Consider the following 53,816-nt stretch of genomic DNA (forward strand, 5'->3'; position numbering starts at 1 on the left):
GCAGGTGCAGATCGTCGATCTGCTGCGTGATCTGCAAAAGAAATACGGGCTGGCCTACCTGTTTATCAGCCACGATCTCAACGTGGTTCGCGCCATGTCGCACCGCGTGATGGTGATGAAACAGGGCGATGTGGTGGAAATCGGCACGGCAGAGCAGATCTTCGACGCGCCGAGCCACCCCTATACGCAACAGCTGTTGTCAGCGGCGACGATGCACGCCTGACGGAAAAGGGCCCCCGAAAGGCCCCTCTTCATCTTTCCAGAAATACTCTCGCCGAAGGCGACATCAGAAGAACGCCTGCAGCCCGGTCTGGGCGCGGCCCAGGATCAGGGCGTGGACGTCATGCGTCCCCTCGTAGGTGTTCACCGTCTCAAGGTTCGCGGCGTGGCGCATCACCTTGTATTCGATCTGGATGCCGTTGCCGCCGTGCATGTCCCGCGCAGTGCGCGCGATATCCAGCGCCTTGCCGCAGTTGTTGCGCTTGATCAGCGACACCATCTCCGGCGCGGCCTTGGCTTCGTCGAACAGCCGCCCGACCCGCAGCGCGGCCTGGAGGCCAAGCGTGATCTCGGTCTGCATGTCCGCCAGCTTCTTCTGGTACAGCTGAGTGCCGGCCAGCGGCTTGTTGAACTGCTTGCGGTCCAGCCCGTACTGGCGCGCCTGGAACCAGCAATCCTCCGCCGCGCCCATCACGCCCCAGGCAATGCCATAGCGCGCGCGGTTGAGGCAGCCGAAGGGACCCTTGAGGCCCGACACATGCGGCAGCAGCGCGTCCTCGCCGACCTCGACGTTGTCCAGCACGATCTCGCCGGTGATCGAGGCGCGCAGGCTGAGCTTGCCGCCGATCTTCGGCGCGCTCAGGCCCTTCATGCCCTTGTCCAGAACGAAACCCCGGATCGCGCCGTCATGCGCATCCGACTTGGCCCAGACGACAAAGACATCGGCGATCGGCGCGTTGGAGATCCACATCTTCGCGCCGTTGAGCACATAACCGCCCTCGGTCTTCTTCGCACGGGTCTTCATCCCCGCCGGGTCGGACCCCGCATCGGGTTCGGTCAGGCCGAAACAGCCGATCCATTCGCCGGAGGCGAGTTTGGGCAGGTACTTCTTGCGCTGCTCTTCCGAGCCATAGGCGTAGATCGGGTACATCACCAGCGACGACTGAACCGAGCACATCGACCGGAAACCGCTGTCGATCCGCTCGACCTCACGCGCGACCAGACCGTAGGAGACATAGCCGGAGCCCAGCCCGCCGTATTGTTCCGGAACGGTGACGCCCAGCATGCCGACCTCGCCCATTTCGGCGAAAATCTCCGGGTCGACACCCTCTTCGAGGTACATTTTCTCGACCCGAGGGGCGAGGCGCTCCTGACAGAAGGTGCGGGCGGACTCGCCGATCATGCGTTCGTCTTCGTCGAGCTGTTCATTCAGAAGGAACGGGTCCTCCCAGGCGAAGCTCGACATGTTCGGGCGGTCCTTGTCCTTGATGAGGGGGCGGTTTTCGGCGTCCATGGTTCTCTCCCTATGAGTTTGATGAGTGTTTAGCCTGTTGAGGCCGCCGTGCATAACGAGTTATCGTCCGGAGTTGATGATGTTTTCGCATAGTTGATCTGATCATGCGCCATGCCTACACCCCTTCGGTCGCCGAGTTGGAGGCCTTTTGCGCCTGTGCTCGGGGCGGCACGACGATCCAGGCCGCGCAACAGCTTGGCCGGACGCAAAGCGCGGTCAGCCGCTCCATCGCGGGGCTGGAGGCCAAGCTGGGCGTCGCACTATTCATCCGCGCCCGGCAGCGCCTGACCCTCTCGGATGCGGGCCGGGCGCTCCTGCGCGAGGCGGCACCGCTGCTCGACCGGCTGGATGACGCGGCGATGACGGTGATGGCCTTTGGCGGGCAGGCGCGGGTGCTGCGGATCGCGGTGCTGCCGACCTTCGGGCGGCTCTGGCTGATCCCCCGGCTGCGCGCCTTTCAGGCCACCATGCCGGACATGTCCATCGACATGGCGGCGCAGCTGACCCCGGTGGATTTCGAAGCGGAGCCTTTTGACCTGGCGATCCAGCGCAGTTCGCATCGCGCGCCGGGGGTCCAGCATCTGCATCTTCTGGACGAGGAGCTGACCGTGGTCGCCGCCCCCTCCCTCCTCCGCGGGTCACTGCGGACCGAGGATGTCCTGCGCCTGCCGCTTTTGCAGCAATCGACGCGCCCGACGCTCTGGCCCGACTGGTGCCGCGCCATGGGGCTGGACCCGCGCCACGCGCTGCGGGGGGCGCGGTTCGATCATTTCGACATGGTGCTGGATGCGGCCATCGGCGGGCTGGGCGTGGCGCTGGTGCCGGAGATCCTGGCCCGCGCCGCGCTGGACCGGGGCGAGCTGATCCGCGCCCTCCCGGGGGATTTTGCCACCGGTCAGGCCTATACGCTGATCTACCCCGATCACAGCGCCGATCTGCCGCATTTCGCGCGGTTCCGCGACTGGCTGCGGGCGGAGATTGCGGGCATCTGGGCCTGACGTCATTTCCTGCCGCACCGACAAAATACCGACGTTGCACCGACGTGATATCGACGTCATACCGACGTTGCGGAACAGTGCCATCCGGGCCACCATTCCCCGCAAGAAGGAGCCGCCCATGACACCCGAAGACATTGCCAAACTGCCCTACCGCCCCTGCGTCGGCGTCATGCTCGCCAACCGCGACGGCCACGTCTTTGTTGGCCAGCGGATCGACAACCCCGGCCCCGCCTGGCAGATGCCCCAGGGCGGCGTGGACAAGGGCGAAGAGCCGCGCGAGGCCGCCCTGCGGGAGCTTTGGGAAGAAACCGGCGTCACCCCTGACAAGGTTGAAATCATTGGCGAAACGGCGGGATGGGTGCCCTATGACCTGCCGCATGATCTGGTCCCGCGCCTGTGGAAGGGGCGGTTCCGGGGGCAGGAACAAAAGTGGTTCCTGATGCGTTTCATGGGCGAGGATGCGGATGTGAATGTCGAAACGGAGCATCCCGAATTCTCACGCTGGCGCTGGCTCCCGCCGGAAGAGTTGGTCGACGCCATCGTCCCCTTCAAGCGCGCGGTCTACGAGGCCGTGCTGGCAGAGCTCGGAAAACATATATGAAATTGCTCCTCACCGCCCCGCTCGCCCTCTCCCTCACCCTCGCCAGCAGCCCCGCGAACGCGCTCTCCTGCCTGCGCCCGGAGGTGCTGCGCAGCTATCAGGAGGCCGCCGAGGCGAAAGAGACCTATGTGGTTGTGTCCGGTGTGATTTCCCATGACGTCGCCGCCGTTCCGGAGGCGCGGAATGCCGACAGCCCGCGGATCGCATTCACCGCCCGTCTGGCCGGGGCGTCCCTGACCCATGACGGCTTCACGGCGCCCTTCGATGCGCCGGTGGAGGTGACGTTGAATTGTGTCTCGGCATGGTGCGCGCCACTTCCGCCGCAACACGCCTCGGTCCTCGCTTTTGTGCAAAAGACGGAAGATGGCTACAGCCTCGACATGCAGCCCTGCCAGCAGTGGCTGTTCGAAAATCCCGAGCCTGAACAGATGGTTGCGCTGGTCGACTGCCATACCTCCGGCAATTGCAGCGCCGACTAGGCCTCTCTGAAATCAAAGAAGCCGTCGCCCACTTGGGACAGCAGATCCACGGCCATGGCGCGCCCCAGCTCCGCCCCATCCTCGATCGGGGCGCTGCGGTCGTCGGACAGGCTCTCCGATCCGTCGGGGCGCAGGATTTCGCCGCGCAGCCGCAGGGTGCCGCCGTCCAGTTCCGCCAGCCCTGCAATCGGCGTCTCGCAGGAGCCGTCCAGCGCGGCGAGGAACGCGCGTTCGGCCGCCAGGCGCTGTGCCGTCGGGTGGTCGTGGATGGCCTCCAGCATCGTGGCTGTGGCGGTATCATCCTCGCGCCGCTCGATCCCGATAGCGCCCTGCGCGACGGCGGGCAGCATCTCTTCGGGGTCGAGGGCGGATTGCGCGATCTCCGGCCGGCCCAGACGGTTCAGGCCGGCCATTGCCAGGAAGGTCGCATCGGCCACCCCTTCGGTCAGCTTGCGCAGCCGGGTCTGCACGTTGCCCCGAAACTCCACCACCTTCAGATCGGGGCGCCGCACCAGAATTTGCGCGCGGCGACGGAGGGATGAAGTCCCCATGGTCGCGCCTTCGGGCACATCCGCCAGACGCTTGAAGTCTTTGGAAACAAAGGCATCCCGCACATCTTCGCGCGGCAGATAGCAGTCCAGCACCAGCCCCTCGGGCTGCAGCACCGGCATGTCCTTCATCGAATGCACGGCGATGTCGATCTGGCCGGTCAGCATGGCGTGTTCGATCTCGCGCGTGAACAGGCCCTTGCCGCCGATCTCCTTCAGCGGCCGGTCCTGAACGCGGTCGCCGGTGGTCTGGATCACGCAAACCTCGAAGGCCTCGGGCGGCAGGTCAAAGGCCCGGGCCAGCCGGTCGCGCGTCTCATGCGCCTGGGCCAGGGCGAGCGGGGAGCCACGGGTGCCGATCTTCAGCGGGCGAGCGGGGGAGGGCAGGTCCTTCGTCATGGGCACGGTCTAGACGCGGCATAGGGTCCCCGCAAGTGGGGTCTGCTTGACTTCGTCCCCTGTCGCGGCGACGAGGGGGCGGACGGAGGATGCGATGACCGAGACCAAGACCGACAAGACGATCCTGAAAGCGCTGCGCGGAGAGGTGCAGGAGGTGCCGCCGATCTGGATGATGCGGCAGGCCGGTCGCTATCTGCCGGAATACCGCGCCACCCGGGCCCAGGCGGGGGATTTCCTGTCGCTGTGCTACAATCCGGAGCTGGCGGCGGAGGTGACGCTACAGCCGATCCGGCGTTATGGTTTTGATGCCGCGATCCTCTTTGCCGATATTCTGCTGTTGCCGCAGGCACTTGGTGCAGACCTCTGGTTCGTCACCGGCGAGGGGCCGCGCCTGTCGACCCTGACCAGCCGGGCGGAGTTCGACGCGCTGAAACCGGCCTCCGACGTGCATGAGGTGCTGTCGCCGATCTACGAAACCGTCTCCATCCTGTCGCGGGAGTTGCCGCGCGAGACGACGCTGATCGGCTTTGCCGGGGCGCCCTGGACCGTGGCGACCTATATGGTCGCCGGTCGTGGCACGCCGGATCAGGGGCCGGCCCATGCGCTGATCGCCGAGGACCGTGCGCTTTTCTCCGCGCTGATCGACCGGCTGACGGAGGGGACGGTGGAATACCTCTCCCGCCAGATTGAGGCCGGGGCCGAGGTGGTGAAGCTCTTCGACAGCTGGGCCGGGTCGCTCAAGGGGCAGGATTTCGACGACTTCTCCCTGGCGCCCGCAAAGCGGATCATTGCGGAGTTGAAGGCGCGTCACCCCGGCATTCCCGTCATCGCCTTCCCGCGAGAGGCCGGGGATCGCTATATCGGTTTCGCCAGGGCGACCGGAGCCGATTGCGTTGCGGTGGACAATTCGGTGTCGGCCCAGTGGGCGGCGGAGCATGTGCAGGTGGATGGCTGCGTGCAGGGCAACCTGGCGTCGCGCCACATGGTGACCGGTGGTCAGGCGCTGGTGGATGAGACGCGCGACATCGTCCGGGCGTTCTCCGGCGGGCCGCATATCTTCAACCTCGGCCACGGGATCACGCCGGATGCGGACCCGGACAATGTGCAGCGCATGATCGACGCGGTGCGGGGCGGCTGAGGCTTCCATCGCCTCCAGCCCTCAGGTCGGTCGCGGCCCTGCGTAGGTTGCTCCGGCCGATTGGTGGCGCAATCTGCACCACGCCACCGGTCTCAGCGCCCTACGACACATCGGCCCTCTGCAAAGCCCGCGCGCGGGAGAGGTGCAGGTTCACCTCCGCCCCGAGCAGCACGAGGAAGGCGCTGATATACAGCCAGATCAGCATGGCGATTGCGGCCCCGATCGACCCGTAGACCTGATTGTAATTGGCGAAATTCGTCAGGTAGAGCGAGAAGGCATAAGAGGCCCCCGCCCAGAGCACCACGACCAGAAAGGCGCCTGGGGTGATCCAGTGCAGCCGTTCGCCGCGGTTGTTCGGCCCGAACCGGTAGATCACGGCAAGCGCGGCCAACAGCACGAAAATCGCCGCGATCCAGCGAAAGAGCTCGACCAGAAGGGCGGTCATCGGACCAAGGGGGACAATGGAGAAGACGATCGGCACCACGACCACCGCCGACATGGTCACCATGGACACCGCCAACAGCGCCAGGGTCAGCAGTAGCGAAATCAGGTAATGCCGGATGTTGCCCCGGTTCAGGCGGCCGTGGATCGTGTTCAGCCCCAGCATCAGCGAGGCAACACCGGACCGTGCCGACCAGATCGCAAAGAGCGTGGAGATCAGACCGGCCAGGCCCAGACGTTCGCCACTGGCATTCGAGAGGGCGTTGATCTGCGCCGCGATCAGGCGGACGACATCCGGCGGCAGGATCGATTCGATCGCGTCCAGCTGGTCGATCAGGACATGCGGGTCGGACAGAAGGCCCCAGATCGCGATCAGCGCGGCGATGCCGGGGAAAATCGCCAGCATTCCGTAAAAGGCCACCCCGGCGGCGATGAGGCCCAGGTTCTTGTCCCCGACGTCCTGCAGGGTTCCGGTTATGACCTGTTTCGCGGTCTGGTACATGCCTGTAAGTTTGGTGTTCCAGGCGCGTTGGTCAAATCCATTTCGCCATTGGGGGCAGGCTCATCAGCACCGCGTTGGCGTCGTGGCCGGTGGCCAGACCGAACTTTGTGCCCCGGTCATAGACCAGATTGTACTCGGCATAGAGCCCGCGATGCACCAGCTGCGCCTCCTTGTCGGCCTCGGTCCAGTCGATGCCGCGCCGCTTTTCGATCAGCGGCAGATAGGCGGGCAGGAAGGCGCGGCCGATGTCCTGGATGAAGGCAAAGTCAGCCTCCCAATCGCCGGTGCAGTGATCGTCCAGGAAAATGCCGCCGACCCCCCGGGCCCGATGGCGGTGCGGGATGTAGAAGTATTCGTCCGCCCAGGCCTTGAGCCGGTCGTATTGCCCCGCTCCATGCGGATCGCAATGGGCCTTTTGCACGGCGTGGAAATGCGCCGTGTCCTCGGCGTATTCCAGGCAGGGGTTCAGGTCGGAACCGCCACCGAACCACCAGCCATGCGGGGTCCAGAACATGCGGGTGTTCATGTGCACGGCGGGGCAGTGCGGGTTCTGCATATGCGCGACGAGCGAGATACCGGAGGCCCAGAAACGCGGGTCCTCCTTCATGCCCGGCAGGCCCTTGCGCGCCGCCATGGCGGCCTGTGCCTCCGGCCCCAGTTCACCATAGACGGTGGAGATGTTCACGCCGACCTTTTCAAAGACGCGCCCGCCCCGCAGGACGCTCATCAATCCGCCACCCGCATCACCGCCGTCCGGCGCGGCGCGGGTGGTTTCACTCACGTCAAATCGCCCGGCGGGCCTGTCGGACAGCGGCCCCTCGGTCTGGGTCTCTTCCAGGTTTTCGAAGGCGGCGACGATTTCGTCCCGCAGGGACCGGAACCAGTCTGCGGCCCGCGTCTTTTCCGCCAGCATCTCCTGGGTCATTCCGTCCTGCCTTTCATCTTTCCCGAAATACTCCCGCCGGAGGCGGTGGCCCTTGTGGTGCATCAATGCGCCGGGGCGGCCACCGGATCCAGCAGGGTGCGGCCGCCGTCGACGGTAAGCACCTGCCCGGTCATGAAGCCAGAGGCATCGCAGGCCAGGTATTGCGCTGCTTCGGCCAGTTCCGCTGCGGCGGCGATACGGTTGAGCGGCGTGTGTCCTTCGATATCTGTACGGATGTCGTCATCGTCCTTCAGGGCGGACATTAGGCTGGCGCTCATCACCGAGCCGAAGGCCAGGGCGTTCACCCTGATGCGGTGCGGGGCCAGGGCCACGGCGAGCGAGCGTGTCATCTGATCCAGCGCCGCGCAGGAGACGGAATAGGCCAGCAGATCGGGATGGGTGCGCCGCGCGGCGATGGAGGAGAGGTTGACGATGGAACCGGACGGGCCATCGCCATCCTCTTCCGCCTGTTTGATCATGCGCTTGGCCACCGTCTGGCTGACCCGCAGGGCGGTCATCAGATTGGTGTCCAGCAGGGTTTCCATCGCGTCGTCATCGGGGTTCAGCGGGTCGGAGGCGACGATCTGACGGGCGGCGTTGACCAGGATATCCACCCGGTCGAAGGCGTCGATCGTGGCCGACAGCAGGTTGGCGATGGTCAGCTTTTCGCGCAGGTCCCCGGCGAAATGGCGGATGTTCTCCTCGGTCTCCGGGGGGTTGCCCAGTTCGCGGATCAACGCCTCTTCGTCCATGTCGGTGAACATCACGTTCGCGCCGCGGCTGGCGAAATGGCGGCCGATGGCCAGACCGATGCCGTTCCCGCCACCGGTGACGATGGCTGTCTTGCCTGCGATAGAAAAGGACATGCGTGGTTCCCTTTGGTTGGGCCGTCCGGTCAGCCTAGCCGATCCCGCCGGGTGAGGCGAGGCGTCTTGGCCGTGCGGGGGGCGCTGGCGCGCAGGACCTTGAAGGCCCCGGTTCCGGCGACCTCTGTATGGTCTGCGAAACAGGCCTCGATCTGCGCTTCGTAGGGCAGGTGCCGGTTGGCCACCATCCAGAGCACCCCCTGCGGTTTCAGGCAGGCGGCGGCGGTGCGGATGAAGGCGCGACCGAGGTCGGGTTGGGCCTTGCGTCCGGTGTGGAAGGGCGGGTTCATGACCACGGCGTCGGCTTTCGTATCCGGCATCCAGCGGGTGGCGTCCTGCCAGTGGAACCGGGCGCAGGGGGCGGTGACATTCTGGCGGGCACAGTCGAGCGCGGTGTGTTCGGCCTCCACCAGATCCATGCGGGTCAGCCCGGGTTTCTGAGCGATCTGCGACGACAGATAGCCCCAGCCCGCGCCCAGGTCGATCACATGGGCGCCGAGGGTGGCGGGCAGGGTGGCGGCCAGCAGGGCGGAGGCTGGGTCGATTCCGTCGGCGGAGAAGACGCCGGGCGCGGTGACATGGCCGTCGGGGCCCTGGGTCGCCCGGGCCTCCCAGTCGGTGAATTCACCGCCCTCCATCCAGAAGAGCTTGCCATGGGCCTTGTTGATCGGGCCTTGCACGGGGGTGCGCTTGCGGCAGTCCTTCAACAGGCTTTCGACGCCGTCCTCCTTGTTGCCATCGACGATGACCGGGCCGGAGGTCACGGCGCGGGCGCGGGCGATCCAGCTACGGGCCAGCGCCTTGGCGCGGGGCAGGATCACCAGCGCGGCGGCGTAGGGGCCTTCGGGGGCGAGGCGGCAGGTATAGCCCAGTTGCTCGAAATACTGGTGGTCGGGGAAAAAGGTCGCGATGATCTCGACCCGGTCCCTGGGCAGCGGGTCCAGCGATTGCCCTTCGCGCGGGCCGAATACGGCGATCCGGCCCTCGGGCAGGGTCAGCCCGCCGGGGGCGAGCGCCAGGTCAAGACGTGGATGCCCGGTCAAGGGGCGCCTATTCCTTTTCCATCGTGCATTGCAGCGGATGCTGATGCTGACGGGCGAAATCCATGACCTGTGCCACCTTGGTTTCCGCGATCTCGTGACTGAAGACACCAACGACGGCCACGCCCTTCTTGTGGACGGTCAGCATGATCTCGAACGCCTGGGCGTGGTTCATGCCGAAGAACCGCTCCAGCACCGCGACGACGAACTCCATCGGGGTGTAGTCGTCGTTCAGCAGCAGCACCTTGTAGAGCGGCGGGCGTTTTGTCCGGGATTTGGTGTCGACCACGACCGAGGTGCCGCCATCATCGTCCGAAGACAGGATAATGGACGTCGCAAGGGGACGGGAATTTTCCGGCGTCAGGCTCATCGTGTTTCCGCAAGACCGTCGTCGTGGGGGTTTCGGGAATAGGCCCTTCTATATAACGTCACCTGTGAAAGTTGGAAGGGGTCGGCGGCGGCCTTGGGCGAAAAGCTGGGAGAAAATGGCGCAGAATCTCACAACAGTCGGTTTCGATGCCGATGACACTCTCTGGCACAACGAGCGGTTTTTCCAGCTGACCCAGGCCCGGTTCGCCGAGTTGCTGGCCGATCACGCCGCGCCCGACCACCTGGCCGAGCGGCTGCTGGCGGCGGAGCGGCGCAACATCGGGCACTACGGATTCGGAATCAAGGGCTTTGTCCTGTCGATGATCGAAACCGCGCTGGAGGTGACCGACAACCGGGTCCCTGGCGACGTGATTGCAGAGCTGATCGCCGCCGGGCAGGAGATGCTGTCGCACCCGATCGAACTGATGCCCCATGCGCAGGCGGCGGTCGAAGCGGCGGCGGAGACGCATCGCGTGCTGCTGATCACCAAGGGCGATCTGCTGGATCAGGAACGCAAGCTGGCGCAATCGGGTCTGGGAGAGCTGTTTCACGGCGTGGAGATCGTGTCGGACAAGACGCCCCGCGTCTATGCGGAGATCTTTGCGCGCCCCGGCGCGGGGGCGGATCGCGGGCTGATGGTGGGCAATTCGATGAAATCCGATGTCGTGCCGATGATCCGGGCCGGAGGCTGGGGCGTGTTCCTGCCCGGCAGCCTGAGCTGGGCGTTGGAACATGCCGAAGCCCCGCAGGAAAGCCCGCGCTTCCGCGAAATCCCCGATCTGTCCGGCCTGGCGCCTGTTCTTGAGGCGATCGGCTGAAGTCCGGGCAGGGGCAGATGCCCAAAACGCGCGCTTTTTGCACCGATCCCGCCTTGATGGGCTTGTTCGACGCCTGCGAATGGGCGGGTTTCGCGATGACCTGGCCAAATTGTGCGCCTCGCGTGAAATCCTTGTGAATTAGGTGTTTCACGAAGGGGTCAGTCTGTGTTAGCCTGATCGCAATCAAAATAAGGTTAGCTGAAAAATCAGCGACCAGAGGCAGTAGTGAGAGGCAAGATGGAGCGGCAAAAGCCGACCCGTGGGCGGGCACTCGTATTTCTTTTTTTCTGGGCAATTGCGCTGGTTCTGGGCGGGCCGGGTCTTCGATCTGTGGAGGCGGCGCCCTATGCGGCCTATGTGATGGACGCGCGAACCGGTGAGGTTCTGCATTCGACCAATGCGGATACACGTCTGCATCCGGCTTCGCTGACCAAGATGATGACCCTCTATATCGCCTTCGAGGCGATCAAGAACGGTGAGATCACGCTGGATACGCCGGTGCGCATCTCCAAGAACGCCTCGGCCGAACCGCCGTCGAAACTGGGCCTCGTCGCGGGACAGAAGATCAAGCTGCGCTATCTGATCCGGGCCTCCGCCGTGAAGTCCGCCAATGACGCCGCCACCGCGATCGGCGAGGCCATCGAGGGCAGCGAGGCGAAGTTCGCGCGTCGGATGAACCGCACGGCCAAGGCGCTTGGCATGACGCGGACGACTTTCAAGAACGCACATGGCCTGACGGAAAGCGGGCATCTGTCGACCGCGCGGGACATGTCGATCCTGGGGCGGCATCTGCTGTATGACTATCCGCAGTATTACAACCTCTTCTCCCGCACGCAGACCGATGCGGGGATGAAGACGGTGCTGAACACCAACCGCCGCCTTCTGGCCAGCTATCGTGGCGCGGACGGGATCAAGACGGGCTATACCCGCGCGGCCGGGTTCAACCTCGTCGCCTCCGCCGAACGTGGGCAGGAGCGGGTGATCGCGACGGTCTTCGGCGGCCGGTCCTCGGCCTCGCGCAATGCCAAGGTGGCGGAACTGCTGGATCTGGGCTTCAAGCGCGCGCCGTCGAGCGCGCCGCTCAAGGCGCCCTCCGCACCGGTCTATGCCGCTGTGGAAACAGTAAAGCATGCCGATGGCGCGACCCGCACGGCGGGCAAGGTCATCCGACTGAACACCGCCGTGAAACGCAGCCTGCGGCCCCTGGCGCGTCCGGGCAGCGAGGCGGCGCCGGTGGCGGTGGCCATGGCGGATGTGATCGACCAGGTGGTGGCCGACGTGGCCCAGAAGGCGAGCCTGATGCCGGAGAGCGTGACGACAGCCGCGGCAGAACCGGCGGCCGCCCCGGCGGAGATCAAGACCGCCTCGGCCGCAACCAGCCTCGTGACGCCTGTGGCGCGTCCGGTCGGCCTGTTCCAGAAGGTGCTGGGGGCGGAGCCCGAACCGGAGCCTGCGGAGCCGCGGGTCGTCACCCGGGTCTCGACCTCGGGCGGGCGTCACTGGGGCATCAATATCGGGCGCTACAAATCGCATAACGCGGCGGAACGCATCCTGCTCCAGACCGCACTCAAGGAAACCGGAACGCTGGACGGGGCGCTGCGCAAGGTCGTGCGTCGCCCGACGGGATTCGATGCGAATTTCCTGGGGATGGAACGTGAAACGGCGGACCTGGCCTGCCGCAGGCTGCAGGCCCGCAACCAGACCTGTTTCATGATCGGGCCGAGCTGACCTGAGAGATGGACCAAATCGAAAGAGCCGCCGGGGGCGATCCGGCGGCTCTTTTCGTTGCGAGCGGGGTCAGCGTTTCGGGTGGTCGTCGTATTCGTCCGACAGGATCCGGCGGGCATCGCCTTCGGGGTCGTCATACTGGTTCGACTTCAGCGTGTAGATGAACCCGGCAAGGCCGATGCCGCCAAGGATCAGGGAAATCGGGATGAGCCAGACAAGGACGTCCATGGTTACCTCAGGCGCAATGCGTTCAGAGAAACGGTGATGGAGGAGGTCGACATGGCCAGCGCGGCGATCAGTGGCGTGGCCAGCCCGGCCACCGCCAGCGGCACGGCGATCACGTTGTAGAGCGTGGCGATGCGAAAGTTCTCTCGGATGCGCCGGGTGGCACGGTCGGCGGTGACAAGGGCCTCGGGGATGGGCGACAGATCGGTGCCGAGCAGCACGATGTCGGAGGCAACCCGCGCGGCATCCAGGGCGGAGGCGGGGGAGATGGAGACATTGGCGGCACTCAGCGCGGCGGTATCGTTCAACCCGTCCCCGACCATGAGGACCGTCGCGCCCTCCTCCTGCAGGGTGGCGACGCGCGTGGCCTTGTCGCCGGGCAGGGCGCTGGCGGTCCAGTCCTCGATCCCCAGGCGGTCCGCCAGTGTGGACACGGCGCTTTCCGTATCGCCGGAGATCAGGATGACCCTATGACCGGCGGCTTTTAGACCGGCGACGGCCTCTTCCGCGCCGGCGCGCAGGCTGTCCTCGAAGGTGAAGAGCCGCGGCGCCTCGCCTTCCGCGCTGAGCCATGCGGAGGTGCCGTTGCCCTCGGGCGCGCCGACCCAGTTGGCCCGGCCGAGGCGGATGCGCTGGCCGTTCAGATGCGCCTCGGTGCCGTAACCGGGCACCTCGGTCAGGTCGGCGATGGCGGCGGGCGCGACGCCGCGCGCCCGGATCGCGGTGGCAAGGGCCTGCGAGAGCGGGTGCGACGATCCTTCGGCCAGGGCGAGCGTCAGGGCCAGGGTGGCCTCGTCATGGGTGTCGATATTGGTTGCGGTCGGCGTGCCGGTGGTCAGGGTGCCGGTCTTGTCGAAGACGACCGTGTCCACCTTGGACAGTCGTTCCAGCGCGGTTTCGTGTTTCACCAGCATGCCGCGTTTGAACAGCCGACCAGAGGCGGCGGTGGTCACGGCGGGCACGGCAAGACCCAGGGCGCAAGGGCAGGTGATGATGAGAACCGCCGCCGCAATGTTGAGCGCGGTGCGCATGTCGAAGGTGTAGAGATACCACCCGAGGAAGGCGAAGGCCGAGAGGATATGCACGCCGGGTGCGTAGAGTTTCGCGGCACTGTCGGCGAGGGAGGTGTAACGCGAGCGCCCGCTTTCGGCGATGGCGACCAGATCGGCCATGCGGTGAAGCGAGGTGTCCTGTCCGACGGCGGTGGCGCGCAGGGTCAGGGGGCCGGTCAGGTTGACCTCCCCCGCGCTGACGGCGGTGCCGGGGCTGGCGGGGACGGGCAGGGTTTCGCCGGTCAGAAGCGAACGGTCCAGTTCCGAGGTCCCGTCCACGATCTCGCCGTCCACCGGCATTCGGGCGCCGGGACGGACGCGGATCAGATCGCCGATGACAAGGTCCGACACCTGGGCCTGCACCTCTTCGCCGTCCACGATCTTCCACGCGCGGGGCACTTCGAGGGCGGTCAGTTCCTCCGCCGCCGATCGGGCGATGGCGCGGGTGCGGTGGTCCAGATAGCGGCCCGCGAGCAGGAAGAAGGTCAGGGTGAGCGCCGCGTCGAAATAGGCATGTTCGCCCGACAGCATGGTCTCCCAGAGCGAGGTCGCCAGCGCCAGCAGGATCGCCAGCACGATCGGCACATCCATGTTCAACCGGCGGGCCGAGAGCGCGGCCCAGGCGTTGCGGAAGAAGGGCTGGCCGGAAAAGGCGATGGTTGGCAGGGTGATGAAGGCCGATATCCAGTGGAAGAGGTCGCGGGTCGCATCTTCCGCCCCGGACCAGACCGAGACCGACAGAAGCATCACGTTCATCGAGGCAAAGCCCGCCACCGCCAGCCGCATCAGCAGATCGCGCCCGGCCTTGTCGGTCGCCGTCACCGCGGCGCTGCCGGGGTCCAGCTCATGCGCCTCATATCCAACGGTTTTCAGCGCGGCGATCAACTCCTCTGCCGAGACGACGGCGTCCACCTCCACCTGCGCCCGTTTCAGCGTCAGGTTCACCCGCGCGCCCGTGACGCCCGGGTGGGCGTTGAGCGTCCGCTCCACCGTCGAGATGCAGGCGGAACAATGGATCGTCGGCAGCGACAGGGTCAGCTTGACGTCCCTGAGCGCGCCTCGCTCCGCCAGCGCCTCGGCAGAGGGGGCGGCGTTGCAGGCCGGGCAGGCGGATATGGTGGCGGTCGTCATCTCAGCTTTTGACGTGCAGGATCACGCGCTGGATGAATTCGGTGCCGTCCTCGGCGATGGCCGTCATGCGGATGTTCCAGTTGCCGGGGCCCAGCTCCACGGGGGCCTCGTAGGTGGTGCCGTTGAAGGCGAAGACGGGTTCGACGTCGTCGGCCTTCTGGGTGGCGCGTCCGACGATGGCCTGCAGGTGTTTGACCCGGACCGGGCCGCTGTCATCGGTAATCGACAAATGCACCATGCCGTCGCGCCAGTCGGCGTAGATATCCCAGCCCAGAGCCTCCTGCGCCTGCAGGCGGGTGTTGAACTCCTGGCTGGCGACGTAGGAATTCTTGACTTCCAGCCCGGGGAAGGTGCGGATGGCCTGGGTCGCCATGACCAGGTTCACCGCGATGATGATCCCGAAGGCCCCGACGAAACCGGCCAGGACATGCCAGCCCTTGAGGCGGAAGCCGGTGCCCGTTTCAATGTTTGGGTCAGTCATCAGTTTGCTCTCCCGTTGAAGACGCTGTCCTTGTAGGCGCGGTCGCCGTTGCTGATATCCTCGACCCAGAAGCGGAACTCGGTCCGTTCCGCCTCTGCCGGGGCGGAGCCGCGCGGGGCGGTGACGTAGACCCTTTGCAGACTGGCCGAGTCGGCGGGCACTGTCACGGTCGGATATGGGGACCCTTCGACCGAGATGTTGAGCGCGAGGTCGCCCTTGACCGACAGGCGGAAGGGCCGTTCCTCGCCATGCTTGTTGCGCAGGCGGATATCGTAGGTGTTGCGGATCGACCCGTCAGACAGGGTGACGAAGGTCGGGTTGCGGACCGGGGCGACGGTCATGTCGAGGTCGGGCCGGATGAAGAGGGCAAAGACCAGCCCGATGCCGACCAGCGACCAGAGCGCGGTATACATGATCGTGCGGGGGCGCAGGATGTGTTTCCAGATATTGCGCGGCGCAGCCCCGGCGCGTTCGCGTTCCTCGTCTGTCAGGGCCATGTAGTCGATCAACCCGCGCGGCTTGCCGATCTTGTCCATGATCTCGTCACAGGCGTCGATGCAGAGCGCGCAGGTGATGCAGGCCATCTGCTGCCCGTCGCGGATGTCGATGCCCATGGGGCAGACGTTGACGCAGGCGTTGCAGTCGATGCAATCGCCCAGCTCCTGCACGGGCGGCTTGCCAACGCCGGAGGGCATGCCGGGCATGGGGATCTTGGGGGAGGTGCCGCCGTGTTTTTCCCCGGCGGCATAGCTGGTGGCTTCGGCCGTCTCGGCAGCAACCGCGCGCCGTTTGCCCTTGCCGCGCGGCTCGCCCCGCCATTCGCGGTAGGCGACGGTGATGGTTTCCTCGTCCATCATGGCGGCCTGGATGCGGGGCCAGGGGCAGGCGTAGATGCAGATCTGTTCCCGGGCGAAGCCGCCGAAGATGAAGGTCGTCAGCGTCAGGATCAGGATCGTCGTATAGGCGACGGGGTGCGCGTTCAGCGTGACCAGATCCCACAACAGGGTCGGCGCATCGGCGAAATAGAAGACCCAGGCCCCGCCGGTCGCGACGGCGATCAGCAGCCAGGTGACCCATTTGGTCAGCCGCAGCCGCGCCTTGCGCAGATCCCATTTCTTCTGCCGTTGCAGGCGGATGCGGGCGTTGCGGTCGCCCTCGATCCAGCGTTCGACCAAGATGAAGAGGTCGGTCCAGACGGTCTGCGGGCAGGTATAGCCGCACCAGACCCGGCCCAGGGCCGAGGTGAAGAGGAACAGGCCCAGCCCCGCCATGACCAGCAGGCCTGCGACAAAATAGAACTCATGCGGCCAGATCTCGATCCACATGAAGAAAAAGCGCCGGTTGGCCAGATCGACCAGCACCGCCTGATCCGGCAGATTCGGTCCGCGGTCCCATCTAAGCCAGGGTGTCAGATAGTAGATGCCGAGCGTGACGACCATGATCAGCCATTTGAACGACCGGAACCGCCCCTTGACCCGCTTGGGAAAAATGGGTTCGCGCGCGGCGTAGAGACTTTCGGGCTGTTGGTCGGTGGCGGACAAGGGGACAGGCTCCCGTTTGCATAGCTATTTTGGAATGCTTCTCGCAGGGAGAGGTTTCCGTAACTTTGACCTGCATCAAATGCGACATTTTTGGCTTATCATTTTTTCGGGGGCAGGTCAGTCTTCGCCTCCGACAGGATCCATTGGTAGAGAGCGCGCGCCGTGGGCCGCAGGGTGCCGGGCCTGTGGATCAGGAAATACCCCTTCTTGCGGTCGTCTTCGAAGAGGATGCGCAACCGGCCCGCCGCGACATCCGCCGCAACGAAGGACCCGGCGGAGACCATGATCCCCTGACCGGCCCGGGCGGCTTCGATCATCAGGTTCCCGGGCAGCGATGTCAGCCCCCGCGCCTTGTCGAGGACCGCCCCGAAGCGGGCCAGGTATTCCGAGGCCTCGTTGGTGCCAAGCTCCTGCAGCCAGTGGAATTTCGTCAGCTCCGCGGGGGTGAAGTAGTCCTGGTCGCCAATCAGGGACGGCGCGGCGGCGATCACGATCGGTGTCTCGACCACCAGCTGCGCGTCGAGGCCCTGCCATTTGCCGGTGCCATAGCGCACGGCCATGTCCATGCCGCCGGGTTGCAGGCTGCGCAGTTCTGGCGAAGGGTCGATCATCAGGGATATCTGCGGGTGCCGTGCGCGAAAGGTGGCGAGTCGCGGCATCAGCCAGGCTGCGGCGAAGGAGGGGGTCGTCGATATCTGCACGGGCCGGTCTGCATTGCGCCCCGTCAGTTCGGCGCAGAGATCGGCAATATCCGCGAACCCGCCAAGCGCCGCATCGGCCAGGGCGCGCCCGTCCGGTGTCAGCGCGCCGGCCCCGCGCTGCCGATCCAGCAGCGTCAGGCCCAGATGATCCTCCAAGGCCCTGATTTGCTGACTGATTGCCGCGTGCGAGACATTCAGCCGCGCGCCGGCCTCGGCCATGGCGCCGGTATCGGCATAGGCCGCAAAGGCCCGCAGCGCGGTCAGGGGCGGCAGTGTGTTCCACTCCATCCGTGTAACCTCAGCTTACATATGGCTTGAATTCCTGATTAGCCTTTCTGGCCGCCAAGGTCCATGCAGGTTGCATCAGGAAACGCCAAGTCAGGAGGTTATCATGCTTGGAATCTACGCAAATACTTTCATGACTGCGACCGGTCTCAATGATCGCAAGATCCGTCCGATCGAAAAGACATCGCGCCGGTGGCGCCCGTCCCGCCTCTGGATCGACGCGTCGAAGGCATTCTAACGCAGGGCCCGTCCCTTCAGAATCGCGTCAGGGCCGAACCGTTTGCGGATCTCATCCGTGGCGCGTTCGGCCTGTCCCCGGCGCGTGGCATCCGGATCGAGCAGATCGCCCGTGATGGCCCCGTTTGTCTCGGGCAGGAGGTCCGCGATGCCGACCCCGATCAGTCGATAGGGACCCTCGTCCCCGACTGCATCGAACAGACCCCGCGCAGTCCGATAGATAATGTCGGCCAGCTGCGCGGGGTCGCGCAGGGACACCCGGCGGCTGATCTGGGTGAAATCCGCACGTTTCAACTTCAGCGTCACGACCCGCCCCGCCAGCCCCCTGGCCTTGGCGCGGTCCGCCACCTTCTCCGCCAGCCGCCAGAGATGGCCGTCCAGCAGATCGGCATCGCCGGTATCCTCGAAGAATGTCGTTTCGTTGGAGATGGATTTCATCGGCGCATTGGCCGAGACCCGGCGACGGTCCTGCCCCCGGGCCAGGTGCCACAGCCGGTCGCCCATGCTGCCGAAACGCGCGGTCAGGTCGGTGCGGTCCCATCTCAGCAGATCAGTGAAAGTGCGGATGCCGGCCTTCTCCAGCGAGGCCTGTGTCGCCGCGCCGACGCCCCAGATCATGCGCACCGGCTTGTCCTTCAGGAACGCCGCCGTCTCCGCCGCGCCGATCACCGCAAACCCGTGTGGCTTGTCCAGATCGGAGGCGACCTTGGCCAGAAACTTGTTGTGCGACAGCCCGATGGAGCCGGTCAGCCCCAGCTCCCTCTTCATCCGCCGCACCAGCCGGGCCAGCATGTAGGCGGGCGGATGGCCGTGCAGCCGGGCCGTGCCCGACAGATCGAGAAAGGCCTCGTCCAGCGACAGCGGTTCGATACCGGGCGTCATCTCCTCCATCATCGCGCGGATCGCCTTGGAGGCTTCGACATAGGCGGACATCCGGGGTTTGATCACCACCGCCTCGGGGCAGAGCTTCAGTGCCTGGAACATCGGCATGGCCGAGCGGACCCCCTTGATCCGCGCGATATAGCAGGCGGTGGAGACGACGCCGCGTTTGCCGCCACCGATGATCACCGGCTTGGTTGCTAATTCGGGGTTGTCCCTCTTTTCAACAGAGGCATAGAAGGCGTCGCAGTCCATATGGGCGATGGTCAGGCTGAACAGTTCGGCATGCGCGATGCAGCGCGGGCTGCGGCAGGCCGGGCATCGCAGGGGGCGGCCGGGCCTGGTTTCGAAGGCCTCAAGGCAATCGCGGCAAAGAGCGTCCATCGGTCATTCCCCGGGGGCGTCGTCAAGCCGACGCGGGGTGAGTATAGAGGGTGCCATGGCGACAGACCACATCTCCTTCGGTGGCGCAAAGCTGATCCTGCTGATCGGCGGAAAACTCCTGGTGATCCGGCGGGATGACCGGCCGGATATCCCATGGCCCGATCACTTCGACTTCCCCGGCGGCGGGCGCGAGGGCGACGAAAGCCCCGAAATCTGCGTGCTGCGCGAAACCTTCGAGGAGATCGGCCTGTGCCTCTCGGCCTCTGATCTGGTCTGGCGGGTGCAGGTGCCGGGACCGAATGGGTTGTCGGTCTTCTTCGCGGCGGAGTTCGGGCCGGACGTCGTCCGGAACATCACTCTGGGCCGCGAAGGGCAGGGGTGGGAGCTCATGCCGCCCTACGAGTATATCAACCACCCCCGCGCGATCCCGCATTTCGCCGACCGCCTGGCCGATTACCTGGTGATCCGCAGCGACGACCGGTAAGTCACGCCTCTTGCGTTTGTGCACAAAAACCGCTTCCTTGGCGTGGCAAAGTTCCTCAACGCGCAGAGATCATGGATAATTGGGATGAAATCCGCACCGCTTTTCAGGTCGCCCGCCTGGGCACCGTCTCCGGCGCGGCGGAGGTGCTGGGCGTTCACCATGCCACGGTGATCCGTCACATCGACGCGCTGGAGGGCCGTCTGGGGGTCAAGCTGTTCCAGCGCCACGCCCGAGGCTACACCGCGACCGAAGCGGGGCAGGATCTGCTGCGCGTGGCCCAGGCGACCGACGATCAGTTCAGCCAGCTGGCGGGGCGGATCAAGGGACGCGGCAACGATGTGTCGGGCGAATTGGTGGTGACGACGATCGACGGGCTGGCCGATCTGATGATGCCGGTCCTGACGAAGTTCCAGGAGGATCATCCGGACGTGATCCTGCGCTACCTGACCTCGGCGCGGCTGTTCCGTCTGGAATATGGCGAGGCGCATGTCGCCATCCGCGCCGGCAGCCCGCCGAGCCAGCCGGACAATGTGGTGCAGCCCTTCCTCAAGCTGCAGTTCGCAATCTACGGCAGCCAAAGCTATATCGACCGGCACGGCATGCCGGAGATCCCCGGAAACCTGGAGGGGCACCGGTTCGTCGGCGCGGACGACGTGGCGAGCCGCGCACCCTACATGCGCTGGATGCGCGAGATGATACCCGAACGCCAGGTGGTCTTCCGGTCCGGCGATCCGCTGGCGATGCGGCAGGCGATCTTCAGCGGGGTCGGCCTGGGGTTCCTGCGCACCTATGAATGCGAGACACATGACCTTGTCGAGGTGCAGCCGCCGCTGGAGGACTGGGACAGCCGGTTGTGGCTGGTCACCCATATGGACCTGCACCGGACGAACAAGGTGCAGACCTTCCTGCGCTACCTGAAGGAGCACACCAAGCATTACCGGGACGACGAATGAACCGCGAGATGCGCGGCCATCTGGCGATGCTGCTGTTCTCCTGCCTCGTCGCCGGGTCCTTCTCTCTCGGCGTGCTGGCGGCGCCGCATATTGCGCCTGCCGCGCTCAACACCGTCCGCTTCCTGATCGCGGCGGTGATCGTCGGGGTGGCCGCGCTGCTCACCACCGGGATCTCCGGCAGCGCCTTTCGCGCGCCCTGGCGCTATTTCGTGCTGGGCGGTGTCTTCGGCACCTACTTCGTCCTGATGTTCGAGGGGCTCAAGACGGCCGATCCCGTCTCCGCCTCCGCCGTCTTCACCCTTGTTCCGGTCATGGCGGCGGGCTTTGGCTGGCTGCTGCTGCGCCAGGTGACCACCAGGTGGATGGCCCTGGCACTGACCGTCGGGGCGACCGGCGCGGTCTGGGTGATTTTCCGCGCCGATATGGCGGCGCTGCTGCAGTTCGAGATCGGGCGGGGCGAGTGGATCTATTTCTGGGGCTGCGTGGCGCATGCGCTCTACACGCCGCTGGTGCCGACCCTGAACCGGGGCGAGCCGCCGGTGGTCTTCACCTTCGGCATGCTCTGCGCCGCCTGTATCACGGTCGGTCTCTACGGGGCGGGGGATATCCTGGCGACCGACTGGCTGGCGCTGCCGGGGATCGTCTGGGTGACGATCCTCTACGTGGCGATCTTCGCCTCGGCGATGACCTTCGTGCTTATGCAATATGCGGCGCTGCGCCTGCCCTCGGCCAAGGTGATGGCCTATACCTACCTCGTGCCAAGCTGGGTCATCCTGTGGGAGGCCGCCTGGGGCAACGGTCTGCCGCCGGTGGCGGTGCTCTTCGGGGTGGCGTTGACGGTGCTGTCGCTGCTGATGCTGCTGCGGGCCGACCGGGGTCAGCCCTCCTGATCGCGCAGCTCCACCTCCAGGAACCGCTCGAAGGCATCCAGGTTCACCGGCTCGAACTGTCCGAACCCCTGCATCCAGACCGAGGCCTGCCTCAGGGCGTCGGGCTCCAGCTTGCACCATTTGACCCGCCCGCGCTTCTCCTGGCTGATCAGTCCGGCCCTGCTGAGGATCGTCAGATGTTTGGAAATCGCCGCCAGCGACATCTCGAAAGGCTCGGCCACATCGGTGACCGCCATGTCATCCTCCAGCAGCATCGACAGGATCGCCCGACGGGTCGGGTCGGCGAGGGCTGCGAATACGGTGTCGAGGTGGTCTGCCATGGCGCATATCTGCGCAGGCCCGGGCGGAACGGTCAACCGGATGGTTAAGGGTGTGAAGGTGGTCCGCGCGGCAGATTCAACCGCCAAGTTGAATATGCCTCAGCCCCTCCTCATGGCGCCACCCTCGGGCGGAGGCGCGAGGCTCCCCTCTTCATCTTTCAAAAAATACTCAGTTAAACAACAACTTGTCCTGTGCGGGCCGCGGCGATGACTCGCCTTGACTAAATCCGCCCGTCCACTTAGCAAAGCCTCAACTTTTCCAAGGGGGAACAGGTGTCCGATCCCGATCCGAAGCGGCAGATGGCCGAGCTCGAACAGCGGATCGCAGCGGCCAAACAGGCCCAGGCACCGAAACCCCGCGGGGACGAGCACTATTCGGCGGCGAACCTCGCCTGGCGCATGGTGATCGAGCTTGTGGCCGGTCTGGGGATCGGCTTCGGCATGGGATACGGGCTGGACACGCTGTTCGGCACCACACCGTTCCTGATGCTGGTGTTTACATTGCTGGGCCTGGCGGCGGGCATCAAGACGATGATGCGCAGCGCCAAAGAGTTCGGCGGGAATGATGCGGCCGGGGACGCCCCGGCGGATCGCGAAGGGGACCGAGATGGCGACTGAAACGGCAGCAGCACAGGGCGAAGAGGGTGGTCTTGTCTTCCACCCGATGGACCAGTTCATCGTCAAACCGCTGTTCGGCGGGGACGAGATCCACTGGTACACGATCACCAATGTGACGCTGTGGATGGCCCTTGCGATTGTCGCGATCTTCGGCTTGATGGTCCTGGCCACCTCGCGCCGGGCGACGATCCCGTCGAAGGGTCAGTCGATCGCCGAGCTGGCCTATGGCTTCGTCTACAAGATGGTCGAGGATGTGGCAGGCAAGGATGCCGTGGGCTTCTTCCCCTATGTCATGACGCTGTTCATGTTCATCGTCTTCGCCAACTTCCTTGGTCTGATCCCGATGTCCTTCACCACGACGTCCCATTTCGCGGTGACGGTGGTGCTGGCGCTGGCGGTCTTCCTGACGGTGACGATCTACGGCTTTATCAAGAACGGCTCCAAGTTCCTCGGTCTCTTCTGGGTCTCGTCCGCTCCGCTGGCGCTGCGCCCGATCCTGGCCATCATCGAACTGATTTCCTACTTCGTCCGTCCGGTCAGCCACTCCATCCGTCTTGCGGGTAACGTCATGGCCGGCCACGCGGTGATCAAGGTGTTCGCGGGCTTTGCCGCCATCGCCGTGATCAGCCCGGTGTCCGTTGTCGCGATCACCGCGATGTACGGTCTCGAAGTTCTCGTGGCCTTCATCCAGGCCTACGTGTTCACCATTCTGACCTGTGTGTACCTGAAGGATGCGCTGCATCCGGGCCACTAAGGTTCGAACCCCCAAATCGAAACTTCCAATCGTAAGGAGATACATCATGGAAGGCGATCTCGCACACATCGGCGCAGGCCTCGCAGCAATCGGTTCCGGCGCAGCCGCAATCGGTGTGGGCAACGTGGCTGGCAACTTCCTGTCCGGCGCACTGCGCAACCCCTCCGCCGCTGCATCGCAGACGGCCACCCTCTTCATCGGCATCGCCTTTGCAGAAGCGCTCGGGATCTTCTCGTTCCTGGTCGCTCTGCTGCTGATGTTCGCCGTCTGATACTCTGACGCGCATCCTTACGCAGGGGCGGAGCTGCGGCTCCGCCCATTGCGAGGCCCCGGACCGGCCCCCAGACCCTGGGACAGGTCCTGACCCTCGGGAAAGACCGACCGAATTAAACCGACGTTCCCACGGAGGACGACATGGCCACCGCAACCACAGAAGCTGCCGGGCACGCTGCCGAAGCCGCGTCCGCGCCGGGCATGCCGCAGCTCGACTTCTCGACCTGGGGCAACCAGATCTTCTGGCTGATTGTCACGCTGGTCGTGATCTACCTTATCCTCAGCCGTGTCGCGCTGCCGCGGATTTCCGCGGTTCTGGCCGAACGGGCGGGGACGATCACCAATGACATCGCCGCTGCCGAAGACCTGAAGCGCAAGGCAAGCGAAGCCGAGGCCGCCTATGACAAGGCCCTGGCCGATGCCCGCGTCGAAGCGAACCGGATCGTCGCCGAAACCCGCGCCGAGATTCAGGCAGACCTGGACAAAGCCACCGCAAAGGCGGACGCCGAGATTGCTGCGAAGGCCGCCGAGGGCGAAAAGGCCATCGCGGAAATCCGCGCCAACGCGCTGGAGAATATCGAGGTCGTCGCCAAGGACGCCGCCGCCGCCGTGGTGTCGAGCCTGGGCTTCACCGCCGATGCAAAAGCGGTCGAAAAGGCCGTGTCCACCCGGATGAAAGGCTGACCGATGCGTATTCTTGCCACCCTCGCAGCCAGTGTCGCGGCCTCCCCGGCCGTCGCCGCCTCGGGACCGTTCTTTTCGCTGCACAACACGGACTTCATCGTCCTTCTGGCCTTCCTGCTGTTCATCGCCGTGCTCTTCTACTTCGGCGTGCCGAAGATGCTGGGCGGAATGCTGGACAAGCGGGCCGATCAGATCAAATCCGAACTGGACGAAGCCAAGTCGCTGCGGGAAGAGGCGCAGGCGCTGCTTGCCTCCTACGAGCGCAAGCAAAAGGACGTGCAGGCGCAGGCCGACCGGATCGTGGAAACCGCGAAGTCCGAAGCCTCCGACGCGGCCAAGCAGGCCAAGCTCGATCTCGAAGCCTCCATTGCGCGCCGTCTGGCGGCAGCCGAGGATCAGATCGCCTCTGCCGAAGCCTCTGCCGTGAAAGAGGTCAAGAACCGCGCCGTCGCGATTGCCATTGATGCCGCGCGCGAAGTGATCGCCGCGCAGATGAAGGCGGCCGACGCCAACAAGATGATCGACGACTCCATCGCGACGGTCGAGCAGAAGCTGCACTGAGCTTTCGCGACCTAGAGACGTGAACGGCCCGGAGTGATCTCCGGGCCGTTTTCGTTTTGGGGCGCCGTACCCGTTCTGAGGGCAGCGCTTCGCCTTGGCTGATTGTCACGCTGCCAATGGGGCCGAATGATCAGCATTCCCGTGTCGCCGGGCGCTAACGAAACATTAACCCTGATTGCGGAAGCTCGGGGGATGATGACGCTTCGGTTTGCTCCGCTTCTCCTGTTCATGCTGGCCGCCTGCGATGCGCCGACCCCGGGGTTTCGCGGGGCGGAGGTCAGCCGCCATGTGATCGACGGCTCGGCCTTCACCGTCCACGTCAAGGGCGGCATGGCGCAGGCCGTCCGCACCAACCGCCAGTTTGCCCCACGGATCGGCCCTCTGGCCGGGCGGGCGGCCGTGGCGATGCAGCAGGCCAGCGGTTGCCGGGTCACGCGTATTGCCGGGGATGCGGCGGTGCTGGTGGCGCGGCTGTCCTGCGGAAAGGGGCAAGGGCGCGCCTGCGAGGTGGATGCCGTGCTGGCCGGACGGCGCGGACTGCGCGTGCCGGTGGTGCGGCACTGCACGTAACCGGGGTGGCTAGAGGTCGCGCTGGTAGGTCACGCTGGTCGGTCTGTCATAGCCGAGGTGCGCGGTGCGCCCGGTTTCGCGAAAGCCGAGGTGGGTGAAGGTGGCCTGATTTTCGGTCAGCTCGACCCGGGTCTGCAGTTGCAACTGTGGCAGCCCAAGGGCCCGGGCGCGCATGGCCGCAAGGTCAATCATCCGGCGGGCAAGGCCCTGTCCCCGCGCCGCCTCGTCAACGGCGAGTTTCCCGATATAGAGGTGATCCGACGCGGGTGTCAGCAGCACACAGGCCAGCGGACCGGGGATGATCCAGAGTTCCTTCTCCGCCGCTTCTTCCCCCAGCCTCTCAACCGTCAGGCGGGTGAGGGAGGAGGGAGGGTCGATCCGCCCTTCCATATAGGCGAAGGCGCGGGTCATCAGGGCATGGGTGGCCGCGATCTCCGGCGCGTCGGGGGTGAGGCGGCGGGGGGTGAAGTTGTCCAAGGGATGGCCTCAGGCCGCGGGGGTGGCGAGGTCGGGCAGGGTCTTTTCCATGAAGACCGAGGTGCCATTCTCCTCATAGCTGCCAAAGGGGTCGCGGCGGGCATATCCCGCACCCTCATACAGCCGGATGGCCGCGCCCAGCTTGTCGGCGGTTTCCAGTCGCAGGCAAGTCAGCCCCTCGTCGCGCGCCTGATCCTCGATCTGGCGCAACAGGGCGCCGCCGATGCCGCGCCCCCGGGCGGCGTCGGTGACGAAGAAACTCTTCACCTCGCCATAGCCCTCACAGAGCTTCAGCGCCGCACAGCCCAGGATCTCCTCGCCGATGCGCGCGATGAAGAAACGGACGTCGGGCTGCGCCAGGGCGTCATGCGACAGGAAATGGTTCTCCTCCGGCGAGAAGAGCCTGCGCATCAGCGACTGGCTCGCATCCAGCAGGGCGGAGGCGCCGGGCGTCAGGGGGGAGGAGGGTTCGACAATGATCATGTTCTGGGTCTTTCGGGCGGTGGTGCGCGAGTGTCCTGCCGGAACGAGGGAGGGTCAAGGCAAGCGCGGGTCTGCAGGGGCGGATTCCCGGGATATCTATGCCGGGTGTCGATATCTTGTGGGTAAGTGGCGGGATGCCGCGATATAAGGGGGTATTCCGTTGACTCAATCCCGGGCACGGCCCAGCATGTCGTGATAGGCGGAATCATCCCGGACCCTTGTCTTGCGCTTCTCGAAACTCAGACTGACCGGCTTCAAGAGCTTCGTCGATCCGACGGAGCTGCTGATCCATGACGGGTTGACCGGCGTGGTGGGACCGAACGGCTGTGGCAAATCCAATCTGCTGGAGGCGCTGAGATGGGTCATGGGCGAAAGCCGCCCGACCGCGATGCGCGGTGGCGGGATGGAGGACGTGATCTTTGCCGGTGCCGCCTCGCGCCCGGCGCGGAACTTTGCTGAGGTGGGCCTGCATCTGGACAATTCGGAACGTCTGGCCCCCGCTGGTTTCAACGATCAGGACCAGATCGAGATCGTGCGCCGGATCACCCGCGACGTCGGCTCGGCCTACAAGGCGAATGGCAAGGACGTGCGCGCGCGGGATGTGCAGATGCTCTTTGCCGATGCCTCCACCGGGGCGCAGTCGCCCGCGCTGGTCCGGCAGGGACAGATCGCCGAATTGATCAACGCCAAGCCCAAGGCGCGGCGGCGGGTGCTGGAGGAGGCGGCGGGGATTTCCGGCCTGTACCAGCGGCGCCACGAGGCGGAGCTGAAGCTGAAGGCGGCGGAACAGAACCTCGCCCGGGTCGATGACGTGATCGAGACGCTGGCGCAGCAACTCGCAACGCTGGAACGGCAGGCCCGGCAGGCGCAGCGCTACCGCTCCATCGGGGCGGAGTTGCGGCGGGCCGAGGGGATGCTGCTCTATCGGCGCTGGCGCGAGGCGGACGAGGCGCGTTCGGCGGCGCTGGAGGAGTTGCGCGGCCGGGTAACGGCGGCGGCCCAGGCGGAGCAGGCGGCGGTTCAGGCCGCCAAGGCGCGCGGCACGGCCGAAGAGGCACTGCCCCCCCTGCGCGAGGAGGAGGCGGTCGCCGGGGCGATCCTGCAACGGTTGTCGGTGCAGCGCGACGCGCTGGCCGAAGAAGAGAGGCGCGCGGAGGAGGCGATTGCCACCCTGACTGCCCGGATCGACCAACTGTCGAAGGACCGCGAACGGGAACAGGGCCTGAACCGCGACGCGGGCGAGACGATCGAGCGGCTGGAATGGGAAAGCCGCGAGCTGGCCAAGGCGGGCGAGGGGCACGAGGGGGCGCTGGCCGACCTCGCTGAACAGGCGCGGCAGGCGGCGGCAGTGCTGACCGAACGCGAAGGCGACCTGTCACAGCTGACCGAGGATGTGGCCCGTTTGGCGGCCCGGCATCAGTCGGCGCAGCGGCTGCTGGATGACAGCCTGCGCAATCGCGCGCGGGCGGAGTCGGAGGCGGAAAAGGCCCGCGTGGCCGTGGCGGAGGCGCGCAAGGTGCTGGCGTCTTCGGATACGGAACGGGGTCAGGCGGAGGCCGATCTGAAGACCGCGCAGCGGACGGCGCAGAACGCGGAAGAAACCTTGACCGCGACCGAAACCGCCCGGGCCGAGGCGCAAACGCGCGAGGCGGATGCCCGCGCGGCGCGCTCCTCCGCCGAGGGTGAGGTCAATGCGCTGAGCGCGGAGACGACGGCGCTGGCCCGGCTGGTGCAGCGCGAGGCGGCGGAAAGCGGGCAGGTGCTGGATGTCGTACGCGTCGCGCCCGGCTATGAAAAGGCGCTCGGCGCGGCGCTGGCGGACGACCTGCGCGCGCCCGTGGTGGAGGGCGACGGACCCTCGGGCTGGGTCGCTCTGCCGGACTATGCCGATGCGCCGGGCCTGCCCTCCGGGGTGATGTCCCTGGCCGAGGTGGTGACCGTGCCCGATGTGCTGCGCCGCCGGATCGGCCAGATCGGCCTGATCGACGCGGAGGAGGCGGCACGCCTGCAGCCGCTTCTGCGCCCCGGTCAGCGACTGGTGTCGATCGAGGGCGACCTCTGGAGATGGGACGGCTATCGCGCCTGGGCCGAAGATGCACCCTCCGCCGCGGCCTTGCGGTTGCAGCAGTTGAACCGACTGGAGGAGCTCAAGCAGGAGCTGGAGCGGGTTTCGGCCCAGGCCGACGGGGCCCGCGCGGCGCATGAGGCGCTGTCGAAGCGGCTGGCCGATCTGAGCGATGCCGACCGCCGCGCCCGCGAAGCGCGCCGTCAGGCGGATGGTCTGGTGGCCGAGGCCGCCCGGCGGCTTAACCGCGCGGAATCCGATCACTCCATGGCGGAAACGCGGCTGGACAACCTGGGCCTGTCGGTCAGCCGGTTCGAGGAAGAAACCCTGTCGGCCTCCGCCCAGTTGAAGGAGGCGGAGAAGGCCGTCGCGGACCTGCCCGATCTGGCCACGGCCCGGGGGGCGGTGGACGATGTGAAGATGGCGGTGGAGGCCTCCCGCGTGACCATGATGTCGCGGCGTGCCGCGCATGACGAGTTGCGCCGCGAGGGCGAGGCCCGGGTGCGGCGCAGCCAGGAGGTGGTCAAGGAAATCAGCGGCTGGCGGCTGCGGCTGGAGACGGCGGACAAGCGGATCGCCGAACTGGACACGCGCCGCGCCGAGAGTGAGGCGGAGCTGAAGACCGCCCGATCCGTCCCGGCGGAGTTGGCGGAAAAGCGGGCGGAGTTGGACGATGCCATCGCCAAGGCGGAGGCGCGCCGGGCCAAGGCGGCGGATGTGCTGGCCCTGGCGGAAACCGCGCTGCGCGAGGCGGTGACGGCAGAACGCGATGCGGAACGCGCCGCCTCCGAAGCGCGCGAGGCGCGGGCGCGGGTCGAAGCCAAGGCGGATGCGGCGCGGGAGACGGTCAGCCGCGCCGCAGAGCGGATCGCCGAAGAGCAGGAGATGACCCCGAAGCAGCTGCTGGAGAGCCTCGCCGCGGATGTGGAGAACATGCCCTCCTCCGACGCGATCGAGAACGACCTGAACCGGCTGCGTCGTCAGCGCGACGCGCTTGGCGCGGTGAACCTGCGGGCGGAAGAGGATGCCAAGGACATCTCGACCGAGCATCTGAACCTGGTCCGCGACAAGGACGACCTGACGGAGGCGATCGCCACCCTGCGCGGCGGCATCGCCGGGCTGAACCGCGAGGGGCGCGACCGGCTGCTGCAGGCCTTCACGCAGGTGAACCGCAACTTCGGGATGCTGTTCCGGCATCTGTTCGGTGGCGGCGAGGCCAACCTTGTTCTGGTGGAAAGCGACGATCCGCTGGAAGCCGGGCTGGAGATCATGTGCCAGCCGCCGGGCAAGAAGCTGTCGGTCCTGTCGCTGCTGTCGGGCGGGGAACAGACGCTGACCGCCATGGCCCTCATCTTTGCGGTCTTTCTGACCAATCCCGCGCCGATCTGCGTGCTGGATGAGGTCGACGCGCCGCTGGACGATGCCAATGTCACCCGCTTCTGCGACATGCTGGACGAGATGGTCCGCCGCGCCGACACCCGGTTCCTGATCATCACGCACCACGCGGTGACCATGGCGCGGATGGACCGGCTGTTCGGTGTGACGATGCAGGAAAAGGGCGTGTCGCAGCTGGTCTCGGTCGACCTCAAGAAGGCCGAGGCGCTGGTCGCCTAGATCAGCGTCTGCAGGACGACATTGGTCTCGTATCCTGCGATTTCCTCCAGCCGGAAATGGCGTTCGGCGAAATCGGCGTAATCCTCCATCGCGCGGCATTCGAGGATCAGGACCAGATCGGCCCCGCCGGTGACATGGTAGAGGTGCTTCACCTCCGGCAGCTTGCCGAAATACTCGCGAAACCGCGCCCGCATGTCGGGGCGGCCACGGTTGAGCGGCAGGGTCACGATCAGGGTGACGCGCTGGCCGGTGACCGCGTCGGAGAGGACGGCAACCTCCCGTTCGATGGCCCCGATCCTGCGCAGGCGTTGCAGGCGGCGCAGGCAGGCGGCGGCGGAGAGGCCGACGGCCTCGGCCAGCTCCGTTCCGGTGCGGCGGGCGTCCTGCTGCATGAGGTCGAGGATCTGGTGGTCGAAGGAGTCGAGGTCCATGAGGGGGTCTCGCATTTGGTGCGGAAGAATTGCGTATTGGCGGGTCAATTTGCGGAGCACTATCATATTGCGCGACAGATTGCGATCCGGGCGCAGATTTTCGCGGCAGATTGGGCAGGCAATGACAGGAGCTCGCCATGTTCACCATTCGCCTGATCCAGACCGCCGGTCGACCCGGCCGCCCCTCCCTCCTGCGGCTCTTGCTGGCCGCAATGCGGGAACATCGCCGCCTGAAACGCGATGCAGCGGCGTTGCGCCGGTTGCCGGACTATCTGCTGGACGACATCGGTTTGACCCGGGACGGCCGCCGCCGCTGAGTCCCGCGATTTCAACACCCGATTAACCAAGTCGACATAGCCTCGCCCCGTCGCGACACTTCGCGACGTAAGGAGGTGATTTCACTGAAAGAAGGTAATTATCGAAGATGGATGGTCGCCATCGGGATCGGAACATTGATCCTGGCGGCCCTCCGCCTCTGGATCGGCCGATAGGCTGAGACGGAGTGGCCCGGCAGAGTAGCACCTCTGCCGGGCCTTTTGGAGATGATCTGAAAGATCAGCAATTATCGATAAGTCGTTTTATACCACAGCCCCTAACACCCGGTAAAGAAGCGCGCTCAAAGACGGTTAAGAAGCGCCGCGGTCGGCCAGGCATCCGCGGGCAAGCCAAGTTCCTGCTGCACCTGCCGCACGGCCTCCCGCGATTTTGCGCCCAGGATGCCGTCCACATCGCCCACGTCATAGCCACGCGCCGCCAGCTTGCGCTGCAGCTCCTTCATCTGCTGGCCCGAGAGGCCCGGATCGGGATTGCCCGCGTCGAAAACCGGCGCGCCGGTCAGGCGGGTGGCGAAATAGGCGGCGGTGAGGACGTAGGTAAAGCTCTGGTTCCACTCGAAATAGACGTTGAAATTCGGGTAGGCGAGGAAGGCCGGCCCCTTGCGCCCCTGCGGAATGATGACGGAGGCGGGCAGGTTTGCCTCCCATTGGCCCGAACGCGGCTGGACGCCCATGGCCTGCCATTGCTGCGGGGTCAGTGTGGTGCCGATGCCTGTCTTGGACCAGTCCATTTCGGCCGGGACGCGGACTTCCTGCAGCCACGGCTCGCCCGCGCGCCAGCCGAGGTGGCTGAGCATCTTGGCCCCGGACATCAGCGCGTCAGGCGCGGAGGTCTTGAGCTGCACGTGCCCGTCGCCGTCGCCGTCGACGCCGTTCTCGATGATGTCGCGGGGCAGCATCTGGACCATGCCGATTTCCCCGGCCCAGGCGCCGGTCGTGCGGGCGGGGTCGAAATCGCCGTTTTCATACAGCTCCAGCGCGGCGAAGACCTGTGGGCGGAAAATCTCAGGCCGACGGCAGTCATGCGCCAGGGTGGTCAGGGCGTTCAGCGTATTGAAATCGCCCTGGAAAGCGCCGTAATCCGTCTCGAAGGCCCAGAAGGCGAGGAGCACGCCGCGCGACACCCCGTACTCCTGCTCGATCCGGTCGAAGACGCTGTCGTATTTCTTGCCGTTGGACACGCCCGCGTTGATCCGGTGCTGCGAGATCAGGCGGCGGGCGAAAGTGGTGAAATCCAGTTGAAAGACCCCCTGTGCCCGGTCGGCCTTGAGGACCGCGCCATCCTGACGGACCCCGGCGAAGAACCGGTCCACGGTGGCGGGCGCATGTCCCTTTGACACGGCTTCGGCTTTCAGGTCCGCGACAAAACTGCCGAAGCTGCCGCCGCAGGCGGAGAGCGCGGGGCTGGCTGTCAGGGCCATGACGAGAAGGGCAAACAGGGAACGGAGCATCGGGATCCTCATGCTGGTCTGGGCGGGGGCAGCCTAGCAGGTCAGGCCCGCGCGGCAATGGGGATCAGAGGAGGGCGAGGAGGGTGGAAAGCAGCAGCATCAGCGCCCAGGCGCGCCAGATCATTGTCGTGGCCCGGTCGATATCCCCGGGTGTTGCGGCCCGACGGCCATCGGCGTTCACCCAGGGCAGGGGCTGGACCTTGCCGTCATAGCTGCGCGGGCCGGACAGGGCGACGCCCAGAGCGCGGGCCATGGCGGCCTCGGGCCAGCCGGCATTGGGCGAGCGGTGCAGCCGCGCGTCCGCCCGGACCGCCTGCCAATCCGGCCAGTGCCCGGCGGCAAAGGCCAGCAGCAGCGCAGTTAGCCGGGCGGGGATCAGGTTGAGCAGATCGTCGGTGCGGGCGGAGGCCCAGCCAAAGGCCTCGTGCCGGGGTGTGCGGTAGCCGACCATGCTGTCGGCGGTGTTGATCGCCTTGTAGGCCAGCATGCCCGGCAGGCCGCCGACGAGGAACCAGAAGGCCGGGGCGATGACGCCGTCGGAGAGGTTTTCGGCGGCGCTCTCGATGGCGGCGCGGGCGATGGCGGGATCGGACATCTGGCCCGTGTCGCGCCCAACGATGCGGGCCACGGCGAGCCGTCCGGAGGCGGTGGAGACACGCAGGGCGTCGGCCACCGCGCGGACGTGATCGGCGAGGGAGCGTTGCGCGAGCAGCACGGCGGCGACGATGATCTCGGGCAGGGTGCCGAGGGCGGAGATCACCGCGCCGAGGGACAGGCCTCCGCAGATCAGGGCCAGGGCGAGAGCCGTGCCCTTTGCCTGTCGCGCGGGGCCGGTGTTGAACCGCTGATCTGCCCAACCGATGGCGCGTCCGATCAGGACGGCGGGATGCGGGACGCGGTCCCAGAGCCAGCGGGGTTCGCCTAGCGCGGCATCGAGGAGCAGGGCGAGGATCAAGCTCATCGCGGCTCTGCCAGCGCGGCGAGGACGCGGGGCCAGTCCTCCGATCCCGGCAGGCCCAGGCGGATCGCCGTGGGGGACCAGGGGAAGAGGCGGGTCCAGATGTGCCGTTCGGCCAGGTGCCGGTGCAGGGCGGCGGCCTGTGGGTGATCGTAGAGGCGGAAGAGGGGTGTGCCGCCGGTCAGCGTGGCGCCGGTCGCCAGCACTGCGGTGTCGAGCCGGTCGGCCTCGGCGGTCAAGAGTTCGCGGGTGTCGTCGGCCCAGTTGACAGCTGTCAACGCCCGCGCCCCGATCGAAAGGGCGGGGCCGGAGACGGGCCAGGGGCCCAGACGCTCGGCCAGGGCTTGGACGAGCTGCGCGTCGCCGATCACCGCGCCCAGACGCAGCCCGGCGAGGCCCCAGAATTTGCCGAAGCTCTTGAGGATCAGGGTGCCGGGGCGGGTGGCCCGGTCGATCAGGGAGTGCTCCGGCGCGGTGTCGCAGAAGCTCTCGTCGATGATCGACAGGGGGGCGTCGATGTCCGCGGGGTCGGTCCAGCGGCCGTCGGGGTTGTTCGGATGCACGACGGTATGGGCGTCAGCGGGGGTGTCGGTGGTGCGGGGCCAACCGGCGGCGAGAAAGGCGGCGGCGTGTTCGTTGTAGGTGGGATCGTCGATGCGGAAGCGACCGGGGGGGCGGAGGTAAGGGATCTGCGCGATCGCGGCGGACAGGCCGGGCACGGGGAGGAGTGCAGCCCCCTCGGGCACGGACCAGAAGCGGCGGGCGGCGGTGCAAAAGGCCGTGGTCGCGCCCTCGTCCGGCAGGTCGGTCCAGGCGGCTGCCGGGATCGGGCCGATCGGATAGGGCTGCGGGTTGATCCCGGTCGAGAGGTCGATCCACTGATCGCGCGTGCCGCCATAGCGGGCGACGGCCGCATCGAGGCGCCCGCCGTGGTCGCGTTGGCTTTGCATCCTGTCGGCCATTGGTGCCGTCCCCGTCTTGGCCCGGGGGCAGGTCCCCGAGGCGCTGACCGGGTTTCATCCGATTTCGGCGGTTTTGGCAATCGCCGCGTTTATGCCCCTCCGGGCGGAGCGCGATCAGCCGCGCCCGTGCCGCGCGGTGAAATCCAGCACCGGGCCGATCGGGATGATGCGGTTCGGGTTGATGTGCTCGTGGCTGTAGTAATAGTGCCGCGCGATGTGATCGAGGTGCACCGTTCCGGCCACGCCGGGCTGCTGGTAGAGGTCGCGCAGGTAACCCCACATGTTGGGGTAGTCGACGATCCGGGCGCGGTTGCATTTGAAATGCGTGTGATAGACCGTGTCGAACCGCACCAGCGTGGTGAAGAGCCGCCAGTCGGCCTCGGTTATCGTCGGGCCGGTCAGGTAGCGGTTCTGCGCCAGCAATTCCTCCAGCCAGTCGAGGCTGTCGAAGAGCGCGGTCACAGCCTCGTCATAGGCCGATTGCGAGCTGGCGAAGCCGGATTTGTAGACCCCGTTGTTGACGGTGTCATAGACCCGGTCGTTGATCTCGTCGATGCGGGGGCGCAGGTCTTCGGGGTAGAAGTCGAGCGTATTGCCGGTGATCCCGTCGAAGGCGGTGTTGAACATGCGGATGATCTCGGCCGATTCATTCGACACGATGGTCTGGCGCTGCTTGTCCCAGAGGACCGGCACGGTGACGCGGGTCGTCGCGGCGGGATCGGCGGCGGTGTAGACCTCGTGCAGGTGGCCCTTTTCCAGAAGCGTGTCGCCGGTGGCGCCGGGGAAATCGGTGTCGAAGCTCCACCCCTGATCCAGCATGTCGGGATGCACGACGGAGACGGTGATGTGATCCTCCAGCCCCTTGAGAGCACGGAATATCAGCGTGCGATGTGCCCAAGGGCAGGCGTAGGAGACATAGAGGTGATAGCGGCCGCTTTCTGCCGGGAAGCCGCCCTCGCCGGAGGGGCCGGGGTTTCCGTCCGCGGTGATCCAGTTGCGCCAGGAGGATGCCTTGCGCTTGAACTCGCCGCTCTTCGAGAGACTGGCGAGGGTTTCGGTCTGCCACTCTCCGTCGATCAATTGACCCATGTTCGGTCCTCCTTGTGCCCGCTGACGTGTGCCCTATACCTAAGCCATCCAGTCGCCGCGGCCATGGCCGTGACCGCGCAGGTGAAGTGCGGGGGCGCACATTAATCAGGCAAGTCGCGCTTTTTCCGGGCAAATGCGGGCGGGTTGATTGCCGCCGGGCGGATCCGATGGCTACAACAGAGGCCGATGTCCCCCTGGGGGCCTCCCCGTCGTCAGCAAAGGAATGACCATGCGTTTCGCCCTCGCCGCCCTGATCGCCCTCATCGTCGGACCCGCCGCCGCCCATGTCGGCCATATCGGCGAGGTCGCGGGGCATGGGCACTGGCTGGGTGCGGCGGCGATCGGTGCGGCGATTGCGATTGGTCTGTGGCAGGGGCTGCGTGGCCGCTCCGGCGAGGCTGCGGCGGAGGGGGACGACGCGGCCGCCGAGGACGAGCCGCAGGAGGCCTGATCCCACCCCTGACTTTTTGCATGGAGCCGCTGTTCCTGGCCCCCGTCCGGTGACATTCTGTGATGGGCTGTCGTCGTGCAGCCCGTGACAGGTGGCAACAGCCGGGGGCAGGGATGACGACACCATGGTTGCATATCGTCGGGATCGGTGAGGACGGGCTGGAGGGGTTGACGCCCGCGACACGGGCGGTGATCGAGGCGGCGGAGGTGATCATCGGCGGGGACCGCCATGACAGCCTGCCCGGGACAGTGCGCGCCGAACGGGTGGACTGGCCGCATCCCTTCGACGCGCTGATCGAGGTCCTGCAGGGCTATGCGGGGCGGCGTGTGGTGGTGCTGGCCACCGGTGATCCGCTGTGGTTTTCCGTCGGGGCCCGGATCGGGCGGGCGATTGACCCGGGCGACATCGTCTATCACCCGCAGCTGTCGGCGTTTCAGCTGGCCTCGGCCCGGATGGGCTGGTCCATGGCGGATCTGGAGACGCTGACCGTGCATGGTCGGCCGGTGGAACAGATGATCGCCTTCATCCAGCCAGATGCGCGACTGGTGATCCTGACCACGGGCGAGGATACGCCGGAACGGATCGCGCGCTTTCTGAGCGAGCGCGGCTTTGGACGGTCGCGGATGACGGTCTTCGCTAGTATGGGCGGCGCGGAGGAGCAACGTTTCGACGGTGCGGCGGAGAGCTGGGCGCACCGGGTGCCCGCCTTCAACACTCTGGCGGTGGAGTGCATCGCCGCGCCAGAGGCCGCGCTCTTGCCGCGCGTCCCGGGGTTGGCGGATGACCTGTTCGAAGCGGACGACACGATGACCCGGCGCGAGGTGCGGGCGGTCACGCTGGCCAAGCTGATGCCGATGCGCGGGGCGCTCCTGTGGGATATCGGGGCGGGCTGCGGTTCTGTCTCGGTCGAATGGATGCGGGGCGCGCGCTATGCCCGGGCGGTCGGGGTCGAACCCCGGGCGGACCGTCGGGCGATGGCGGCGGCCAATGCTTTGGCGCTTGGGGTACCGGGGCTGCGCCTGATCGACGGCGAGGCGCCCGCGGCGCTGGCGGAACTGGACCGGCCCGACGCGATCTTTGTCGGTGGCGGGCTGAGTGATGCGGTCTTCGAGGCCTGCTGGGCGGCGCTGAAACCCCTCGGCCGGTTCGTCGCCAATGCCGAGACGGCGGAATGCGAGGCGGTGATGCTGCGGCTTCAGTCGCGGGTCGGGGGCGAGCTGTGCAAAGTCCAGGTCACGCGGGTCGAGGGGTCCGGGCCCCCGTCCGAATGGCGCGCGGAGGCGCCGGTTACCCAGTGGAGCCTGGTGAAGCGGTAGTTTCCAAAACGCCGCTATTGCCCTGTGGGGCGGGAACACCACCTTTTCGGGAAACGGTTTGGTGCGGCGGTTTAACTTGACCGTTACGTAAGCTGGGGCATCCTGATGGCGGAGGGCTGATCATGACGACGTATCTGTCAAAGGAAATCCAGGACGGGCTTGCCGCTGCGCGGGCCAGGGCCCTGCGCAAGTCGAAGCGTCTTCGGGTGATGGTCGATGGTGTCGCCTATCCGATCCTGCGGCTGGAGGAGCATGGCTTTGTCGTCCCGCTGGAGGATATGCCGCGGCTGCGGGGTCTGGTCGATGTCTACGATGGCGCGCGGCACCTGTGGCAGTGCCTGATCGTGGCCTCCGCCGAGGAGGGCGGGGAGATGGCCTATGAGTTCAAGCGCCAGACCGCCGCGCTGGACGGTCCGGCCGCGGATTTCGAACGGGATCCGGACGCGCCGAAGGCTTTGATTCCCCGATTCTGACTGTGCATTCGTATAGTGATTCGCCGTTGGAAACGTTCGTTCCGGCGGATTTTCCCGATCCGGAGTTCCCCGGAACAGGGAAATTTATGTGACATTGCAAATTGTTTCCTTGGAAAATAACTCCCGGTGCGTCTCTGGGTTTGACAGACCCTTGTTGTAGCGTCATCTTTTTGCAACGCGGCGCCCGGTGCCGCTGTGATCGGAACCCGGAAAACGGGTCTTGGGGCGGAACGCTCCGGGTCGACCGCACGGGGCGTCCATTGATGACGGGAGGATCAAATGTCATTCATGAAAACCGCAATCCGCGGTCTTGCCGCTGCGACCCTGCTTGCCGGGACCAGCACCCTTGCGATGGCCCAGGAGGTCACGCTGAAGATGCACCAGTTTCTGCCTGCGCAGGCATCGGTGCCGCGTCTTGTCCTGGACGTCTGGGCGGACAAGATCGAGGCCGAGTCCGATGGTCGCATCAAGATCGACCGCTACCCGGCCATGCAACTGGGCGGCAAGCCGCCGGAACTGGTCGACCAGGTGATGGACGGCGTGGCCGATATCATCTGGACCGTGACCGGCTACACGCCGGGCCGTTTCCCGCGCTCCGAAGCCTTCGAGATGCCCTTCACCATGACGACCGGCGAGGCGACCAGCCGGGCCTACTGGCAGTACGCCGAGAAGCACATGCTGGACGCGGACTTCAAGGATCTCAAGATGATCGCCGTCTGGGTGCATGGCCCGGGTCTCATCCACTCCAAGAAGCCGATCACGACCGTCGCTGACCTGAACGGTGTCAAGCTGCGCGCCCCGACCCGTGTGACCAACAAGATGTTCACCGACATGGGCGCCACCACCGTCGGCATGCCGGTTCCGGCCGTGACCGAGGCGCTGTCCAAGGGCGTGATCGACGCGACCGTGATCCCGTGGGAAGTGACCACCGCGCTGAAAGTGCCGGAACTGGTCGAGAACCACACGACCTTCCCGGGTCAGGGCCTTTACACCACGACCTTCATCTTCGCGATGAACAAGCAGAAGTACGAGGCGCTGCCTGACGATCTGAAAGCCGTCATCGACGCCAACTCCGGCGAGGAATTCTCGGCCTTCGCGGGCAAGGAGATGCAGGCGGCCGACGATCCGGCGCACAAGGTCGCGATGGAGCGCGGCAACAACATCATCGCCTTGACCGACGAACAGCAGCAGGAATGGAAAGATGCGGCGGCGCCGATCGAAACCTGGTGGATCGAAGAGATGAGCTCCAACGGGATCGACGGGCAGGCCCTGCTTGACGAAGCCAAGGCGCTGATCGAGAAAAACTCCATGTGAGTTCGGGGGGCCGCGCCAAAGGTGCGGCCCCGTCGCGCCGGGCCTTCGGGCCCGGCGTCTTCTTTTCGGGTGGGGAGCAGACCGGAATGGCACAGATATTTCTGAAACTGGCGCGGTTCGCTGCGATCCTCGGGGGGATCGTGCTGAGCGCCCTGATCCTGCTGACCGTCTTCTCGGTCTCGGGGCGCGGGTTGAATACATTCGGGCATTTCCTGCTGGACAACGGCCTGATGACCGGGATGGCGCAGAGCATGCTGGATGCCGGTGTCGGTCCGGTTCTGGGCGATTTCGAGCTGGTCGAGGCCGGGGTGGCCTTCTGCATCTTTGCTTTCCTGCCGCTGGCGCAGATCACCGGTGCCCATGCGACCGTCGATATCTTCACCTCGCAAATGTCGCCCAGGGTCAATCGCATCCTGACCATGCTGTGGGACGTGCTGTTCTGCGTCGTCCTCATCGTCATTGCCTGGAAGCTCTACGAGGGGATGGCGGGCAAGATGCGGTACAATGAAACGACGATGCTGCTGCAGTTCCCGGTCTGGTGGTCCTATGCGATTTCGCTGGCTGCCGCTGTCGTCGCGGCGCTCGTCTCCGTCTATGTCGCCGGGGCGCGGATCGCCGAAGTGGTCACCGGGCGCACCTATCTGATCATCCAAGGGGGGGCGCATTGATGAGCAACTTCGACGCCGGTCTGCTTTCGTTTGCCATTCTGCTGCTGCTGATCTTCCTTCGGATGCCGATCGGTCTTGCCATGTTCTCGGTCGGGATGGGGGGGCTCTTCTATGTCACGGGCGGGACGGTGGTCGCGCTGGCGCGGTTGAAATCGGAAACCTTCTCGACCTTCTCCTCCTATTCCCTGTCAATCGTGCCGATGTTCCTGCTCATGGGGCAGTTCGCCACCCTCGGCGGAATGAGCAAGGCGCTGTTCAAGGCGGCGGAAAGCTGGCTGGGCCATCTGCGGGGCGGTGTGGCCATCGCCGCGATCGGCGCCTGTGCGGGCTTTGGCTCGATCTGCGGGTCGTCGCTGGCGACGGCGGCCACCATGGGGCAGGTCGCCCTGCCCGAGATGAAGCGCTACGGCTATTCCGGGGGCTTTTCCTCGGCCACGCTGGCGGCGGGCGGGACGCTCGGCATTCTCATTCCGCCCTCGGTGATCCTGGTGATCTACGCGATCCTGGCGGAACAGAATATCGCCAAGCTGTTCCTTGCGGCCTTCATTCCCGGCATCCTGGCTGCGGTCGGCTACATGATCACCATCGCAATCTATGTGCGGCTGAACCCCGACAGCGCAGGCACCCGGCCGCCGGTGCCGATGGCGGAGCGGATCTCCTCCATGGTGGACGTCCTGCCGGTGGTGATCGTCTTCGTGACCGTGGTGGGCGGCATCTACATGGGCCTCTTCACGCCGACCGAAGGTGCGGCCGTCGGGGCTGCTGGCACGGGGCTGATCGCGCTGTTCAATGGTGGGCTGCGTGGGCGGGCCTGGCTGGACAGTTTCTATGCCACGGCCAAAAGCACGGCGATGATCTTTTTCATCGTGCTGGGGGCGGCGGTCTACAACGGGTTTCTCGCGCTGACGCAGGTGCCGCAGGAACTGGCCGCCTGGGTGGCCGACAGCGGGTTCAACCCCTGGATGGTCCTGGTGATGATCCTGATGCTCTATCTGATTTTCGGCTGCGTGATGGACAGCCTGTCCATGATCCTGCTGACGATCCCGATCTTCTTCCCGATCGTGTCCGGCCTGGACTTCGGCCTGTCGGCAGAGGAATTCGCGATCTGGTTCGGGATCATCGTGCTGATCGTGGTCGAGGTGGGGCTGATCACGCCGCCCGTGGGGATGAACCTGTTCGTCATCAACTCCATGGATCGGGAGACGCCGATCGTGCAGACCTACAAGGCGGTGATCTACTTCGTCACTTCCGACCTGCTGCGGGTCGTGCTGCTGGTGCTCTTCCCCGGCATTTCGCTGGTGCTTCTGCGGATCCTCAATTGATCCTCGGGTGATCTTGCCGAGCGGAAAGCGGCGGGCCATTGGCCCGCCGCTTCCAAGTCGGGATCAGGCCGCGGCAGAGGCGGCGGTGTCGAGGTGCGCCAGGGCGTCCTCGGGGGTGATCCAGTCGAGGCCCTGTGCCTCCGCCACCGGCGGGCAGGTGACCTTGCCGCCCGCGACGTTGAGACCGGCGCGCAGGTGCGGGTCCCGCTCCAGCGCCTGTTTCACACCCAGATCGGCGATGCGCAGAAGATGCGGCAGCGTCGCGTTGTTGAGCGCATAGGTCGAGGTGCGCGCCACACCGCCGGGCATGTTCGCCACGCAGTAATGGATGATCCCGTCGACCTCGTAGATCGGGTCGGCGTGGGTGGTCGGGTGGGAGGTTTCAAAGCAGCCGCCCTGGTCAATCGCCACATCCACCATCACGGCACCGGGCTGCATGTCCGAGAGCATGGCGCGGGTGACAAGCTTGGGCGCGGCGGCCCCGGGGATGAGGACGGCACCGATGATCAGGTCGGCGGTGCGGGAGAGGTCTGCCAGGGCGGTGGCGGTGGAATAGACGGTGTGGACGCGACCGGCGAACTGGCGGTCGATATCTTCCAGCACGTCATGGGAACGGTCCAGCACGGTAACATCCGCGCCCATCCCGACGGCCATTTGCGCCGCGTTGCGTCCCACGACGCCGCCGCCGATCACGAGAACCCGCGCCGGGGCCACCCCGGGCACGCCGCCAAGCAGCACGCCCCGCCCGCCCTGCGCCTTTTCCAGCGCATGGGCCCCGGCCTGGACCGAGAGGCGGCCGGCCACCTGGCTCATCGGGCGGAGGAGGGGGAGGCCGCCGCCGGGGCCGGTCACGGTTTCATAGGCGATGCAGGTCGCGCCGCTGTCCATCAGATCGCGGGTCTGTTCGGGATCGGGCGCGAGGTGGAGATAGGTGTAAAGCGTCTGGCCGGGGCGGAGCCGCTGGCGTTCGACGGCCTGGGGTTCCTTGACCTTCACGATGGTGTCGACCTGGGTGAAGAGCGTGTCGACATCGGTGATGGTGGCGCCCGCCGCCTCATAGGCCGCGTCTTCCGCGCCGATCCCGTTGCCCGCGCCGGCCTCGATCCACACGTCGTGACCGTGTGCGACCAGTTCGGCCACGCTTTCGGGCGTCAGACCGACGCGATATTCATGGTTCTTGATTTCCTTGGGGCATCCGATACGCATCCTGATCCTCCGGTTGCGAGTGGGCGTTTGCTGTGTGCGTTCAGCGAAACATGGCTGGCGCGCAAATGTATCGGGAAATTACCGGCCCGGGATGGGTTTCGGGGGAGGATTCGGCGCTACTTGACCAGGTACTCGAAGATTTCACCGGATTTCCAGATATGTCGTGAATGCTGTCCCTTTTCCTTGGAGACCTTCATTCCACCGCCGAAACCAAAGGGGCGCCCCGAAGGACGCCCCAGAAGTCCGGCACAAAAGGGCCGGATGGGGGGAGCGATTACCCAGCTTGACCGCCCGGCAGGATCACGCGGTCGATCACGTGCACAACCCCGTTGGACTGGTCCACATCGGCGGTGGTGACGGTGGCGACGCGGCCGTTTTCGTCTTTCAGCTTCAGCTCGCCGCCTTCCATGTAAGCTTCGAGCGAGCAGCCACCGACCGTCGGCACGACATGCATGCCGCCATCATCGGCAATCATGCCCGCGATGTCGGTGGAGAAGGCTTCGGTTGCGACAACGTGGCAGGTCAGGATCTGCTGCAGCTGTGCCTTGTTGCCTTCTTCCAGCAGCGCGTTCAGCGAGGCTTCGGAAATCATGCCGAAGGCGTCGTTCGTCGGGGCGAAGACGGTGAAGGGTCCGTCGCTCATCAGGGTTTCGGCCAGACCGGCGGCTTTCACGGCCGCGACCAGTGTGGTCAGGTTCGGGGCGGCGGATGCGTTCTCGGCGATGGTCATGTCAGCCATCATCGGCGCGCCACCGACCGTGGGGTTTTCGGCAGCAAAGGCTGCGGTTGCAATGCCTGCGGCGGCGAGGGCGGTAAACAGTTTGGTTTTCATCATCTTTCCTCCGTTTATGCGATCGGGAAGTCATCGTCCCGTTCATGCCCAGAGGTACGGCCTGAGGCGGAGGGTGGTTTCAAATCAGACCGGATTTTTTGCTCACGGATTGGTGAGGGTCCGTTAGTGCACTGTAATCTCTCGCTGATTTTCTTTCATCTCTGACCGGAAAATCTCCGCCAGCAGGAACCGCGCGTCCCGCATCCTGAGGACCGGCGCGGCGTGTTTCATCTCCTGCCGCGCTTTGAGGAGGATGGGGTTGCGCTCCATCTCCCGCCTCTGGGCCGGGGGCAGGGCACAGAGCGCCTGCGGACCGGGGAAGAAGGTTTCGGCGGCGACCCCGTTGGCGCGGATCACCGCGTGGGTCTGGCACATGAAATGCACGTAGGTGACATGCGGCGCGGTCCGGTCGATGCGGCCGAGCGTGCCGACGAAGGCGGCGGCGGGCAGCAAGACGCGGTGCGATCCGAAGTAGAACTCTGCCAGCCTGTGCCGGAAGTGGATCAGATGGTTGCGCGACACGATCAGGTTGCCCCCCACGCCCCGGCGACTGACCCCATCGGCGGGCAGGACCACCGGGGCGATGGTCGATCGGGCGCGGGGACCGAAGACCGAGAGGTCGATCACGCGGGAGGATGTCCAGATGATCTGGTGGGGCACGCCGTGGATGTCCTCGATCAGGTCACCGGCCCTGAGATCCCGCGCGGGTCGTCGGCCGCCGGGGACGGAGATCATGGTGTCGGCTTCGAAGCAGACGGGAGTGAACAGCGGATAGGGGGTCGCATCCATGTCGACCACCAGCGCCACAGCCCCGAGCAGGTTCGGGTCACCGGCGGGGTAATGGAAGTATATCTGCCCGTTGGCCTCGAAAGAGACGACGTCGACAGCCGTGCCGGTGGCGACGATACCGACACCGGGCACAAAAACACCCGGTGTCGCAGTTCCTGAGCCGACGTAGGTCAACGCCTGCCCCTCGAAAGTGGCGATACCGTCATCTGACGGCCCCAGGGTTCCGTCGTCATCCACAAGGGTACCTGAACTCGGGGCTCCGAAATCGCCCAGAACGATCGTCTGGGGGCCGGAGATCAGCTGAACCGTCAGAAGCGCCCCGTCATAGGGCACGACGTCTATCGTAACACTTCCCATGTAACCACTCACTCATTACAGACCAAAATACTCGGTACGCGACGGAGGGTTGATGGCGGGGCCATTCCGGACCAACGGGTCCGGCCCTCACTTGTCTTCAGGGCAACGGCCCTGTCCCTTCACGATGGTTGATAACCATGCCGAAAACGCGGCGATATTCGTCCGCTCTGCGGAAAACTTCATGCTGCTGTGCGGCAAGATAATGAATTTAAATAAAATTATTTCCGTCGAATTTGGGTGGCTGGAGTGGAAAGATACCAGGGCGGATGTGTTCCGTTGGGAAATTTCGCTGGTTTATTCTGTTGAGATTCAACGATATTTCACCAAGACGAAAAGTGACCAAAAAATGGTTAACATCCGCAACCATTGCATTTTCCTGCCTTGTTTCCGCTTTGCCTTCGCCTCGTTTCGCAGATGCGGAAAAATTGCAGGAATGTCGGAAATCGTCAGATTCTCTGTCCCTGTCTGAGATTTATTCTTGGATTCAATAAGTTGTCATCGTGATCCGCCGAAATATACATCGGCAGATCACCATTGAAACGTTTACGAAGACTCAGCCAAGGAGGCGGCGGGCGATCACCTGGGCCTGAATTTCGGCCGCTCCTTCGAAAATATTGAGGATCCGCGCGTCGCAGAGCAGGCGGCTGACCACATACTCAAGAGCGAATCCATTGCCGCCGTGAATCTGCAGCGCGTTGTCGGCGCAGGCCCAGGCGACTCGCGCGCCGAGGAGCTTGGCCATACCGGCCTCCAGGTCGCAGCGGCGGTCGTTGTCCTTTTCATAGGCGGAGAAATAGGTGAGCTGCCGGGCCACGGCGATTTCCACCGCCATCATCGCCAGCTTGCCTGAGACGCGGGGGAAATTGGCAAGCGGCTGGTCGAAGGCCTTGCGGTCCAGCGCGTATTGCAACCCGACGTCCAGGGCCGCCTGGGCGACACCGATGGCGCGGGCGGCGGTCTGGATGCGCGCGGCCTCGAAGGTGCGCATCAGCTGGCGGAAGCCCTGGCCTTCTGTTCCGCCGAGGAGGTTTTCACCCTTCACGTGGAAATTGTCGAAGCCGAGCTCGTATTCCTTCATGCCGCGATAGCCGAGGACCTCGATCTCGCCGCCGGTCATGCCTTCGGTCGGGAAGGGGTCTTCGTCGGTGCCGGGGGTCTTTTCGGCCAGGAACATGGACAGGCCATTGTGGTCGGTCGAGTTCGGATCGGTCCGGGCCAGGACGGTCATCACATGGGTCCGGGCGGCATGGGTGATCCAGGTCTTGTTGCCGGTCAGCTTGTAATCGCCGTTCTCGTCCTTCGTCGCGCGGGTGCGCAGCGAGGCAAGGTCGGAGCCGGTGTTGGGTTCGGTGAAGACGGCCGTGGGCAGGATCTCTCCGCTGGCGATCTTGGGCACCCAGTAGGATTTCTGCTCGTCGGTGCCGCCGCCGAGGATCAGTTCGGCCGCGATTTCCGACCGGGTGGCGAGGGAGCCGACACCGATGTAACCGCGCGACAGCTCTTCGGAGACAACAACCATGGAGGCCTTGGAGAGCCCGAACCCGCCGAGGTTTTCGGGGATCGTCAGGCCGAAGACACCCATTTCGGACAGCTCCTCGATGATCTCCATCGGGATCAGTTGGTCCTTGAGGTGCCATTCATGGGCATGGGGTTCGACCTTTTCCACGGCGTAGCGGCGGAACTGGTCGCGGATCATCTCCAGCTCCTCGTCGAGGCCGGAGGCGCCGAACATGGTGGCGCCCTGCTGTTCCACCATCAGCGCGGCGAGGCGGGAGCGGGCGGCCTGGGTGTTGCCGGACTGGCAAAGCGTCATCACCGCGTCGACCATCAGGCCACGCTGGTCATCCTGGCTGAGGCCCATGTCCTGCAGGCGGACGATTTCGTTCTGGGACATCTGGATGCCGCCGTAGATCTGCCAGAGGTATTCGCCAAAGGCGATCTGGTGGATCAGCTGCTCCAACTCGCCGAATTTGCCCTCGCCGGAGAGCTTGTCGGCCCATTTCTGCATCTGGCGCAGCGACTCGACATAGGTCGCCAGCCAGGCGAGGCCATGGGTCGCGGTCTGGTGGCGTTCGACCGCCGGGGTGGTGATCTTTTCGCCGCCGTCCAGGACCATGGCGCGCACGCTGGCCCGGGCCTTTTCCATCAGCCCCTCCGCCGGTGCGATGGCTGCGCCGGTCAGTTTGAGAAGTTCGGGAAGCACCGTATTGCCCGCCCCGGTCATGTCCTGTCCATCATGTGCCATGAATCATCCCTTGTCTGCTTACTCTGGGCCATACCTACTTTGCAGGTGCAGCGCAACTTATATGCGCCCGCAGCGCACGTGGCGACCTAATATTGCGCGGTTGATTTTCCAGTGGCAGAGCGTCGCAGGGCCGCGTATCGGGTTGGAATGGATTTTCTGACCGATCTCGTCGCGCCGTCCGCATTGATCGCCTGCCTCTGTGTCGGCCTTGTCGCCGGTGTCATAAAGGGCATGGTGGGCTTTGCCATGCCGATGATCATGATCTCGGGCATGGGGAGTTTCGTGTCGCCGGAGCTGGCGCTGGCAGGGCTGATCCTGCCGACCCTGACGACCAACGGCTGGCAGGCGCTGCGGCAGGGCGGGCGGGCCGCCTGGGCGACGGTGGTGCGATTCCGCAGTTTCCTGATCGTCGGGTTCGTAGCACTGGTGATTTCGGCGCAGTTGGTGCGGGTGCTGCCGGCGCAGTTGATGCTGCTGATGATCGGGGTGCCGATCGTGCTGTTCGCAGTGACGCAGCTGATGGGCAAGGCGCTGACGCTTGGCGACAACCCGCCGCGCTGGATCGAACTGGCGATTGCGGGGTTTGCCGGGTTGATCGGCGGGTTCTCCGGCGTCTGGGGGCCGCCGACGGTGGCCTATCTGACGGCGCTGAACGTGCCGAAAGTGGATCACGTCCGGGCGCAGGGGGTGATCTATGGGCTGGGGGCGGCGGCGCTGTTCGGGGCGCATGTGGGCAGCGGCGTGATCAATGCGCGGACTTTGCCGTTTTCGGCGCTGCTGGTGATCCCGGCGCTGATCGGCATGTGGATCGGGTTCAAGGTGCAGGACCGGATTGACCAGAGCGCGTTCCGCAAGGCGACACTGCTGGTCCTGCTGATTGCTGGCGGGAACCTGGTGCGGCGCGGGGTGATGGGGTGAGTGCGTTGCAAAGAGTGTTGCGACCAAATTGACCATTCGTTGGGCCGCGCACTGGTCCGTACTTCAAATACTATCGACGCGCCGATGTCCTGGACCTCAGGATGTCAGCCCCTCGGTCGGGCATTGGTCCAGGATCTTGCGCGCTGCCGCTCCGCCGTGGACGGTGAAATCCTGCCGGACGATCATCCGGTCCTCCAGCCAGACCTCCATCGACCAGAGGCCAGGGGCGAGTTCATAGTCGAACTCGAAATAGAAATAGCGCGCGGAATAGATGCCGCCGGTCAGCTCGGAAGGCCAGCTTTCCGTATCCCTGTAACCCGGACCGAAGGAGGGGTGGCGGGTGACCATGGTGACGATCCGTTCGCCCATCTCCTCCTCGGCGAGCATGCGGATGCCGAAAGCGGTGCCAAGCAGGGCGGGCACCTGGTCGGTCGCGATGTCGAAGGTGATGGGATCGCCGCCGCGCCGGATGCGGCCGGCGTTGGTATCGGGCGCCTCGACGTCCACGCCCTGGGGCCGGTAATCGCAGATCACGCCGAATTCGAGGGCCACGATCGGGGCGGCGGTCATGTTCTCCGACGCGAGGGCGGTCGTGCCACAGAAAAGCGCCCCGCCGATGAGGGCGAGGCGCTGAAGGACTGTCGCAAGCCCGGTCATCAGCCGATAGCCGCGGCTTTCACGTCGTCGTCGATATAGGGCAGGTACTGGGCGAAGTTCTCGGAGAACATGTTGACCAGTTTCTTCGCCTGCCCGTCGTAGGCGGCCTTGTCTTCCCAGGTCGCGCGCGGGTCGAGCAGGGTGGCGTCGACGCCGGGCACGGTGACCGGCACTTCGAAGCCGAAATTCGGATCCTTGCGGAAGGTCGCGTCGTTGAGCGATCCGTCCAGCGCGGCGGTCAGCAGGGCGCGGGTCGCCTTGATCGGCATGCGCGACCCCTGACCGAAGGCGCCGCCGGTCCAGCCGGTGTTCACCAGCCAGCAGGTCGCGCCGTGCTTGGCGATCTTTTCGCGCAGCAGGTTGCCGTAGGCTTCCGGACGGCGCGGCATGAAGGGCGCGCCGAAGCAGGTGGAGAAGGTGGGCTCGGGCTCGACCACGCCGCGTTCGGTGCCGGGGGTCTTGGAGGTGAAGCCGGAGAGGAAGTGGTACATCGCCTGCGCGGGCGTGAGACGCGAGATCGGGGGCAGGACCCCGTAGGCGTCGCAGGTCAGCAGGATGATGTTCTTGGGATGGCCACCAAGCGCGGTGTCCGAGGCGTTGGAGATATAGTCCAGCGGGTAGGCGCAGCGCATGTTCTCGGTCAGGGAGCTGTCTTCGAAGTCGAGCTCGAAGGTCTCCTCGTCGTAGACCATGTTCTCGATCACCGTGCCGAACATGGAGCAGGTCGCGTAGATCTCCGGCTCGGCCTCGGCGCTGAGGTTGATCGTCTTGGCGTAGCAGCCGCCTTCGAAGTTGAAGGTGCCGCGATCGGACCAGCCGTGTTCGTCATCGCCGATGAGCGTGCGGTTCGGATCGGCGGAGAGGGTCGTCTTGCCGGTGCCCGACAGACCGAAGAAGATCGCGGTATCGACCGGGTTGTCCTTGGCATGGTTGGCCGAGCAATGCATCGGCATCACGCCCTTGTCCGGCAGGATGTAGTTGAGCAGGGTGAAGACGGATTTCTTGTTCTCGCCCGCATATTCGGTGCCGCCGATGAGGATGAGCTTCTTGTCGAAGTTCATCGCGATCACGGTCTCGGTTCGGCAGTTGTGACGCGCCGGATCGGCGTTGAAGGAGGGGCAGTTGATGACGGTGTATTCCGCCAGGAAGCTGTCCAGCGCCGCGCGCTCGGGGCGGCGCAGCATGTGGCGGATGAAGAGGTTGTGCCAGGCCAGTTCGGTGACCATGCGCACGTTGATCGAATAGGCCGGATCGGAGCCTCCGACGAGGTCCTGGACATACATGTCCCGGCCCTTCATGTGCTCCAGCATGTCGGCATAGAGGTTGTCGAACCCTTCGGGCGACATCTCCTTGTTGTTTTCCCACCAGATGGTGTCGGCGACGTTGTCGGTGCGCACGACGTGCTTGTCCTTGGGGGAGCGACCGGTGAACTTGCCGGTGGAGACCAGGAAGCTGCCGCCCTGGCCCAGGTTGCCTTCGCCGTTTTCAAGCGCGGCCTTGATCAGCGCAGGTTCCATTAGGTTGTAATAGACATTGCCCAGCCCCTCGATCCCTTGATCCTCGAGGCGGAATTGGGGGTTCACCCGTCCAAATGTCATGTGGCAAGCTCCTGTCGCTACGCTGATACGGTGCCTCCTCTGCCGGGGGCTCGCAGGGGCGAGGCGGTCACGGCACACCGATGGCGGCGCTCTTAACATGTCGTTTGCGGGGATGAACAGGACGCTTTGACTCAGTTAGCGCCACCACGTAACATTTAGCGCAATCACCAGCTTTTCCGCCTGACGCCGGGTCCGGTTCCGGAGACAATTCAGGCAATTCTAAGACATTTTCGCCACAATCAAACCGAGAGCGCGAGGGCGATTCGCGTTTTAGGATTGATTGTAAAGGCTGAAAACGCGATGAAGGAGGAAAAACAAGCCAGAACGCTGAGCAGCATAAGGAAAAAATGCGATGTCTAAGATCGCCCTGGTCGACGACGACAGGAATATTCTGACGTCCGTCGCGATTACCCTTGAGGCAGAGGGATTTGAAGTCGAAACCTACAACGACGGCCAGGCCGCGTTGGATGCTTTCAACAAGAAACTACCCGATATGGCCGTGCTGGACATCAAGATGCCCCGCATGGATGGCATGGACCTGTTGCAACGCCTGCGGCAGAAGACCTCCATGCCGGTGATCTTTCTGACGTCCAAGGACGACGAGATCGACGAGGTTCTCGGCCTGCGCATGGGCGCGGACGATTACGTCAAGAAACCCTTCAGCCAGCGCCTGCTGGTCGAACGTATCCGCGCGCTGCTGCGTCGGCAGGATGCGATCGGTGGCGAAGTCGTGCCCGAGACCGAAGAAACCAAGGTCATGGAACGCGGCAACCTGCGGATGGATCCGCTGCGCCACGCGGTGGCCTGGAAGGGGATGGACGTGTCGTTGACCGTCACCGAATTCCTGCTGCTGCAGGCCCTGGCGCAGCGCCCCGGCTTCGTGAAATCGCGCGATCAGCTAATGGATGTGGCCTATGACGATCAGGTCTATGTCGATGACCGCACAATCGACAGCCACATCAAGCGGCTGCGCAAGAAGATGCGGTCGGTCGATCCGGAATTCTCGGCGATTGAGACGCTGTATGGTATCGGATACAGATACAACGAAGAGTGATGGCACTCGCCGAGGGGATCAGCTTGCGCGACGGCACGCCTGACAAAGGCGGGGACGTGGTGCTTGGCGACGACTTCGTCGCGCCGAACGCCACCGTCGCCGAAGAGCTCCGCCAGCGGCGGGAGCGGCGGGGGCTTTTCTCGTTAAAAGCCTCCCCTCTGACGCGCAAGATCATCATCTTCAACCTTATCGCGCTCAACGTGCTGGTGGCGGGGATCCTCTATCTCTCCGCCTCCCGCGACAGCCTGGTGACACAACGCGCCGCCAGCCTGGTGAGCGAGGCGGACCTGCTGGCCGATGTCTTCGAGGTCCGGCAACCGGGTGGCGCGACGGGCTTTGGCCCCGGCGAGACCGGCGTTGTCGTGTCGACGCTGGACGGGGTGAGCCTGCGCAAGGGGGTCGATGCCTATATCTTCGATGCCGGTGGCGCGCTGATCGGGCGGAAATCCGGCACGGTGGAAAACACCGTCGCCCGGGCGGTCGACCCGGCGGATGACAACACGATCATCATAGATTTCCTGACCATGCTTTGGAACGGCATGACCTCGGTCTTTTCCTCCGGCAAGCGGGAGGCGCCGCAGGTGCCGGTAGAGGTGCAGGCGCAGGAGCTGGTGCAATCCACCCTGGGCGGCAAGACCCAGATCAGCATCGGGCGCGGTGACAGGGGTAGTTTCCTGGCCGTGGCCTCGCCCATCATGGTGAACGGGCAGGCGGTCGGTGTCGTGGCGCTTGCCTCCTCCGCGGGGGAGATCGACGCGGTAGTGCGCGCCGAACGGGAACGCGTGCTGGAGATGTTCGTGATCGCGACGCTGGTGTCCATCGGGCTGAGCCTCGTACTGGCCTCGACCATCGCCAACCCGCTGGCCGATCTGGCGGCGGCGGCGGAGGTCGGGCGCGACAAGGAGAACAAGAAGGTGACCCCGGCGCGGGTGCGCATCCCCGACCTGACGGCGCGGCCGGACGAGATTGGGCGGCTTTCGGGCGCGTTACGCGGCATGGTTTCGGCGCTGTATGAACGGATCGACGCCAACGAACAATTCGCCGCGGATGTGGCGCATGAGATCAAGAACCCGCTGGCCTCTCTGCGCTCGGCGGTGGTGACCCTGCGCCTGGCCAAGCGCGACGATCAGCGGACGCAGTTGCTGGACGTGATCGACCATGACGTGCGGCGTCTGGACCGGCTGGTCAGCGACATCTCCAACGCCTCGCGCCTGGACAGCGAGTTGGTCAAGGAAGAGCAGGAAGCCTTCGATCTGGTGATGATGCTGAGGAACCTCAGCGAATATCTGGGTCAGCAGGCCTCGGACAAGGGGATCGACTTCATCTCCGACCTGCCGGGTGAATCCATCGTGCTGCGCGGGCTGGAGGCCCGGCTGGCGCAGGTCTTCGTCAACCTGATCACCAATGCGATCAGCTTTTGCGAGGATGGTGACGCGATCCGGGTCTGGGTGCGGCGGCGCGAAAACCGCGTGCTGGTGGTGGTCGAAGATACCGGGCCCGGTATTCCCGACAATGCGCTGCAGAAGATCTTCAAGCGGTTCTATTCGCATCGTCCGGCCAATGATTTCGGCAATAACTCCGGCCTCGGGCTGGCGATCTCCAAGCAGATCGTCGAGGCGCATGGCGGCGTCATCTGGGCCGAGAACATTCGCCCGACAGATGCCGACATCACCTCCGATCCGCTCGGCGCGCGGTTCGTCGTCGGCCTGCCGATCTGAGGGGCGGTCGGGTGGCTCCTCCTCCCGATCAGATGACGGTTCATGCCAGCGCGGTCACGGTTGCGGGGCGCGCGGTTCTGATCATGGGCGCCTCCGGCTCGGGCAAGTCGGGGCTGGCGCTGACGCTGCTGGCCTATGGGGCGCAACTGGTGGCGGATGACCGGGTTATCCTGACGCGCGTCGGGGAGGGGCTGCGCGCCACTGCGCCAGCGGCGATCCGCGGCGGAATCGAGGCGCGGGGCGTGGGTCTGCTGCGGGCCGAGGTGGCGGAGGACAGTCCTGTCGCGCTGGTCGTGATTATGGACGAAATGGAAACAGACCGTCTCCCGCCGCGCCGCAGCAAGAAACTTCTGGGGATTTCGCTCCCCTTGCTTCACAATACTGGCAATGCGCTTTTCGCACCTGCCATCCTGCAATATCTCAAAGCCGGGATATTCACCGACCAGAGAGAACCATGGGGAAGCTGAGCCGCATCCTGGACGCCCAGTCCGCCGACCGCCGGGTCCTTGTGACCGGGCCGTCCGGTGCCGGGCGGACGACGGCGATCCATGCGCTGGAAGACCTGGGGTTCGAGGCGATCGACAATATCCCGCTGTCGCTGGTGCCGAGGCTGCTGGAAGGCACGCCGGGGGCACGGCCCATGGCGCTTGGCATCGACGTGCGGAACCGGGATTTCTCGACCACCGCACTGGTCGAGGTCATTGATACCTGGGGCGCGGACCGGACCCGGCCTTTGGAAGTGCTTTACCTGGATTGTGATGCGGATGTGCTGGTCAACCGGTTTTCGGAAACGCGGCGTCGGCATCCCATGGCCCCGGCCGAAACCCCGCGCGATGGCATCGACCGGGAGATGGACCTGCTGGCCCCGATCCGCAACCGGGCGGATATCCTGATCGACACCACAGGCCTTTCGCCGCATGACCTGCGCGCGGAGATGGGGCAGTGGTTCAGCGCCGACGAGGGCCGGACCCTGTCGGTCTCGGTCCAGAGTTTCAGCTACAAGCGCGGGCTGCCCCGGGGGTTGGACATGGTGTTCGACACCCGGTTCCTGAACAACCCCTACTGGGAAGAAAGCCTGCGCGGCTTCACCGGTCTGGATACGGAGGTTCAGGGCTACGTGACGTCAGATCCACGGTTCGCGGAGTTCTTTGGCAGGGTCAGTGACCTGATGATGATGCTTCTGCCCGCCTATGTCGAAGAAGGCAAAAGCTATTTTGCCATTGGCTTCGGGTGTACCGGGGGGCAACACCGTTCCGTTACAATGGCGGAACGTCTGGCGAAGGGCCTTGCAGAAGGTGGCTGGCAAGTGTCAATTAGGCATCGAGAGCTCGAACGCCGCGGTGCGGCACGAGCCTGAGGGTTGGGGATGGGAAAGAGCAGCGCGCTACTTGCCAAGGATCAGCAACGGGACAGCGTCCTGCCCGCGATCGGTATCGTGATCGTGGCGCATGGGGGCTTGGCCCGCGAATACCTGTCGGCGGTCGAACACGTCGTGGGACCGCAGGACGGGGTGCGTACCGTCTCCATAGACGCCAATCATGACAGGCCTGCGAAACAGGCGGAGATTTGTGCCGCGGCGGATTCCGTCGATCTGGGCGGCGGGGTCGTGGTGGTGGTGGACATGTTCGGCGGGTCACCTTCGAAC

General features: G+C 65.4%; 58 protein-coding genes (2 of these 58 only partly in view). 31 read left to right on the forward strand and 27 right to left on the reverse strand.

All coding sequences use genetic code 11. The annotated features are described in order from the left end of the window. Positions 1 to 223: the 3' portion of an ABC transporter ATP-binding protein gene (locus ACFC2Y_RS16300; protein ID WP_375175787.1), read on the forward strand. The gene continues 1,361 nt to the left of window position 1, outside the view; the window shows 223 of its 1,584 coding nt (coding positions 1,362-1,584); its start codon lies off the left edge, out of view; it ends in the stop codon at positions 221 to 223. A gap of 63 nt (positions 224 to 286) precedes the next feature. Here the strand turns inward: ACFC2Y_RS16300 and ACFC2Y_RS16305 are convergent, their stop codons facing one another. Beyond that, positions 287 to 1,513, reverse strand: a complete 1,227-nt coding sequence (locus ACFC2Y_RS16305) for an acyl-CoA dehydrogenase (protein WP_375175786.1) — start codon at positions 1,511 to 1,513, stop codon at positions 287 to 289. 104 nt (positions 1,514 to 1,617) lie between these two features. On the opposite strand from ACFC2Y_RS16305, the gene ACFC2Y_RS16310 reads away from it, so the two are divergent. The 3 genes from ACFC2Y_RS16310 to ACFC2Y_RS16320 all read left to right on the forward strand — a co-directional run bounded on the left by ACFC2Y_RS16310 (position 1,618) and on the right by ACFC2Y_RS16320 (position 3,591). Beyond that, a complete protein-coding gene (locus tag ACFC2Y_RS16310) occupies positions 1,618 to 2,511 on the forward strand; it encodes a LysR substrate-binding domain-containing protein (RefSeq protein WP_375175785.1) in 894 nt (297 codons plus the stop codon). Positions 2,512 to 2,629: 118 nt separating this feature from the next. Next, positions 2,630 to 3,112: an RNA pyrophosphohydrolase gene (locus ACFC2Y_RS16315; RefSeq protein ID WP_375175784.1), complete on the forward strand. Its 483-nt coding sequence runs from the start codon at positions 2,630 to 2,632 to the stop codon at positions 3,110 to 3,112. Then, complete coding sequence (locus ACFC2Y_RS16320) at positions 3,109 to 3,591, forward strand: hypothetical protein (RefSeq protein WP_375175783.1); 483 nt, start codon at positions 3,109 to 3,111, stop codon at positions 3,589 to 3,591. Before ACFC2Y_RS16315 ends, ACFC2Y_RS16320 begins: the two co-directional genes overlap by 4 nt. On the opposite strand, the gene hemC is transcribed toward ACFC2Y_RS16320, so the two are convergent. Beyond that, positions 3,588 to 4,538 (reverse strand): hydroxymethylbilane synthase, encoded by a 951-nt coding sequence (gene hemC, locus ACFC2Y_RS16325; RefSeq protein WP_375175782.1) that lies wholly within the window; start codon positions 4,536 to 4,538, stop codon positions 3,588 to 3,590. The genes ACFC2Y_RS16320 and hemC overlap by 4 nt on opposite strands. 94 nt (positions 4,539 to 4,632) lie before the next feature. Between hemC and hemE the strand changes: the two genes are divergently transcribed. Beyond that, entirely contained in the window at positions 4,633 to 5,676 is a 1,044-nt protein-coding gene (hemE, locus tag ACFC2Y_RS16330) for a uroporphyrinogen decarboxylase (RefSeq protein WP_375175781.1), read from the forward strand. A gap of 100 nt (positions 5,677 to 5,776) precedes the next feature. On the opposite strand, the gene ACFC2Y_RS16335 is transcribed toward hemE, so the two are convergent. The 5 genes from ACFC2Y_RS16335 to clpS form a co-directional block, all read right to left on the reverse strand. Continuing rightward, on the reverse strand, positions 5,777 to 6,619 hold the full coding sequence (locus tag ACFC2Y_RS16335; RefSeq protein ID WP_375175780.1) for a YihY/virulence factor BrkB family protein: 843 nt from the start codon (positions 6,617 to 6,619) through the stop codon (positions 5,777 to 5,779). Between the two features lie 31 nt (positions 6,620 to 6,650). After that, positions 6,651 to 7,544 (reverse strand): oxygen-dependent coproporphyrinogen oxidase, encoded by an 894-nt coding sequence (hemF, locus tag ACFC2Y_RS16340; RefSeq protein ID WP_375175779.1) that lies wholly within the window; start codon positions 7,542 to 7,544, stop codon positions 6,651 to 6,653. A 62-nt stretch (positions 7,545 to 7,606) separates the two neighbouring features. Continuing rightward, positions 7,607 to 8,410 (reverse strand): SDR family NAD(P)-dependent oxidoreductase, encoded by an 804-nt coding sequence (locus ACFC2Y_RS16345; RefSeq protein ID WP_375175778.1) that lies wholly within the window; start codon positions 8,408 to 8,410, stop codon positions 7,607 to 7,609. A 29-nt stretch (positions 8,411 to 8,439) separates the two neighbouring features. Then, entirely contained in the window at positions 8,440 to 9,453 is a 1,014-nt protein-coding gene (locus tag ACFC2Y_RS16350) for a class I SAM-dependent methyltransferase (protein ID WP_375175777.1), read from the reverse strand. Positions 9,454 to 9,460: 7 nt separating this feature from the next. Further along, positions 9,461 to 9,820: an ATP-dependent Clp protease adapter ClpS gene (gene clpS / locus ACFC2Y_RS16355; RefSeq protein ID WP_375175776.1), complete on the reverse strand. Its 360-nt coding sequence runs from the start codon at positions 9,818 to 9,820 to the stop codon at positions 9,461 to 9,463. Positions 9,821 to 9,935: 115 nt separating this feature from the next. Between clpS and ACFC2Y_RS16360 the strand changes: the two genes are divergently transcribed. Both ACFC2Y_RS16360 and ACFC2Y_RS16365 read left to right on the forward strand, forming a co-directional pair. After that, positions 9,936 to 10,637 carry an HAD family hydrolase gene (locus ACFC2Y_RS16360; RefSeq protein WP_375175775.1) on the forward strand — a complete coding sequence of 234 codons (702 nt, stop codon included), beginning with the start codon at positions 9,936 to 9,938 and terminating at the stop codon, positions 10,635 to 10,637. A gap of 360 nt (positions 10,638 to 10,997) precedes the next feature. Next, positions 10,998 to 12,365, forward strand: coding sequence for a D-alanyl-D-alanine carboxypeptidase family protein (locus ACFC2Y_RS16365; protein WP_375175845.1), 1,368 nt, complete (start codon positions 10,998 to 11,000; stop codon positions 12,363 to 12,365). Positions 12,366 to 12,434: 69 nt separating this feature from the next. Here the strand turns inward: ACFC2Y_RS16365 and ccoS are convergent, their stop codons facing one another. The 6 genes from ccoS to ACFC2Y_RS16395 all read right to left on the reverse strand — a co-directional run bounded on the left by ccoS (position 12,435) and on the right by ACFC2Y_RS16395 (position 19,281). Continuing rightward, positions 12,435 to 12,593, reverse strand: coding sequence for a cbb3-type cytochrome oxidase assembly protein CcoS (gene ccoS / locus ACFC2Y_RS16370; RefSeq protein WP_375175774.1), 159 nt, complete (start codon positions 12,591 to 12,593; stop codon positions 12,435 to 12,437). A 2-nt stretch (positions 12,594 to 12,595) separates the two neighbouring features. Then, positions 12,596 to 14,773 carry a heavy metal translocating P-type ATPase gene (locus tag ACFC2Y_RS16375; protein WP_375175773.1) on the reverse strand — a complete coding sequence of 726 codons (2,178 nt, stop codon included), beginning with the start codon at positions 14,771 to 14,773 and terminating at the stop codon, positions 12,596 to 12,598. 1 nt (position 14,774) lies between these two features. Then, the gene (locus tag ACFC2Y_RS16380) at positions 14,775 to 15,254 is read right to left on the reverse strand and encodes a FixH family protein (RefSeq protein ID WP_375175772.1); all 480 of its coding nucleotides are present in this window, start codon (positions 15,252 to 15,254) and stop codon (positions 14,775 to 14,777) included. Beyond that, the gene (locus ACFC2Y_RS16385; protein ID WP_375175771.1) at positions 15,254 to 16,795 is read right to left on the reverse strand and encodes a cytochrome c oxidase accessory protein CcoG; all 1,542 of its coding nucleotides are present in this window, start codon (positions 16,793 to 16,795) and stop codon (positions 15,254 to 15,256) included. The genes ACFC2Y_RS16380 and ACFC2Y_RS16385 overlap by 1 nt, the downstream gene beginning before the upstream one ends. A gap of 98 nt (positions 16,796 to 16,893) precedes the next feature. Next, positions 16,894 to 17,784, reverse strand: a complete 891-nt coding sequence (locus ACFC2Y_RS16390; protein ID WP_375175770.1) for a LysR family transcriptional regulator — start codon at positions 17,782 to 17,784, stop codon at positions 16,894 to 16,896. 231 nt (positions 17,785 to 18,015) lie between these two features. Beyond that, the gene (locus ACFC2Y_RS16395) at positions 18,016 to 19,281 is read right to left on the reverse strand and encodes a DNA polymerase IV (RefSeq protein ID WP_375175769.1); all 1,266 of its coding nucleotides are present in this window, start codon (positions 19,279 to 19,281) and stop codon (positions 18,016 to 18,018) included. Positions 19,282 to 19,336: 55 nt separating this feature from the next. On the opposite strand from ACFC2Y_RS16395, the gene ACFC2Y_RS16400 reads away from it, so the two are divergent. The 3 genes from ACFC2Y_RS16400 (at position 19,337) to ACFC2Y_RS16410 (ending at position 21,608) form a co-directional block, all read left to right on the forward strand. Beyond that, the gene (locus tag ACFC2Y_RS16400) at positions 19,337 to 19,765 is read left to right on the forward strand and encodes an NUDIX domain-containing protein (RefSeq protein ID WP_375175768.1); all 429 of its coding nucleotides are present in this window, start codon (positions 19,337 to 19,339) and stop codon (positions 19,763 to 19,765) included. A 71-nt stretch (positions 19,766 to 19,836) separates the two neighbouring features. Then, on the forward strand, positions 19,837 to 20,718 hold the full coding sequence (locus ACFC2Y_RS16405) for a LysR family transcriptional regulator (RefSeq protein ID WP_375175767.1): 882 nt from the start codon (positions 19,837 to 19,839) through the stop codon (positions 20,716 to 20,718). Further along, positions 20,715 to 21,608, forward strand: coding sequence for a DMT family transporter (locus ACFC2Y_RS16410; protein ID WP_375175766.1), 894 nt, complete (start codon positions 20,715 to 20,717; stop codon positions 21,606 to 21,608). The genes ACFC2Y_RS16405 and ACFC2Y_RS16410 overlap by 4 nt, the downstream gene beginning before the upstream one ends. On the opposite strand, the gene ACFC2Y_RS16415 is transcribed toward ACFC2Y_RS16410, so the two are convergent. After that, positions 21,596 to 21,928: an ArsR/SmtB family transcription factor gene (locus ACFC2Y_RS16415; RefSeq protein ID WP_375175765.1), complete on the reverse strand. Its 333-nt coding sequence runs from the start codon at positions 21,926 to 21,928 to the stop codon at positions 21,596 to 21,598. The genes ACFC2Y_RS16410 and ACFC2Y_RS16415 overlap by 13 nt on opposite strands. 273 nt (positions 21,929 to 22,201) lie before the next feature. Between ACFC2Y_RS16415 and ACFC2Y_RS16420 the strand changes: the two genes are divergently transcribed. The 6 genes from ACFC2Y_RS16420 to ACFC2Y_RS16445 all read left to right on the forward strand — a co-directional run bounded on the left by ACFC2Y_RS16420 (position 22,202) and on the right by ACFC2Y_RS16445 (position 25,388). Beyond that, positions 22,202 to 22,546, forward strand: coding sequence for an AtpZ/AtpI family protein (locus ACFC2Y_RS16420; RefSeq protein ID WP_375175764.1), 345 nt, complete (start codon positions 22,202 to 22,204; stop codon positions 22,544 to 22,546). Then, complete coding sequence (locus tag ACFC2Y_RS16425; protein WP_375175763.1) at positions 22,536 to 23,300, forward strand: F0F1 ATP synthase subunit A; 765 nt, start codon at positions 22,536 to 22,538, stop codon at positions 23,298 to 23,300. The genes ACFC2Y_RS16420 and ACFC2Y_RS16425 overlap by 11 nt, the downstream gene beginning before the upstream one ends. Positions 23,301 to 23,346: 46 nt before the next feature. Then, positions 23,347 to 23,571, forward strand: a complete 225-nt coding sequence (locus tag ACFC2Y_RS16430) for a F0F1 ATP synthase subunit C (RefSeq protein ID WP_093114590.1) — start codon at positions 23,347 to 23,349, stop codon at positions 23,569 to 23,571. Between the two features lie 143 nt (positions 23,572 to 23,714). Next, complete coding sequence (locus ACFC2Y_RS16435) at positions 23,715 to 24,257, forward strand: F0F1 ATP synthase subunit B' (protein ID WP_375175762.1); 543 nt, start codon at positions 23,715 to 23,717, stop codon at positions 24,255 to 24,257. A 3-nt stretch (positions 24,258 to 24,260) separates the two neighbouring features. After that, on the forward strand, positions 24,261 to 24,818 hold the full coding sequence (locus ACFC2Y_RS16440) for a F0F1 ATP synthase subunit B (RefSeq protein ID WP_375175761.1): 558 nt from the start codon (positions 24,261 to 24,263) through the stop codon (positions 24,816 to 24,818). 192 nt (positions 24,819 to 25,010) lie between these two features. Next, positions 25,011 to 25,388 (forward strand): hypothetical protein, encoded by a 378-nt coding sequence (locus ACFC2Y_RS16445; RefSeq protein ID WP_375175760.1) that lies wholly within the window; start codon positions 25,011 to 25,013, stop codon positions 25,386 to 25,388. A 9-nt stretch (positions 25,389 to 25,397) separates the two neighbouring features. Here ACFC2Y_RS16445 and ACFC2Y_RS16450 read toward each other — a convergent pair whose 3' ends face one another. Next, positions 25,398 to 25,799, reverse strand: a complete 402-nt coding sequence (locus ACFC2Y_RS16450; protein WP_375175844.1) for a GNAT family N-acetyltransferase — start codon at positions 25,797 to 25,799, stop codon at positions 25,398 to 25,400. A 75-nt stretch (positions 25,800 to 25,874) separates the two neighbouring features. Next, positions 25,875 to 26,348, reverse strand: a complete 474-nt coding sequence (locus ACFC2Y_RS16455; protein ID WP_375175759.1) for a GNAT family N-acetyltransferase — start codon at positions 26,346 to 26,348, stop codon at positions 25,875 to 25,877. Between the two features lie 223 nt (positions 26,349 to 26,571). Here ACFC2Y_RS16455 and smc point away from each other — a divergent pair, with 223 nt between their 5' ends. Continuing rightward, positions 26,572 to 30,027, forward strand: coding sequence for a chromosome segregation protein SMC (gene smc, locus ACFC2Y_RS16460; RefSeq protein WP_375175758.1), 3,456 nt, complete (start codon positions 26,572 to 26,574; stop codon positions 30,025 to 30,027). Here the strand turns inward: smc and ACFC2Y_RS16465 are convergent. Next, positions 30,024 to 30,458: an Lrp/AsnC family transcriptional regulator gene (locus ACFC2Y_RS16465; RefSeq protein WP_375186458.1), complete on the reverse strand. Its 435-nt coding sequence runs from the start codon at positions 30,456 to 30,458 to the stop codon at positions 30,024 to 30,026. The genes smc and ACFC2Y_RS16465 overlap by 4 nt on opposite strands. A gap of 137 nt (positions 30,459 to 30,595) precedes the next feature. Here ACFC2Y_RS16465 and ACFC2Y_RS16470 point away from each other — a divergent pair, with 137 nt between their 5' ends. Beyond that, positions 30,596 to 30,775 (forward strand): DUF1127 domain-containing protein, encoded by a 180-nt coding sequence (locus ACFC2Y_RS16470; protein WP_375175756.1) that lies wholly within the window; start codon positions 30,596 to 30,598, stop codon positions 30,773 to 30,775. 299 nt (positions 30,776 to 31,074) lie between these two features. Here the strand turns inward: ACFC2Y_RS16470 and ACFC2Y_RS16475 are convergent, their stop codons facing one another. From ACFC2Y_RS16475 to ACFC2Y_RS16490, 4 genes are all read right to left on the reverse strand, one after another. Next, positions 31,075 to 32,244, reverse strand: a complete 1,170-nt coding sequence (locus tag ACFC2Y_RS16475) for a lytic murein transglycosylase (protein ID WP_375175755.1) — start codon at positions 32,242 to 32,244, stop codon at positions 31,075 to 31,077. A gap of 64 nt (positions 32,245 to 32,308) precedes the next feature. After that, on the reverse strand, positions 32,309 to 33,205 hold the full coding sequence (gene cbiB, locus ACFC2Y_RS16480) for an adenosylcobinamide-phosphate synthase CbiB (RefSeq protein ID WP_375175754.1): 897 nt from the start codon (positions 33,203 to 33,205) through the stop codon (positions 32,309 to 32,311). After that, complete coding sequence (locus tag ACFC2Y_RS16485) at positions 33,202 to 34,164, reverse strand: threonine-phosphate decarboxylase (protein WP_375186459.1); 963 nt, start codon at positions 34,162 to 34,164, stop codon at positions 33,202 to 33,204. The genes cbiB and ACFC2Y_RS16485 overlap by 4 nt, the downstream gene beginning before the upstream one ends. A gap of 114 nt (positions 34,165 to 34,278) precedes the next feature. Next, positions 34,279 to 35,253, reverse strand: a complete 975-nt coding sequence (locus ACFC2Y_RS16490; RefSeq protein WP_375175752.1) for a glutathione S-transferase family protein — start codon at positions 35,251 to 35,253, stop codon at positions 34,279 to 34,281. A 229-nt stretch (positions 35,254 to 35,482) separates the two neighbouring features. On the opposite strand from ACFC2Y_RS16490, the gene ACFC2Y_RS16495 reads away from it, so the two are divergent. From ACFC2Y_RS16495 to ACFC2Y_RS16520, 6 genes are all read left to right on the forward strand, one after another. After that, entirely contained in the window at positions 35,483 to 35,704 is a 222-nt protein-coding gene (locus ACFC2Y_RS16495; protein ID WP_375186162.1) for a DUF6732 family protein, read from the forward strand. Positions 35,705 to 35,817: 113 nt separating this feature from the next. After that, positions 35,818 to 37,020 (forward strand): precorrin-6y C5,15-methyltransferase (decarboxylating) subunit CbiE, encoded by a 1,203-nt coding sequence (gene cbiE / locus ACFC2Y_RS16500; RefSeq protein ID WP_375175750.1) that lies wholly within the window; start codon positions 35,818 to 35,820, stop codon positions 37,018 to 37,020. A gap of 122 nt (positions 37,021 to 37,142) precedes the next feature. Next, on the forward strand, positions 37,143 to 37,493 hold the full coding sequence (locus ACFC2Y_RS16505) for a hypothetical protein (RefSeq protein ID WP_375175749.1): 351 nt from the start codon (positions 37,143 to 37,145) through the stop codon (positions 37,491 to 37,493). Positions 37,494 to 37,772: 279 nt separating this feature from the next. Then, positions 37,773 to 38,807, forward strand: coding sequence for a TRAP transporter substrate-binding protein (locus ACFC2Y_RS16510; RefSeq protein ID WP_375175748.1), 1,035 nt, complete (start codon positions 37,773 to 37,775; stop codon positions 38,805 to 38,807). A gap of 86 nt (positions 38,808 to 38,893) precedes the next feature. After that, positions 38,894 to 39,475 carry a TRAP transporter small permease gene (locus ACFC2Y_RS16515; RefSeq protein WP_375175747.1) on the forward strand — a complete coding sequence of 194 codons (582 nt, stop codon included), beginning with the start codon at positions 38,894 to 38,896 and terminating at the stop codon, positions 39,473 to 39,475. Then, the gene (locus tag ACFC2Y_RS16520) at positions 39,475 to 40,797 is read left to right on the forward strand and encodes a TRAP transporter large permease (protein ID WP_375175746.1); all 1,323 of its coding nucleotides are present in this window, start codon (positions 39,475 to 39,477) and stop codon (positions 40,795 to 40,797) included. The genes ACFC2Y_RS16515 and ACFC2Y_RS16520 overlap by 1 nt, the downstream gene beginning before the upstream one ends. Before the next feature lie 63 nt (positions 40,798 to 40,860). On the opposite strand, the gene ald is transcribed toward ACFC2Y_RS16520, so the two are convergent. The 3 genes from ald to ACFC2Y_RS16535 form a co-directional block, all read right to left on the reverse strand. After that, positions 40,861 to 42,003, reverse strand: a complete 1,143-nt coding sequence (ald, locus tag ACFC2Y_RS16525; RefSeq protein ID WP_375175745.1) for an alanine dehydrogenase — start codon at positions 42,001 to 42,003, stop codon at positions 40,861 to 40,863. 274 nt (positions 42,004 to 42,277) lie between these two features. Beyond that, on the reverse strand, positions 42,278 to 42,835 hold the full coding sequence (locus tag ACFC2Y_RS16530; RefSeq protein WP_375175744.1) for a fasciclin domain-containing protein: 558 nt from the start codon (positions 42,833 to 42,835) through the stop codon (positions 42,278 to 42,280). Positions 42,836 to 42,958: 123 nt separating this feature from the next. Next, the gene (locus tag ACFC2Y_RS16535) at positions 42,959 to 43,981 is read right to left on the reverse strand and encodes a Hint domain-containing protein (RefSeq protein WP_375175743.1); all 1,023 of its coding nucleotides are present in this window, start codon (positions 43,979 to 43,981) and stop codon (positions 42,959 to 42,961) included. 52 nt (positions 43,982 to 44,033) lie between these two features. Here ACFC2Y_RS16535 and ACFC2Y_RS16540 point away from each other — a divergent pair, with 52 nt between their 5' ends. Beyond that, a complete protein-coding gene (locus ACFC2Y_RS16540) occupies positions 44,034 to 44,450 on the forward strand; it encodes a hypothetical protein (protein WP_375175742.1) in 417 nt (138 codons plus the stop codon). Between the two features lie 84 nt (positions 44,451 to 44,534). Here ACFC2Y_RS16540 and ACFC2Y_RS16545 read toward each other — a convergent pair whose 3' ends face one another. Then, positions 44,535 to 46,226 (reverse strand): acyl-CoA dehydrogenase family protein, encoded by a 1,692-nt coding sequence (locus tag ACFC2Y_RS16545; RefSeq protein ID WP_375175741.1) that lies wholly within the window; start codon positions 46,224 to 46,226, stop codon positions 44,535 to 44,537. Between the two features lie 147 nt (positions 46,227 to 46,373). Between ACFC2Y_RS16545 and ACFC2Y_RS16550 the strand changes: the two genes are divergently transcribed. After that, a complete protein-coding gene (locus ACFC2Y_RS16550; protein ID WP_375175740.1) occupies positions 46,374 to 47,144 on the forward strand; it encodes a sulfite exporter TauE/SafE family protein in 771 nt (256 codons plus the stop codon). A gap of 96 nt (positions 47,145 to 47,240) precedes the next feature. Here ACFC2Y_RS16550 and ACFC2Y_RS16555 read toward each other — a convergent pair whose 3' ends face one another. Together ACFC2Y_RS16555 and ACFC2Y_RS16560 are read right to left on the reverse strand one after the other, a co-directional pair. Beyond that, positions 47,241 to 47,801, reverse strand: coding sequence for a DUF3859 domain-containing protein (locus tag ACFC2Y_RS16555; RefSeq protein ID WP_375175739.1), 561 nt, complete (start codon positions 47,799 to 47,801; stop codon positions 47,241 to 47,243). Then, complete coding sequence (locus tag ACFC2Y_RS16560; RefSeq protein WP_375175738.1) at positions 47,801 to 49,399, reverse strand: phosphoenolpyruvate carboxykinase; 1,599 nt, start codon at positions 49,397 to 49,399, stop codon at positions 47,801 to 47,803. Before ACFC2Y_RS16560 ends, ACFC2Y_RS16555 begins: the two co-directional genes overlap by 1 nt. Positions 49,400 to 49,751: 352 nt before the next feature. Here ACFC2Y_RS16560 and ACFC2Y_RS16565 point away from each other — a divergent pair, with 352 nt between their 5' ends. The 5 genes in view from ACFC2Y_RS16565 to ACFC2Y_RS16585 are tightly spaced (at most 11 nt apart) and all read left to right on the forward strand, a layout consistent with a single transcriptional unit that may run on beyond the window. Further along, positions 49,752 to 50,453, forward strand: a complete 702-nt coding sequence (locus ACFC2Y_RS16565) for a response regulator (protein ID WP_375175737.1) — start codon at positions 49,752 to 49,754, stop codon at positions 50,451 to 50,453. Then, positions 50,453 to 52,171 (forward strand): sensor histidine kinase, encoded by a 1,719-nt coding sequence (locus ACFC2Y_RS16570; RefSeq protein ID WP_375175736.1) that lies wholly within the window; start codon positions 50,453 to 50,455, stop codon positions 52,169 to 52,171. Before ACFC2Y_RS16565 ends, ACFC2Y_RS16570 begins: the two co-directional genes overlap by 1 nt. 11 nt (positions 52,172 to 52,182) lie before the next feature. After that, positions 52,183 to 52,638: an HPr kinase/phosphorylase gene (locus ACFC2Y_RS16575; protein ID WP_375186460.1), complete on the forward strand. Its 456-nt coding sequence runs from the start codon at positions 52,183 to 52,185 to the stop codon at positions 52,636 to 52,638. Between the two features lie 5 nt (positions 52,639 to 52,643). Further along, entirely contained in the window at positions 52,644 to 53,528 is an 885-nt protein-coding gene (gene rapZ / locus ACFC2Y_RS16580) for an RNase adapter RapZ (protein ID WP_375175843.1), read from the forward strand. A 9-nt stretch (positions 53,529 to 53,537) separates the two neighbouring features. Further along, positions 53,538 to 53,816, forward strand: the 5' portion of a protein-coding gene (locus ACFC2Y_RS16585; protein ID WP_375175734.1) for a PTS sugar transporter subunit IIA. Its footprint extends 171 nt past the window's final position; 279 of the gene's 450 nt are visible here — the first part of the coding sequence; it begins with the start codon at positions 53,538 to 53,540; its stop codon lies off the right edge, out of view.

It is taken from the genome of Pseudooceanicola sp. (assembly GCF_041987405.1).
In the GTDB taxonomy this organism is placed as follows: domain Bacteria; phylum Pseudomonadota; class Alphaproteobacteria; order Rhodobacterales; family Rhodobacteraceae; genus Pseudooceanicola.

Bases quoted from the DNA above. Each gene is read 5' to 3' on its own strand.
- hemF (WP_375175779.1), bottom strand. From the start codon at position 7,544: ATGACCCAGGAGATGCTGGCGGAAAAGACGCGGGCCGCAGACTGGTTC.
- ACFC2Y_RS16405 (WP_375175767.1), top strand. From the start codon at position 19,837: ATGGATAATTGGGATGAAATCCGCACCGCTTTTCAGGTCGCCCGCCTG.
- ACFC2Y_RS16335 (WP_375175780.1), bottom strand. From the start codon at position 6,619: ATGTACCAGACCGCGAAACAGGTCATAACCGGAACCCTGCAGGACGTC.
- ACFC2Y_RS16410 (WP_375175766.1), top strand. From the start codon at position 20,715: ATGAACCGCGAGATGCGCGGCCATCTGGCGATGCTGCTGTTCTCCTGC.
- ACFC2Y_RS16430 (WP_093114590.1), top strand. From the start codon at position 23,347: ATGGAAGGCGATCTCGCACACATCGGCGCAGGCCTCGCAGCAATCGGT.
- ACFC2Y_RS16310 (WP_375175785.1), top strand. From the start codon at position 1,618: ATGCGCCATGCCTACACCCCTTCGGTCGCCGAGTTGGAGGCCTTTTGC.
- ACFC2Y_RS16560 (WP_375175738.1), bottom strand. From the start codon at position 49,399: ATGACATTTGGACGGGTGAACCCCCAATTCCGCCTCGAGGATCAAGGG.
- ACFC2Y_RS16535 (WP_375175743.1), bottom strand. From the start codon at position 43,981: ATGGGAAGTGTTACGATAGACGTCGTGCCCTATGACGGGGCGCTTCTG.
- ACFC2Y_RS16360 (WP_375175775.1), top strand. From the start codon at position 9,936: ATGGCGCAGAATCTCACAACAGTCGGTTTCGATGCCGATGACACTCTC.
- ACFC2Y_RS16565 (WP_375175737.1), top strand. From the start codon at position 49,752: ATGTCTAAGATCGCCCTGGTCGACGACGACAGGAATATTCTGACGTCC.
- ACFC2Y_RS16485 (WP_375186459.1), bottom strand. From the start codon at position 34,164: ATGGCCGACAGGATGCAAAGCCAACGCGACCACGGCGGGCGCCTCGAT.
- ACFC2Y_RS16445 (WP_375175760.1), top strand. From the start codon at position 25,011: ATGATGACGCTTCGGTTTGCTCCGCTTCTCCTGTTCATGCTGGCCGCC.
- clpS (WP_375175776.1), bottom strand. From the start codon at position 9,820: ATGAGCCTGACGCCGGAAAATTCCCGTCCCCTTGCGACGTCCATTATC.
- ACFC2Y_RS16375 (WP_375175773.1), bottom strand. From the start codon at position 14,773: ATGACGACCGCCACCATATCCGCCTGCCCGGCCTGCAACGCCGCCCCC.
- ACFC2Y_RS16365 (WP_375175845.1), top strand. From the start codon at position 10,998: ATGGACGCGCGAACCGGTGAGGTTCTGCATTCGACCAATGCGGATACA.
- ACFC2Y_RS16505 (WP_375175749.1), top strand. From the start codon at position 37,143: ATGACGACGTATCTGTCAAAGGAAATCCAGGACGGGCTTGCCGCTGCG.
- ACFC2Y_RS16415 (WP_375175765.1), bottom strand. From the start codon at position 21,928: ATGGCAGACCACCTCGACACCGTATTCGCAGCCCTCGCCGACCCGACC.
- ACFC2Y_RS16320 (WP_375175783.1), top strand. From the start codon at position 3,109: ATGAAATTGCTCCTCACCGCCCCGCTCGCCCTCTCCCTCACCCTCGCC.
- ACFC2Y_RS16550 (WP_375175740.1), top strand. From the start codon at position 46,374: ATGGATTTTCTGACCGATCTCGTCGCGCCGTCCGCATTGATCGCCTGC.
- ACFC2Y_RS16315 (WP_375175784.1), top strand. From the start codon at position 2,630: ATGACACCCGAAGACATTGCCAAACTGCCCTACCGCCCCTGCGTCGGC.
- ACFC2Y_RS16545 (WP_375175741.1), bottom strand. From the start codon at position 46,226: ATGGCACATGATGGACAGGACATGACCGGGGCGGGCAATACGGTGCTT.
- ACFC2Y_RS16515 (WP_375175747.1), top strand. From the start codon at position 38,894: ATGGCACAGATATTTCTGAAACTGGCGCGGTTCGCTGCGATCCTCGGG.
- ACFC2Y_RS16520 (WP_375175746.1), top strand. From the start codon at position 39,475: ATGAGCAACTTCGACGCCGGTCTGCTTTCGTTTGCCATTCTGCTGCTG.
- ACFC2Y_RS16305 (WP_375175786.1), bottom strand. From the start codon at position 1,513: ATGGACGCCGAAAACCGCCCCCTCATCAAGGACAAGGACCGCCCGAAC.
- ccoS (WP_375175774.1), bottom strand. From the start codon at position 12,593: ATGGACGTCCTTGTCTGGCTCATCCCGATTTCCCTGATCCTTGGCGGC.
- ACFC2Y_RS16440 (WP_375175761.1), top strand. From the start codon at position 24,261: ATGCGTATTCTTGCCACCCTCGCAGCCAGTGTCGCGGCCTCCCCGGCC.
- ACFC2Y_RS16455 (WP_375175759.1), bottom strand. From the start codon at position 26,348: ATGATCATTGTCGAACCCTCCTCCCCCCTGACGCCCGGCGCCTCCGCC.
- ACFC2Y_RS16540 (WP_375175742.1), top strand. From the start codon at position 44,034: ATGGCGGGGCCATTCCGGACCAACGGGTCCGGCCCTCACTTGTCTTCA.
- ACFC2Y_RS16450 (WP_375175844.1), bottom strand. From the start codon at position 25,799: ATGACCCGCGCCTTCGCCTATATGGAAGGGCGGATCGACCCTCCCTCC.
- hemC (WP_375175782.1), bottom strand. From the start codon at position 4,538: ATGACGAAGGACCTGCCCTCCCCCGCTCGCCCGCTGAAGATCGGCACC.
- ACFC2Y_RS16380 (WP_375175772.1), bottom strand. From the start codon at position 15,254: ATGACTGACCCAAACATTGAAACGGGCACCGGCTTCCGCCTCAAGGGC.
- ald (WP_375175745.1), bottom strand. From the start codon at position 42,003: ATGCGTATCGGATGCCCCAAGGAAATCAAGAACCATGAATATCGCGTC.
- ACFC2Y_RS16435 (WP_375175762.1), top strand. From the start codon at position 23,715: ATGGCCACCGCAACCACAGAAGCTGCCGGGCACGCTGCCGAAGCCGCG.
- ACFC2Y_RS16470 (WP_375175756.1), top strand. From the start codon at position 30,596: ATGTTCACCATTCGCCTGATCCAGACCGCCGGTCGACCCGGCCGCCCC.
- ACFC2Y_RS16490 (WP_375175752.1), bottom strand. From the start codon at position 35,253: ATGGGTCAATTGATCGACGGAGAGTGGCAGACCGAAACCCTCGCCAGT.
- ACFC2Y_RS16395 (WP_375175769.1), bottom strand. From the start codon at position 19,281: ATGGACGCTCTTTGCCGCGATTGCCTTGAGGCCTTCGAAACCAGGCCC.
- ACFC2Y_RS16495 (WP_375186162.1), top strand. From the start codon at position 35,483: ATGCGTTTCGCCCTCGCCGCCCTGATCGCCCTCATCGTCGGACCCGCC.
- ACFC2Y_RS16390 (WP_375175770.1), bottom strand. From the start codon at position 17,784: ATGGAGTGGAACACACTGCCGCCCCTGACCGCGCTGCGGGCCTTTGCG.
- ACFC2Y_RS16425 (WP_375175763.1), top strand. From the start codon at position 22,536: ATGGCGACTGAAACGGCAGCAGCACAGGGCGAAGAGGGTGGTCTTGTC.
- hemE (WP_375175781.1), top strand. From the start codon at position 4,633: ATGACCGAGACCAAGACCGACAAGACGATCCTGAAAGCGCTGCGCGGA.
- ACFC2Y_RS16570 (WP_375175736.1), top strand. From the start codon at position 50,453: ATGGCACTCGCCGAGGGGATCAGCTTGCGCGACGGCACGCCTGACAAA.
- ACFC2Y_RS16555 (WP_375175739.1), bottom strand. From the start codon at position 47,801: ATGACCGGGCTTGCGACAGTCCTTCAGCGCCTCGCCCTCATCGGCGGG.
- ACFC2Y_RS16400 (WP_375175768.1), top strand. From the start codon at position 19,337: ATGGCGACAGACCACATCTCCTTCGGTGGCGCAAAGCTGATCCTGCTG.
- ACFC2Y_RS16345 (WP_375175778.1), bottom strand. From the start codon at position 8,410: ATGTCCTTTTCTATCGCAGGCAAGACAGCCATCGTCACCGGTGGCGGG.
- cbiB (WP_375175754.1), bottom strand. From the start codon at position 33,205: ATGAGCTTGATCCTCGCCCTGCTCCTCGATGCCGCGCTAGGCGAACCC.
- ACFC2Y_RS16475 (WP_375175755.1), bottom strand. From the start codon at position 32,244: ATGCTCCGTTCCCTGTTTGCCCTTCTCGTCATGGCCCTGACAGCCAGC.
- cbiE (WP_375175750.1), top strand. From the start codon at position 35,818: ATGACGACACCATGGTTGCATATCGTCGGGATCGGTGAGGACGGGCTG.
- ACFC2Y_RS16510 (WP_375175748.1), top strand. From the start codon at position 37,773: ATGTCATTCATGAAAACCGCAATCCGCGGTCTTGCCGCTGCGACCCTG.
- ACFC2Y_RS16465 (WP_375186458.1), bottom strand. From the start codon at position 30,458: ATGGACCTCGACTCCTTCGACCACCAGATCCTCGACCTCATGCAGCAG.
- ACFC2Y_RS16530 (WP_375175744.1), bottom strand. From the start codon at position 42,835: ATGAAAACCAAACTGTTTACCGCCCTCGCCGCCGCAGGCATTGCAACC.